This window comes from Methylibium sp. Root1272 (genome assembly GCF_001425905.1).
Classification (GTDB): Bacteria; Pseudomonadota; Gammaproteobacteria; order Burkholderiales; family Burkholderiaceae_C; genus Methylibium.
In genome coordinates, this window is record NZ_LMDY01000016.1 from 1 (window position 1) to 57671 (window position 57671).

A 57671-nucleotide genomic window follows, 5' to 3' on the forward strand; every position below is an offset into this window, starting at 1 on the left:
GGCTGCGTGCGGGCAACCAGCAGATCGCCTGGGGCGAGGCGCTGTTCTTCCGCGTGGCCGACCAGCCCAACGGCCTGGACCTGCGCGGCCACCTGTTCGGCATCGCCGCCGAGGAGTACTCCGACACCCGCCGCTCCGCGCTCGGCCTGCGCGCCAACTACCGCGTCAACGAGAAGATGGACGTCGACGGCTTCGTGCAGCGCTTCGCGCCCACGCTGCTGCCCAACGGCGAGACCGGCTACAACCTCATCCAGGACCAGTTCACCGTCGACCAGCGGCCCGGCTACGAGGACGTCAAGAACAAGTGGAACGTCGGCTTCCGCTTGAAGGGCGAGGCCGGCGGCTTCGGCTACCAGGCCTTTGCGATCAACCGCACCAACCCCGACGGCGTCTTCAAGTGGTCGGCCGCCAAGGGCGAGAACGTCCTGCCGGGCACCGCGTTCGCGGTGCAGCCGACCGGCGTCTGGAGCGCCGAGGAATGGTTCCGCGGAGCCTCCAACTCGCGCCTGAACGGCATCGAGGGCGTGGCCACCTCGATGAACTTCATCACCGCGGCCGGCGACCCCTACGGCCTGGTCGGTCTGGCCACCGCCTGCGGCGCCGAACGCGCGGTCTACGGCGACTTCAAGATCGGCAGCAAGGCGGCAGCGTCGTGCATCCTGGACACCTTCTTCACGCCGGGCGTGGCCGGGCCGCTGCGCGGCTGGCTGAGCCGCGAGTACAAGCGCGAGACGGTGTTCGGTGGCGGCATCAACCGGGTGTTCGAGGGCGAGCCCGACTCGCTGCTCGACCAGCTGATCGGGCGCTTCGAGTTCTCGTACACGCCCAACAAGCACTTCACCAACCCGACGCTGGGCGACTACATCGAGAAGGACGAGTACCAGTTCGCCTTCATCATGGAGAAGTACCACAAGTTCACCAGCGCCTTCCCGGCGACCTACTTCGTGGCGCAGTGGCTGCACAAGTCCAGGAGCGACCTGTTCGGGCGCTACCTGGGCGGCGTGGGCAACACCCCGGGCGACAACCCGAGCGGGCAGTCGGGCGGCTTCAACGCGGTGGCGCTGGCGCTGCAGCAACCGTCGCCGACGCTGGAGTACCGCTTCGACTTCGCGATCCTGACCGACCTCAAGGGCGGCTGGTACGCGCAGCCGGGTGTGAAGTGGAAGCCCACCAAGTCGATCCAGGCCGACCTCTACCTCAACGCCGTGTACTCCCAGAACAAGGGCGAGTACCGCGACTTCGTCGACGGCCTGCAGCACAACAACGAAATCTTCGCTCGCGTGGCTGTCGTGGTGTGCGTCGAACCGGCCGCCCGGCGGGCCGGTTTCGACGACGACACGCACCGGCCGCTCGCGCAGCCGGTGCTTTTTTCTTTGTGCCATCGCCTTCGCGCCGGGGCGATGGCCTGAACAGGTCATTCATGGCGCACCTCCTGCGTTTCGACCGCGACTACAGCCGCCGCGCCTTCCTCGACGCCACCGGCAAGGGACTGCTGCGCGCCGGCGTGTTCGGGTCGGCCTGGGCGGCCTTCCTGCGCACCGGCTCGGTCGCAGCGGCGTATCCGGACGAGTTGCTGTCGATCGAGGTCTACACGAAGGGGCGGCTCAAGCCCGGTGACGTGATCGACGCGGGCAACGTGGAACTGGTGAAGGACCTGCTCGACCCGGTCCGCTACCGGCAGATCGCCACGATGGGTCGCAAGCTGGTGCTCGCGCCGACCACCACCGACCTGAGCCATCTGAATCCGCTGCCTTACCTGGAGGCCACGGCGCGAAACCGCGGCAAGGCGCGCTTCGATGCCACCGGCAACATCGTCACCACCGAAGGCAAGCCCTGGATCGGCGGCAATCCGTTTCCGGAGCCCACGTCGGCGCTGGAGATGTTCGCCGCCCACACGCTGAGCTGGGGCCGGCACGACGTGTCGGTCTATGCCAGCAAGGAATACGACCTCGACCCCGCGGGCAATCTGCAGTACCAGTACTCGTCGGTGTGGGCCGAGATGTCCACGGTAGCGCGTACCGTCATCGATCCCAAGCCCTACTGGGCCGGTGAGGCGGACAAGCTGCGCTACCAGTCGGTGCTGTTCACCGAGCCGGCCGACGCGCGCGGCACGATCTTCCTCAACATCTGGGCCTACGACCAGAACCAGTTCCCGCAGCTCTACGGCTACCTGCCGGCCTTCAAGCGCGTGCGCAGTTTCCCGACCAATCAGCGCTTCGAGCCGCTGGTGGCCGGTGCCGAGCTCTACCTTTCGGACGCCTGGGCGGCCGGCGACCCGTTCCTGACCTGGGGCAACTATCAGGTCGTGCACCGTGGGCCGCACCTCGCAGCGGTCTCGCGCGGATGGACGTCGACCCATCCGAACTGGGAGCACACCACCCATGGCGGCCCGAAGGGCAACCTGTTCTGGGACCACGCGGTCGAACTGGTGCCCGAGGTGATCGTCATCGAGGCCGAGCCGGTGCGTTACCCGCGCGCGCCGGTCGGGCGCAAGCGCGTGTGGTTCGACGCGCGCACGCTGGTGCCGTTCCAGATGGTGTCCTACGACCGTCGCGGCGAACTGTTCCGCCACTTCGACGCGTCCTTCGCGTACTACGACGACGGCAAGGCGCGCGTGATGGACGGCAAGGAGCCCTACTGGTCCTGGGCCACCGTGCATGCCTTCAACGTGCAGACCAACCGCATGACCCGCATCGAGCAGGTGCGCGAGGTGCCGGGCGGCCACTCGATGCGCGTCAACGACCCCAGCGTCTACGACAAGTACCTGACCACTTCCGCGATGCAGCGGCTAGGCAACTGAAGCCCGGTCTCTGCGCTTCTTCACCACCCCCAAGGAGACGACGATGTCACTGGACCCGCAAGTACAAGGATTGCTCGATGCGTTCAAGGCGCAGGGCCTGAAGAGCTTCGAGCAGATGACGGTGCCCGAATCCCGCGAGACTGCCATGGCCTTCGTCGGCCTGGAAGGCGACGAGGAGGCGGTAGCCGATGTGTCGAATCACCGTGTGCCGGTGAAGGGCGGCGACATCGCCGTGCGCATCTACCGGCCAGCGGGCAACGCCCCGCACCCGATGCTGGTTTACTTCCACGGCGGCGGCTTCGTGTTCGGCAACCTGGATCTGGTCGACAAGGTCGCCCGCTCGCTGTGCAACGCGTCCAATGCGGCGGTGGTCTCGGTCGACTACCGCAAGGCACCCGAGCACCCCTATCCCACGGCGCCGGAGGATGCCTACGCCGGCCTGGTGTGGGCGCGCGAGAACGCCGCGAAGCTGGGGCTCGATCCGGCCCGCATCGCGGTGGCCGGCGACAGCGCCGGTGGCAACCTCGCGGCGGTCGTGTCGCAGATGGCACGTGACCGCAAGGGCCCGAAGATCGCCCACCAGGTGCTGGTCTACCCGGTCACCGACGCGGCGGGCGACTACCCCTCGCGCAAGGAAAACGCCGAAGGCTACCTGCTGACGCAGGGTGCGATGAACTGGTTCTTCGGCCATTACCTGACGAGTCCCGGCCTGGCGAGCGACGCCTATGTCTCGCCGATCAAGGGGGATCTCAAGGGCCTGCCCGCCGCCACCGTGATCACCGCCGGCTACGACCCGCTGCGCGACGAGGGCGATGCCTACGCCAAGGCGCTGGCGAAGGCCGGTGTGGCGGTCGACCACGTGCCCAACCCGACGATGATCCACGGCTTCTTCTGGATGAAGGGCGTGATCGGCCACACGCAGAGCATCTACGACCGCGTCGGCAGGAACCTGAAGGCCGCGTTCGGGACCGCCTGAATGCCGCCGGTTTCGACGCGCAGCTGAGGAGGGCGGTCATGCCGGCAACGGGCCCGGGCCCCGGTCCGTTGCGCGGCGTGCGCGTGGTCGAGTTCTCTGCCATGGGGCCGGCGCCGTTCTGCGGCATGCTGCTGGCCGACCTGGGCGCCGACGTGCTGCGCATCGACCGGCCCGGCGGCGGCCCGCAGGCGGCGCTGTTCGATCCCGCCCGCGACGTGCTTCAGCGCGGCCGCAACGCCGTGGCGCTCGACCTCGCGCAGGCCGATGGCCGCGCGGCGGCCTTGCGCCTGGTCGGCACGGCCGAGGTGCTGATCGAGGGCTTCCGGCCCGGCGTGATGGAGCGTCTGGGTCTGGGCCCCGAACCCTGCCTGGCGCACAACCCGCGGCTGGTCTACGGCCGCATGACCGGCTGGGGCCAGAGCGGCCCGCTCGCGCACACTGCAGGCCACGACCTCAACTACCTCGCGCTGTCGGGCGCCTTGCATGCCATCGGTCGTGCCGAGGGCGGGCCGGTGCCTCCGCTCAACCTGGTGGCCGATTTCGGCGGCGGCGCGATGCTGCTCGCAGTGGGCGTGCTGGCCGCGGTGCTGCATGCGCGCCAGACCGGTGAGGGCCAGGTGGTCGACGCCGCGATGACCGATGGCTGCGCCCTGCTGCAGGCGATGAACCTCACGTTCCAGGCCATGGGGCAATGGCAGGACCGCCGGCAGAGCAACCTGATCGATGGCGCCGCGCCGTTCTACGACACCTATGCCTGCGCCGACGGCGGCTACCTGGCGTTGGCCGCGCTCGAGGAGCGCTTCTACCGCCAGTTCCTCGAGCGCACCGGCCTGGCCGAGGAGGGGTTGATGCAGCGCCAGCACGACCGCACGCTGTGGCCGCTGCAGAAGCAGCGCATCGCCGAGGTGCTGCGCACGCGATCGCGCGACGACTGGGCGCGGGTCTTCGAGGGCAGCGATGCCTGCGTCACGCCGGTGCTCACGCTGGGCGAGGCACCGCGCCATCCGCACCACCGGGCGCGCGGCAGCTTCGTCACGGTCGACGGCCAGGTGCAGCCCGGCCCGGCGCCGCGCTTCTCGCGCACGCCCACGGTGGGCGCGCGCTCGCTCCCGGCCACGCACGACGGGGGGCAGGCGCTGGCGGACTGGGGCTGGTCTCGGGAGGACATTGCGCGGCTCGCGGCCAGCGGCGCGATGGCCGCCTGAGCGCTGACCGGCGCCACTCGCTCAGGACACCAGCCGCAAGGTCCGCGCCGCGTTGATCGCCTGCACGCGACCGCTGACGCCGAGCTTGGAGTAGATGTTCTTCAGGTGGAACTTGACGGTGTTCTCGGAGACGAACAGCCGCGAGGCGATCTCCTTGTTGGCCACGCCGTTGGCCAGGAACTGCAGCATCTCCTTCTCGCGCTCCGACAGCGGGTCGGTGAGGTGATGCCGGCAGCGCGGCTGGCCGAGGTCGGTGCCCGATGCGGCCAGCAGCAGCTCGATGAAGTCGCGGTCCGGGTCCGCCGGCGCCTGGCCATCAGCGGCGGACTGCAGGAAGTGCTGGTACTCCTCGCGCAGCATCGACACGATCGCGCGGCCCTCGTCGAGGAAACAGCGTACATAGCGGCCCGGCCGCGCCAGCTGCAGCGCCTTGCGCAGGCTGCGATGGGCGCCGTTGGGCGAGCCCTTGTCGTGGAGCATCAGGGCCTCGAACACGTACAGCCGGATGTCGCGATAGACACGGCCGGTCTGGCGCGCACGCTCGCGTGCGATCAGCTGCGAGGCCAGCGCATGGTCGTGGTGGGCGATCGCCAGCCGGATGCGGCCGAAGGCCTCGCCCTCCATGTCGTCGGCCATGTAGATCCAGTGCGGATTCAGCGGCGGGCACACCGGTGCGATGCGCTTGGCCAGTGCCGTGGCGCGGTCGAGCTCACCGGCCAGCACCGCGCGGCGCACGCGCTCCCAGTCGGCCAGCGAAACCAGCCGGTCGAGATGGCTGTCGTGGCCCATGCGCTCGAGCTCTTCGAGCACCTCCTGCGCCTCGGCCGAGCGACCTCGGGCGTCGTGCATGCGCGAGATCGACACATAGGCCAGCGCGATGAAATCGAGCGTGACGCACTCGGAGATGCCGCGCTGGAATTGCGCGCACAGCGGCTCCAGCGCCGCCAGGTCGTTGGCCTCGTAAAGCGCCCAGATCTGTGCGGCGGCCATCACCGCCGGCGCGAACGACTTGTCGAGCGGCGCATGCTGCGACAGCATGTCGGCGCGGTAGCGCTCGATCGCCTCGTTCAGGTGGCCTTGCACGATCAGGCGCGCGCCACTGACGGCCGTGGTGTAGCCCATCACGAAGGAGCCAGCGCCGCGTTCGCTGTGGGCACGGGCCAGCATCAGCGACTTGCGCGCGCCCTCGAAATCGCCGGCGGCAATGCGGCCGAAGCTCAGCACGTTGCACGCTGCGCCGAGCTCGAAGGCCGGGAAGCCGCTGACCTCCTGCTGAAGCACCTCGGGGCGATCGATGATGTCGAGTGCCGCGTGCAGGTCGTCCTCGAACAGCAGGCAGGCCATGGCCCGGCACAGGTCGGGGCTGGTGGTCTGCAGGATGTCGCCGCAACCGGCGTGCTGGTTCATCAGGTCCACCAGCGGCCGCAGTTTGGCGCGCCGGCGCAGGAACATCAGCGAGTAGGCCGCCTTGATCGCCAGCACCGGGCGGTTCGCGACGTGGTCGAAGGGCAGGCGGTCGTACCAGCGCTCGAGCGTGATCAGCTCGGCATTGGAGATCAGGCGCGAGGACCAGTCGCTCAGGATCGCCGCGGCGAGCGAGAAGTTGCGGCACGACAGCGCGTGGTAGATCGCTTCCTCGGGCAGATGCTGCGCGAGGTACCAGCGCGCCGCGCGCTCGTGCACGCTGACGACCTCGCTCTCGGAACTGCGGTGCAGGCTGTCGGCGAGGAAGCTCGAGAACAGGCCGTGGTACTTGAACCAGCGGTTGTCGGAGTCGAGCGCGCGAACGAACAGGCCGGAGCGTTCGAGCTGCTCCAGGATGTCCTGCGCGTCGTCGAAGCCGGTCACGGCCGCGCACAGCGGCGCCGACAGGCGCCGCAGCAGCGAGGTCTTGAACAGGAACTCCTGGATGCGCGGCGACTGCAGCGTGACCACGTTGTCGGTCAGGTACTCGGCCAGCTCGCGCGGGCCATGGTCCTCGGGATCGACCAGCGAGGTGCGCACCTCCGGGCTGCCGAGGCCGAGACGGAACAGCTGCAGGCCGGCCGGCCAGCCCTCGGTGCGCCGGTAGATCGCGCCCACTTCCTCGGCGCTGACCCGCAGGTCCTTCGACTCGGCGAAGAACTGCGTCACTTCGCCGGGCGTGAAGCGCAGGTCGTCGGCGCGCAGCACCGTCGCCATGCGGTTGACCAGCAGCGTCGCCAGCCCGATCTCCGGCAGCGAGCGCGAGCCGATGAAGACGTGCGCATGGGCCGGCAGGCGCGACAGCAGGAAGCGGAAGAAGCGCAGGATGGCGTCGTTGCGCAGGGCCTGGAATTCGTCGAGGAAGATCGACGCGTGGGTCTCCATGCCCGACAGGCTGTCGAGCATCCAGTTCGCCAGGTCGGGTGGCGCGTCGCCGACCCAGGCCGCGTCGGCCTCCGGATGCGCGGCGCCGCCGCGCATCAGCCCCACCAACGCGCGCATGTGCGACTCGAAGCGGCGCGGGTCGTTGTCGGCGTCGTCGAGGGTGAGCCAGGCGGTGCGCCAGCCGCGTGCCTCGTGCGCGGTCTTGATCTGCTGCAGCGTGGTCGACTTGCCATGCCCGGCCGGGCCCTGCAGCACCGTGACGCGCAGGCTGTTGTCCTGCAGCACGCGGTCGAGGATGACGCGGCGACGCACGGCGCCGGGGTAGATCGGCGGGGCGAACAGCTTGTGGGTGCTGACCTCCATCGACGCCGGCGAAGGGCCGGACGAAGGCTTCTCCGTGCCCGGTGGCGCCGCGACCACCGGGGCGGGGATGTCGGCGGGCTTCGAACGGCGGAGGCCGGCGTCGGAGTGACCGGTTTTCGACATGGGCGACAGTGCCGGGCGGGCCGGCAGAGGGATACAACGAGGTGGATTGTTCGGTCCGACCCGGTACGAGCGCCAGCGGACTTCTACCGAGAGCCAGGGTAAACGCGAGACCGAATTGCCGGGGCCATGGGTCCGTGGGGCGCGTCACGCACCGAAACGACACAACTACCCTTCCGGGTGGGAGTGCGAAGGACCTTCCAGCGTCCAATTCCTGCAGGCGGCCGATGTCCTTGCAGAGGCCACCACGTGGAGGGCAAACAAGCCCCTGCGTCGCGGGCCTGACATCGGGCCCGATCGCGGATCGACGATGGATGCGTATGTCGGCTCAGTTTCTACTTGTTCAACCCTCATGAAGGGCTTGCTCGTCAGTCGTGACGGTGGCCTGGTGCGTCTGCGCCTCGACCGACCGGAGGCGCTCAATGCGCTCGATGTCGATCTGGCCCAGGCGCTGCTCGCCGCCTGCCGCGATCTCGCCGACGACGCGTCGGTGCGCGCGGTGCTGCTCAGCGGCTCGGGCCGCGCCTTCGCCGCCGGTGGTGATCTCGCGCAGATGCGCGCCGCGCCGGTGGCAGCGGCCGACAGCCTGATCACGCCGATGCACCAGGCGCTGCGGCTGCTGGGGAACATCGATGCGCCGGTGCTGGTCGCGCTGCACGGTGCAGTGGCCGGGGCCGGTCTCAGCCTGGCGGCCGCGGCCGATCTGGCCATTGCCGCCGAGGGCACGAAGTTCAACCTGGCCTACATCAACATCGCGACCAGTTGCGACCTCGGCGCCTCGTGGTCGCTGCCGCGACTGGTGGGCCTGCGTCGCGCGCTCGAGATCGCACTGCTGGGCGAAAGTTTCGACGCGCGCAAGGCGCTGGAAATCGGGCTTGTCAACCGCGTGGTCGCCGCCGACGCGCTGGAGGCCGAAGCCGAGGCGCTGGCGCAGCGTCTGGCACGTGGCCCGACGCTGGCCTACGGCCACATGCGCCGGCTGATGCGCGCCAGCTTCGAGCGCAGCTTCACCGAGCAGCTCGATGCCGAGCGCGATGCCTTCCTCGCCAGTGCCGCGACCGCCGATTTCGGCGAAGGCCTGGCCGCTTTCTTCGATCGGCGTCCGGCCCGCTTCCAGGGCCGTTGAGCGCTGCTCTTCTCCTTCTTTTTCCCCCGGGACCATGAACATCCTCGACAGCGTTGCACGCCAGACCCTGGGCGACCTGTTGCGCCGCACCCGCCAGCGCCATCCGAACAAGCTCGCCATCCGTTGCGGCGACACCGCCTGGACCTACGCGCAGTTCGACCACGTCTGCAACCTCCTGGCCACCGGCCTGTCGGCCCAGGGCATCGGCAGCGGCGACCGCGTTGCCGTGCTGGCGCGCAATTCGCACGCCTTCGCGGCGCTGCGCTTCGCCGTGGCGCGGCTCGGCGCGGTGCTGGTGCCGATCAACTTCATGCTGAGCGCCGACGAGGCGCGCTACATCCTCGAGCACTCGGGCGCGAAGCTGCTGTGCACCGACAGCGGTCTCACCGAGCTGGCGCGCAAGGCCAGCGCCGGCACCGCGGTCGAGAGCCTGGTCTGGCTGCCCGGCGAAGACCCCAGCGAGCCGGCCGCGGGGCTCACGCGCTTCGAGGAACTGCTCGAGTTCGGCGACCGCGTGCCCAACCCGGTGCTGCACGGCGGCATGCTGGCGCAGATCGTCTACACCAGCGGCACCGAGTCGCGGCCCAAGGGCGCGATGCTGACGCACGACGCGGTGATCGCCGAGTACGTGAGCTGCATCGTCGATGCCGAGGTCGCAGAGAGCGACCTGATCCTGCACGCGCTGCCGCTCTACCACTGCGCGCAGCTCGACGTCTTCCTGGGCCCGGCAATCTACGTCGGCGCGACCAACGTCATCACCGGCAAGCCGACCGCCGACAACCTGCTCACGCTGATGGCGCGCGATGCCATCACCTCGTTCTTCGCGCCGCCCACCGTGTGGATCTCGCTGCTGCGCGCGCCGCAGTTCGACGCCACCGACCTGTCGGCCTTGTGCAAGGGCTACTACGGCGCCTCGATCATGCCGGTGGAGGTGCTGAAGGAACTGCAGCGCCGCCTGCCCAAGGTGCGGTTGTGGAACCTGTACGGACAGACCGAGATCGCGCCGCTGGCCACCGTGCTCAAGCCCGAGGACCAGCTGCGCAAGGCCGGCTCGGCGGGGCGCGCGACGCTCAATGTCGAGACGCGCGTGGTCGACGACCACATGCGCGACGTGGCCACCGGCGAGATCGGCGAGATCGTGCACCGCTCGCCGCAGCTGCTGAGCGGCTACTTCCGCGACGAGGAACGCACCCGGGCGGCCTTCGAGGGCGGCTGGTTCCACAGCGGCGACCTCGGCGTGCTCGATGCCGAGGGCTACCTGACCGTCGTCGACCGCAAGAAGGACATGATCAAGACCGGCGGCGAGAACGTCGCGAGCCGCGAGGTGGAGGAGGCGATCTACGCGCTCGAGGGCGTGTCGGAGGTGGCCGTGATCGGCCTGCCGCACCCGGTGTGGATCGAGGCGGTGACGGCCGTCATCGTGCCGAAGGCCGGCCACGTGCTGACCGAGGCCGCGGTGATCGCCTTCTGCGACCAGCGCCTTGCGCGTTTCAAGATTCCCAAGACGGTGATCCTGACCGATGCACTCCCCAAGAATCCGAGCGGCAAGCTGCTCAAGCGCGAGCTGCGGCTGCGCTACCAGACCCCGGCGACATGAGCGCCTGACCTGTCCCGCCTGCCATCCACCGCGTGCGCGGGCCATGAATCCTTGAACCAAGAACGTCGACCCGGAACGGGTCGAGCACATTCGGAGAAGAAACGATGAAGGTCTACAACGTTGCGATCCTGGGCACCGGCTTCGGCGGCCTGTGCATGGCCCTGCGCCTGCGCGAGCAGGGCGAGAACGATTTCGTGCTGCTGGAGAAGGCCTCCGGTGTCGGCGGCACCTGGCGCGACAACACCTACCCCGGTGCTGCCTGCGACGTTAAGTCGCACCTCTACTGGCTGTCGTTCACCGAGCGGCCCGAGTGGAGCAAGACCTACTGCGACCAGTCCGAGATCCTGCACAACATCGAGCTGCTGGCCGAGAAGAGCGGCCTCAAGCCGCAGATCCGCTTCAACACGGAAGTGATCGACGCGACCTGGGACGAGGCGCAGCTGCTGTGGCGCATCCGCACCGCGAACAACGAGACCGTGCTGGCGCGCAACTTCGTGCCCGCCTGGGGCCAGCTCAACCGGCCGAGCTTTGCCGGCATCGCGGGCCGTGAGCGCTTCAAGGGCGCGCAGTTCCACTCGGCCGGCTGGCGGCACGACGTGCCGCTGCAGGGCAAGCGTGTCGCCTGCATCGGCGTGGGCCCGAGCGCGGCGCAGTTCATCCCCGAACTGGCCCGCCAGGCCGCGCACCTGACGGTGTTCCAGCGTTCGCCGAACTACGTGGTGCCGCGCCTCGACCGGCCGTACACCGACGACGAGCAACGCATCTTCCACGCCGTGCCGGCCACGCGCGACGCCAGCCGGGCGGCGATATTCGCCGACCACGAGAGCTGGTACGACGCGATGCGCCTGGACACGCCGAAGGCGGCCGAGTTCACCGCGATGGCGCGCGCCCAGCTGGAGTCGCAGGTGGCCGACCCGGTGCTGCGCGAGAAGCTGTGGCCGACCTATCCGATCGGCTGCAAGCGCATCATCATCGCCGACGACTACTACCCGGCGCTGGTGCGCCCGAACGTGACGCTCGAGACCACCGCGATCGCGGGCATCGAGGAAAACGGCATCCGCACCAAGGATGGCACGCTGCACGAGTTCGACGTGATCGTGTTCGGCACCGGCTTCGAGACGGAGACGCTGCTCGGCGTGTCGGACATCAAGGGCCGCGGCGGCAAGTCGCTGCGCGAGACCTGGAAGCCGGTGCCCGAGGCCTACCTCGGCATCACCGTCAGCGGCTTCCCGAACCTCTACGTGCTGTACGGTCCCAACACCAACCTCGGTCACAACTCGATCCTCAACATGATCGAGGCCCAGGTCGACTACACGGTGCGTGCGCTGCAGGCGGCCAAGGCGCACGGCGTGGCGGCGCTCGACGTCAAGCCGGCGGTGATGGCCGAGTTCAACCGCCAGCTGCAGAAGGATCTGCAGGGCACCTCGTGGGCCGGCTCCTGCACCAGTTGGTACAAGCACGCCGACGGCCGCATCAGCAACAACTGGTCGGGCAACGTGGTGGACTACCGCCAGGCCACCGCGAACTTCCGGATCGACGAGTACGACCAGCTCCGTCAAACCGAGACGGCCAGCGCCTGATCCTGACGAGCGAGCTGTCGGGGCAACGACCGAAAGAGGAGACGTTTTCGATGGTCGAGAACGAGTACTACACGCAGGCCGTCCACGGCCCCTACGAGTGCTTCAACATCGGCGATCTGGTGCTGGAGGAGGGCGGCATGATCCGCAACTGCCAGATCGCCTACGCCACCTTCGGCACGCTGTCGGCGGCGAAGGACAACGCGATCCTGGTGCCCACCTGGTTCTCGGGCACCAGCAAGATCATGGAGCAGGCCTACATCGGCCCAGGCCGGGCGCTCGACCCCGAGAAGTACTTCATCGTCGTGGCCAACCAGATCGGCAATGGCCTGTCGACCTCGCCGCACAACACCGCCTGGCCACTGGGCATGGCGAACTTTCCCAAGGTCCGCATCGGCGACGACGTGGTCGCGCAGCAGCGGCTGCTGAAGGGCCAGTTCGGCATCGAGTCGCTGGCGCTGGTGGTCGGTGGCTCGATGGGCGCACAGCAGACCTACGAGTGGGCGGTGCGCTTCCCCGACGCGGTGAAGCGCGCGGCGCCGATCGCCGGCACCGCGAAGAACACACCGCACGACTTTCTCTACACGCAGTCGCTGTGCGACGCGATCACCTCCGACCCGGCCTGGGCCGGCGGCTGGTACGAGCAGCCGCACGCGGTGCGCGAGGGCCTGCGCCTGCATTCGCGGCTGTGGGCGGTGATGGGCTTCAGCACCGAGTTCTACAAGCAGGAGCTGTGGAGGCCGTTCGGCTTCTCGTCGGTCGACGACCTGATGCTGAATTTCCTGGACGCGACCTTCCTGCCGATGGACCCGAACGACCTGCTGTGCATGGCCTGGAAATGGCAGCGCGGCGACGTGAGCCGGCATACCGGCGGCGATCTCGCGAAGGCACTGGCGCGGATCACGGCGAAGACGGTCGTGATGCCGATCAGCACCGACATGTTCTTCCCGCCGGCCGATTGCGCCGCCGAGCAGCGGCTGATCCCGCAGGGCGAACTGAAGGTGATCGACAGCCTGTGGGGCCACATCGCCTTGTTCGGGCTGGATGCGGGCTACATCGAGCAGGTCGATCGGGCACTGAAGCAGCTGCTCGACACGCCGGCCTGAAGCCGCAACCGCACCCGCAGCAGGGCTTCAACGAAGCGAAGATCGTCGGCTCACTCGATCAACCGCAGTGCCCGCGCCGTGTTGATGGCCTGCAGCCGGTTGCCGACGCCGAGCTTGGAGTAGATGTTCTTCAGGTGGAACTTGACGGTGTTCTCCGACACGAACAGCCGTCCGGCGATCTCGCGGTTGGTGATGCCGTTGAGCAGGAAGCGCAGCATCTCCTTCTCGCGGTCCGACAGCGGTTCGGTCAGGCGACTGCCGATCGCCTGGCGGCCCAGGTCGGTGCCCGAGGCCTCGAGCAGCAGTTCGATGTACTCGCGGTCCGGGTCCGCCGCAGCGCCGCCCGGCTCGTGGGTCTGCAGCAGGTTCTGGTAGGTCTCGCGCAGCAACTCGATGATGCCGTCGCCCTCGTCGAGCAGACAGCGCACGTAGCGGCCCTTGCGGCCCAGCTGCAGCGCCTTGCGCAGGCAGCGGTGGGCGGCGTTGCGCGCGCCCATGCGCTGCTGCAGCAGCGCCTCCAGCACGCACAGCTTGATGTCGCGGTAGACGCGGCCGGTCTGGCGCGCCCGCTCCCGGGTGATCCGCTGCGCGGCGTCGGCGTAGTCCTGCCGCGCGATGGCGAGGCGGATCCAGCCGTAGCCCGATCCTTCCACGTCCTCGGCCATGTGGATCCAGTGCGGCGCGTCGTCGCGTGAGTCCGGGGCGATGCGCATCGCCAGCGCCACCGCGCGCTCGATCTCGCGGTCCGCCAGCGCGCGCCGCACGCGCTCCCACTCGCTCACCGCCACCAGGCGCTGCCAGGGGCTCGTGTGGCCGATGCGCTCGAGTTCGTCGAGCACCGCGACGGCCTCGTCGGAGCGCCCCCGCGCCTCGTGCATGCGCGAGATGGCGAGGTGGGCCGCGGCGATGAAGTCGAGCGTCACCGAGTCGGAGATCTCGCGCTGGAAGCGGTGCGCCAGCGACTCGAGCGTCGCGAGGTCGTTGGCCTCGTACAGCGCCAGCATGTGGCAGGCCGCGAGCGCCGCGCCCGCCACCGACGTGTCGAGCGGCGCCTCCTGCGCGTTCTCCTCGCGCAGGTGCGCCAGCGCCTCCTGCAGCCGTCCCTGAGCGAGCAGGTTGCTGCCGGTGATGGCGGCGGTGTAGCCGCCGACGAACGAACCGCCGCCGCGGCCGATGTGGGCGCGCGCCAGCGCCAGGGCCTGGCGCGCGCCCTCGAAATCGCCGCTGGCCACCTTGCCCAGCGCGAGCACGTTCGCGGCCGCCCCCAGCTCGAAGGCCGGGAAACCTTCCAGTTCGCGCTGCACGACGCCGGCCTGCTCGACGGTGTCGGCCGCGGCGGCCATGTCGTCGTCGACCAGCAGGAAGGACATCGCGCGGCACAGGTCGGGGTTGGTGGTCGGCACGATGTCGCCACCGCCGGCCTGCGGTGCCATCAGCTCCAGCAGCGGCCGCAGCTTGGGGCGGCGGCGCAGGAACATCAGCGCGTAGGCGGCGCGGATCACCAGCGCCGGCCGTTGTGCCACTTCGTGGAAGGGCAGCCGGTCGTGCCAGCGCTCCAGCGTGATCAGCTCGGCCCCGGCCACCAGATGCGAGGACCAGTCGGTCAGCGTGGAAGCCGCCAGCGGGAAGTTCCTGCAGCACAGCGCATGGTGGATCGCTTCCTCGGGCAGACCGTGTGCCAGGTACCACTGCGCCGCCTTCTCGTGGACCTGCCGCAACTCGTCGGGGCCGTTGCGCTGGAGGGTCTCGGCGAGGTAGGTGGAGAACAGGCCGTGGTACTTGAACCAGCGGTTGTCGGAGTCCAGCGCACGCAGGAACAGCCCGGAGCGCTCGAGGCGGACCAGCAGGTCCTGCGCGTCCTCGAAGCCGGTGACGGCGGTGCACAGCGGCGCCGACAGGCGCTGCAGCAGCGCGGTCTTCAGCAGGAACTCCTGCATGCGCGGCGGTTGCAGCGACATCACGTTGTCGGCCAGGTACTCGGCCAGCTCGCGCGGCCCGTGGTCGTCGGCGCCGTCCAGCGCCATGCGCACCTCGGGGCTCACCAGCGCCAGCCGGAACAGCTGCACGCCGGCCGGCCAGCCCTCGGTGCGGCGGTAGATGGCGTCCACCTCGCCGGCACTGACGTGCAGGTTGGCAGAGTCGGCGAAGAACTGCGTGACTTCGCCGGGCGTGAAACGCAGATCGTCGGCACGCACCACCGTTGCCACGCGGTTGACCATCAGCGTCGCCAGGCCGATCTCCGGGAGCGAGCGCGAGCCGATGAACACATGCACGTTCGCCGGCAGGCGCGCGAGCACCGAGCGGAAGAAGCGCAGGATGGCCTCGTTGCGCAGCGCCTGGAACTCGTCGATGAAGATCGAGGCCGGCGCAACCCGGCCCGACAAGGTGTCCAGCATCCAGTCCGCCAGGTCGCGCGGCGCATCGCCCGTGCCGGTGCGAGATGCGCCGGGCGTCGCGGCGCGACCGTGCAGCAGGCCCACCAGCGCGCGCATGTGCGACTCGAAGCGCCGCGGGTCGTTGTCGGCGTCGTCGAGGGTGAGCCAGGCGGTGCGCCAGCCGCGCGCCTCGTGCGCGGTCTTGATCTGCTGCAGCGTGGTCGACTTGCCGTGCCCGGCCGGCCCCTGCAGCACCGTGACGCGCAGGCTGTTGTCCTGCAGCGCGCGGTCGAGGATGGCCTGTCGCAACACGGCGCCCGGGTAGACCGGCGGCGTGAACAGCTTGTGCATCCGCACGTCCGGCGGGAAGGTCCGGTCGGTCGAGGCCAGCTCGGCCAGCGGTGTGGGCCAGACCGTCGCGGCCTCGAGCGCATGCGGCCGAAGCTGACGGTGGTTTGACGTCGGGGACATGCGGCTCGCAGGGCAACCAGCGGAACGGCGATTGTTTGCTGCGGCGCAGCTGAGCGGTCTGCGGGCTTCCCCCAGGGGGTGGGTGGGAAACGGGTGGCCAAAACTACCTGACCGGGTGGCGGGTTTTGCGGCGCCGGCGGGTTCAATCGGGCCCAACCATTTCCAGAGGAGATCCTGATGTCGAATGTCCAGCAGGCGCCGAAGCAGGTCGATGCCGTCGTCGTCGGTGCCGGATTCGCCGGCATGTATGCGCTCTACAAGCTGCGCGAGCAGGGTCTGCGCGTCCAGGTCTACGAGGCCGGCACCGGCGTCGGCGGCACCTGGTACTGGAACCGCTACCCCGGCGCGCGGGTCGACTCGCAGGCCTACATCTACCAGTACTGGTTCTCGAAGGAGCTGCTGGCCGAGTGGGACTGGAGCGAGCGCTTTCCCGCCCAGGACGAGACCGAGCGCTACCTCAACCACGTGGCCGACCGCTTCGACCTGCGCAAGGACATCCAGTTCAAGACCCGCGTGACCGCGGCGTCCTACGACGAGGCGTCCCAGCGCTGGACCATCACCACCGACGACGGCCAGTCCGTCAGCGCCCAGTACTTCATCATGGGCACCGGCGGCCTGTCGGTGCCGATGCTGCCGGCGCTGCCGGGCATCGAGAACTTCAAGGGCCGCATCGTGCACACCGCCCAGTGGCCCCGGGAGGGCGTGGACCTCAAGGGCAAGCGCGTGGGCATCATCGGCACCGGCGCGACGGGCATCCAGGTGATCCAGACCATCGCCAGCGAGGTCGGGCACCTGACGGTGTTCCAGCGCACGCCGAACTACACCATCCCGATGCGCAACCCGAAGTACGACGACGCGGCACGTGCCGAGCTGCGCGGGCAGTACCCGATGCTGAAGGAGCGCGTGCAGCACACCTTCGCGGGTTTCGACTACGACTTCGAGGACCGCAACTTCTTCGACGTGGCCCCCGAGGAGCGCCAGCGCACGCTGCAGCGGCTGTGGGACGACGGCTCGCTGAACTTCTGGATCGGCGGCTTCCGTGAAGTGTTCTTCGACGAGAAGGTCAACGCCGAGTTCTCCGACTTCGTGCGCCAGCGCATCCGCGAGCGCATCAAGGATCCCAAGGTCGCGGACAAGCTCGTGCCGCAGGACTACGGCTTCGGCACGCGCCGCGTGCCGCTGGAAACCAAGTACTACGAAGCCTTCAACCGCGACAACGTGCTGCTGGTCGACACCAAGGCCACGCCGATGGAAGAGGTCACCGAGAAGGGCATCCGCACGGCGGCGGGCCTGCACGAGCTCGACATCCTGATCTGCGCCACCGGCTTCGACGCCGGCACCGGCGCGCTGACCAAGGTCGACATCCGCGGCCGCGACGGCGTGCTCCTGCGCGACGCCTGGGCGCAGGACGGCGTGCGCACGACCATGGGCCTGCAGGTCCACGGCTATCCGAACCTGTTCATGACGATGGCGCCGTTCTCGCCGGCGGCGGCCTTCTGCAACGTCCCCACCTGCCTGCAGCAGCAGGTCGACTGGATCGCCGACTGCATCGGCTTCGTGCGCGACCAGGGCCGCCATTCCATCGAGCCCAGCGCCGAGGCCGAGGCCAAGTGGGTCGCCCACCACGACGAGCTCGCCAACCTGACGCTGGTGCCGAAGACCAACTCCTGGTACATGGGCTCCAACGTCAAGGGCAAGCCGCGGCGCCTGCTGGCCTATGCCGGCGGCGTGGGCACCTACCGCGCCAAGTGCGACGAGGTCAAGGCGAGCGGCTACGAGGGCTTCGTCACCGCCTGAGACGACCTGTCTCCTGCCCGCGTCGCGTGGGCGTGGGACCTCAGTCGATCGACAGCACGACGTTGCCGATCGCGCGACCGCTCTCGACCAACTCGTGCGCCTCGACGATGCGCTCGAGCGGCATCCGGGCGGCGATCTGGTGCACCAGGTCGCCTTGCGCGAGGAAACCGTTCAGCGTGTCGATCGCGCGCCGGCGATCGGCCTCCTCGAGCAGGTAGACGATGAACAGCCGGATGCGCGGGCTGCGGGCGGCGAGCGCGAAGAAGGGCAGCGTGAACTGCACCGCGCCGCTGCCGTAGACCACCCACTCGCCGCCGGGCCGCACGGCCTCCATGTTCAGCGCCGCGTTGGCCACCACGTCGACCTCGATCACGCGGTCCACGCCCCGGCCTCCGGTGACCTGGCGCACGCGCTCGGCCACGTTCTCGGTCTTGTAGTCGATCACCGTGTCGGCGCCGGCCGCACGCACCAGTTCGGCTTTCTCGGCGCTGCTGACCGTCGCGACGATGTGCTTCGCACCGAGCCGGCGCGCGAACTGCACCGCGTAGTGGCCCACGGCACCGGCCCCACCGGCGATCAGCACCGTCTTGCCCGCGACACCGCCGTCGACCAGCAGCGCGTGCAGCGCCGTCAGCGCCGGGATGCCGAAGCAGGCACCGGCCTCGCCGGGCATGCCGGGCGGCAGCGGCACGGCCTGAAGTTCGGGCACGGCGATGAACTGCGCGGCGGTGCCGGCCGGTCGGGCCCAGGCGCCGTTCCACAGCCACACGCGCTCGCCGAGGCGCGAGTCGCTGACGCCCGGACCGACGGCATCGACGATGCCCATGCCGTCGCTGTGCGGCGTGACGCGGGGAAACGGCATCACCGGGCTGCGCAGACCGCCGCGGGATTTCACGTCCGAGGGGTTCACGCCGGACCACTGCAGCTTCACCCGCAGCTCGCCCGGGCCCGGCACCGGGTCGGGCAGGTCGCCCAGCTGGAGCACGTCGCGGGCCGGGCCGGTGCGTTCGTAGAAGGTAGCGCGCATGGTCTTTGCAGGGTGAGGAAGCGGGACGATGGGGGGCCGGCACGAACGGCCGGCTCCGAGTCGACCGATGGTGCCCGACATCGGGCGCGCCTGCAGTGGCAAAACCCGCCAGCCCCTGCGACGCGTTCGGGCATCGGTGCGCGGGCCGGCAAGGCCTACAGTGGCGGGTGTACACCGAAGGAGTTCCTGCATGAGCGGTCAAAGAATCGGCGTGATCGGCGCCGGCACCATGGGCAACGGCATCGCGCAGGTGTGCGCGATGGCCGGGCTGGACGTGACGCTGGTCGACGTGTCGGACGCCGCGGTCGCTCGCGGCCTCGCGACGCTGGGCAAAAGCCTGGAGAGGCTGGTCAAGAAGGACAAGCTGACCGTCGCGGCCAGCGCCGCGGCGCTGGCGCGCGTGCAGGGCACGACCGACTACGCCGCGTTGGCCGGCGCCGACCTCGTGATCGAGGCCGCGACCGAGAACCTGGCCCTGAAGCTGCGCATCCTGCAGCAGCTCGCCGAGGTGGTGCGCGAGGACGCGGTGATCGCGACCAACACCTCGTCGATCAGCATCACCCAGCTGGCGGCGGCGGTGAAGGCGCCCGAGCGCTTCGTCGGCATGCACTTCTTCAACCCGGTGCCGCTGATGGCGCTGGTCGAGGTGATCGGCGGCCTGCAGACCTCGGAGGCGACACGCGAGCGCGCGCTGGCTTTCGTCAGGTCCATCGGCAAAACGCCGATCGCGGTCAAGAACAGCCCGGGCTTCGCGGTCAACCGCATCCTGGTGCCGATGATCAACGAGGCGATCTTCGTGTTGCAGGAGGGCCTGGCCAGTGCCGAGGACATCGACGCCGGCATGACGCTGGGCTGCAATCAGCCGATCGGCCCGCTGGCGCTGGCCGACCTGATCGGCCTGGACACGCTGCTCGCCGTGATGCAAGTGTTCAGCGAGGGCTTCGACGACCCGAAGTACCGGCCCGCGCCGCTGCTGAAGGAAATGGTCGCCGCCGGCCGTCTGGGTCGCAAGAGTGGTCGCGGTTTCTACGCCTACACCTGAGGTCTGCCCTATGTTCCGTGCCCTGATGCTGACGCAGGTCGACCGGCGCACCCACGCCGAGCTGGTGGAGCTGGACGAGTCGCAGCTGCCGCCGGGCGACGTGACGGTGCGCGTCGAGTATTCCAGTCTCAACTTCAAGGACGCGCTCGCGGTCACCGGCCGCGGCGCGGTCGTGAAGAACTGGCCGCTGGTGCCGGGGATCGACCTGGCCGGGGTGGTCGAGCGCAGCAGCGACCCGGCCTGGCAGCCGGGCGATCGCGTCGTCGTCAACGGCTGGGGCCTGGGCGAAACCGAATGGGGCGGGCTGGCGCAGAAGGCGCGGCTGTCGCCGCAATGCCTGCTGCGGCTGCCGGCGGCCTTCACCACGCGCGAGGCGATGGCCATCGCCACGGCCGGCTATACCGCCGCGCTGTGCGTCATCGCGCTGCAGCGCCACGGCCTCGAGCCGAGCACCGACGAGGTGCTGGTCACGGGCGCGGCCGGTGGCGTGGGTTCCGTGGCGGTGGCGCTGCTGGCGGGGCTGGGCTTTCGGGTGGTCGCGTCGACCGGACGGCCGGCGGAAGCCGAGTACCTGCGCTTCCTCGGCGCGGCGGCGATCCTCGACCGGTCGGAACTGTCGTCGCCCGGCAAGCCGCTGCAGAGCGAGCGCTGGGCCGGCGTGGTCGACACGGTGGGCAGCCACACGCTGGTCAATGCCTGCGCGCAGACGCAGTGGCACGGCGCAGTGACCGCCTGCGGCCTGGCGCAGGGCGGCGACCTGCCGGGCACGGTGATGCCCTTCATCCTGCGCGGCATCACGCTGTACGGCATCAACTGCATGCGCGTCGACGAGGCCACGCGCAGCCTCGCCTGGGAACTGCTGGCGCAGCACGTGCGCAGCGACCAGCTGGCGCAGATGACGCAGGAGATCGGGCTGTCCGAGGTGATCGCGTATTCGCCGGGCCTGCTGGACGGCAAGGTGCGCGGCCGCACCGTGGTCGACGTCAACCGCTGAGCGCGGCCTGTGCGGTGGCCGTCCGTCGCGCCGAGACGGCGCCGGGCGCCGACGCGCCGTCACTGCGCAGCGCGCGGTACTCGCCGGGCTGCGAGCCGGTCCACTTCTTGAAGGCGCGGTGGAAGGCGCTCGGCTCCTGGAAGCCGAGCAGCGTGGAGATCTCGGCGATGCTGAGCCGGCTGTGGCACAGGTGGTGGATCGCCGCGTCGCGCCGCAGGTCGTCCTTGGCGCTCTGGTAGGTGCCGCCCTCGGCCTCGAGCCGGCGCCGCAGTGTCGACGGGGCGACATGGAACTCGACGGCCAGGTCGTCCAGCGTCGGCCAGCCGGCCTGGCTGCCAAGACAGCGGCGCAGCCGGCGCCGCACGCGTGCGGTCCAGCTGTCGGTGCTCTTGTACTTGAGGAACACCGACTGCGGCGCCGATCGCAGAAAGCTCTTCAGCGCGGCCTCGGTCTGGATGATCGGCGCGTCCAGCAGCGCCGCGTCGAACTGGATAGTGGTGCGTTCGGCGCCGAACGCCAGTTCTTCTCCGTACATCACACGGTACTCGCGCGCTTCCTCGGGCTGCGCGTGACCGAAGGCGATGTGGGCGAGCTGGATGCGCCGCCCGACCAGCCAGCACATCAGGCCGTGCACCATCACCAGGTAGGTCTCCTCGGCGAAGCGGCGGTCGGCCGGGTCGGCGATGTGGTTGTGCAGCGTGATCACGGCACGGTCGCCGTCGACGGCCAGCTCGCCGTGCAGGTCGTCGAGGAAGACCGAGAAACTGCGCAGGCACCGGCGCAGGGCCCGGCCCAGTGTGCCGCAGTGCAGCACTGCATGGCACATCAGCGCGAAGCTGCCGACCTTCATGCGGCGGGCGTCGAGGCCGAAGAACTCGTCGTCGAGCTGTTGGGCGACCGCCAGCCACAGCGCCGCGAAGGCCCGGGCCGGCACGCGCGCCTGGCGGTGGGCCAGCATCTCGGCCGGGATGCCGGCCGCGCGCAGCACCGCTGGCAGCGCTTCGGGGGCAAGATGCGCCAGCGCGGCCCGCACGAAGTAGATCGAGACGGTGTCCTTGTCCATGGTCAGCCGCGAGTGTAGTGAGCGGCCGCAGCGGGTGGCAAAAACGAGCGCGGCGTTTGACGGTCCGGGGCATGTCGCCGGGCCGCCACCGCGCTGAAAATCGACAACCGACCCAGGCCCGCGGACAACCGCCGGGCGACGCAGCAAGGAGACCCGCGATGACCGATCTGTCCGCCGAGTTCAAGGCCCTGGCCGAGTACCGCCCGACGAACCGGGTGCGCTTCGTGACCGCCGCGAGCCTGTTCGACGGCCACGACGCCGCGATCAACATCATGCGGCGCATCCTGATGGGCATGGGCGCCGAGGTCATCCACCTGGGCCACAACCGCTCGGTCGACGAGGTGGTGACCGCGGCGCTGCAGGAAGACGCCCAGGGCATCGCGATCAGCTCCTACCAGGGCGGCCACGTCGAGTACTTCAAGTACATGGTCGAGCTGCTGAAGGCGCGCGGCGGCGAGCACATCCAGGTGTTCGGCGGCGGCGGCGGCGTCATCGTGCCGGACGAGATCCGTGACCTGGCCGACAGCGGCGTGCGCATCTTCAGCCCCGAGGACGGCCAGCGCATGGGGCTGCAGGGGATGATCGGCGAGATGGTGATGCGCTGTGACCGCGACCTGTCGCCGCATGCGCCGACGGCGCTGGACGCGCTCACGGGCCATGGCGAGGCCGCCTGGCGCGCGCTGGCTCAGCTGATCACCGCGCTGGAGAACGGCAAGGCCGACCCGGCGCTGGTGCAGGCGCTGCACGCACGGGCCCAGGAGCGCCACGTGCCGGTGCTCGGCATCACCGGCACCGGCGGCGCCGGCAAGTCCAGCCTCACCGACGAGCTGATCCGCCGCCTGCGGCTGGACCAGGACGATGCGCTGCGCGTCGCGGTGATCTCCATCGACCCGTCGCGCCGCAAGAGCGGCGGCGCGCTGCTGGGCGACCGCATCCGCATGAACGCGATCGGGCCGTGGAGCCAGGGGCCGCGAGTCTTCATGCGCAGCCTCGCCACGCGCGACACCGGCAGCGAGATCAGCGCCGCGTTGCCCGAGGTGCTGGCCGCGGCCAAGGTGGCCGGCTTCGACCTGGTGATCGTCGAGACCTCCGGCATCGGCCAGGGCGACGCCGCCATCGTGCCGCTGGTCGACGTGCCGATGTACGTGATGACACCGGAGTACGGCGCCGCCAGCCAGCTCGAGAAGATCGACATGCTCGACTTCGCCGAGTTCGTGGCGATCAACAAGTTCGACCGCAAGGGCGCGCCCGACGCGCTGCGCGACGTGGCCAAGCAGGTGCAGCGCAACCAGGAGGCGTGGAAGCAGCGGCCCGAGGAGATGCCGGTGTTCGGCACCATGGCCAGCCGCTTCAACGACGACGGCGTGACCTCGCTCTACCAGTCGCTGAGGGTGCGGCTCGCCGGCCTGGGCCTGCCGGTGAGCGAGGGGCGGCTGCCGGCCGTGGCCACGCGCCACAGCACGCACCAGACGCCCATCGTGCCGGGCGCGCGCGTGCGCTACCTGGCCGAGATCTCCGAGACCGTGCGCGGCTACAAGCGCCATGCCCGCGAGCAGGCGCGCATCGCGCGCGAGATCCAGCAGCTGCGCGCGAGCTCGCGCATGCTGCACGAAGCCATCCCCGACAAGTACAAGGCGCGCGACGCTCTCGAGGAGCAGGCCGTGCTCCGCGATGCGCGGCTGGACCCGCGCGCGAAGAAGCTGCTCACGATGTGGCCCGATCTGCAGAAGGCCTACGCCGGCGACGAGTACGTGGTGAAGATCCGCGACAAGGAGATCCGCACCCGGCTCACCCACACCACGCTGTCGGGCAGCAAGATCCGCAAGGTGGCGCTGCCGCGCTACGAGGACCACGGCGAGATCCTGCAGTGGCTGATGCTCGACAACGTGCCGGGCAGCTTTCCCTACAGCGCCGGCACCTTCGCCTTCAAGCGCGAAGGCGAGGACCCGACGCGCATGTTCGCCGGCGAGGGCGACGCCTTCCGCACCAACCGGCGCTTCAAGCTGGTGAGCGAGGGCATGCCGGCCAAGCGGCTGTCGACCGCGTTCGATTCGGTCACGCTGTACGGCCACGACCCCGACCTGCGGCCCGACATCTACGGCAAGGTCGGCAACTCCGGCGTCAGCATCGCGACGCTCGACGACCTGAAGGTGCTGTACTCGGGCTTCGACCTCACCAACCCCAGCACCTCGGTGAGCATGACGATCAACGGCCCGGCGCCGTCGATCCTGGCGATGTTCATGAACACCGCCATCGACCAGAACCTCGAGAAGTTCAAGGCCGAGAACGGCCGCGAGCCGACCGATACCGAGGCCGCGAAGATCCGCGAATGGGCGCTGGCCAACGTGCGCGGCACGGTGCAGGCCGACATCCTGAAGGAAGACCAGGGCCAGAACACCTGCATCTTCAGCACCGAGTTCAGCCTGAAGGTGATGGGCGACATCGCCGAGTACTTCGTGCACCACGACGTGCGCAACTTCTACTCGGTGAGCATCAGCGGCTACCACATCGCCGAGGCCGGCGCGAACCCGATCTCGCAGCTGGCCTTCACGCTGAGCAACGGCTTCACCTTCGTGGAGGCCTACCTGGCGCGCGGCATGCACATCGACGACTTCGCGCCGAACCTGAGCTTCTTCTTCAGCAACGGCATGGACCCGGAGTACACCGTGATGGGCCGCGTGGCGCGGCGCATCTGGGCGGTGGCGATGCGCGACCGCTACGGCGCCAACGAGCGCAGCCAGAAGCTGAAGTACCACGTGCAGACCTCGGGCCGCAGCCTGCACGCGCAGGAGATCGCCTTCAACGACATCCGCACCACGCTGCAGGCGCTGATCGCGATCTACGACAACTGCAACTCGCTGCACACCAACGCCTACGACGAGGCGATCACCACGCCCACCGAGGAGAGCGTGCGCCGCGCGATGGCGATCCAGCTCGTCATCAACCGCGAGTGGGGCCTGGCGAAGAACGAGAACCCCAACCAGGGGGCCTTCATCATCGACGAGCTGACCGAGCTGGTGGAGGAGGCGGTGCTGGCGGAGTTCGAGAAGATCTCCGAGCGCGGCGGCGTGCTCGGCGCCATGGAGACCGGCTACCAGCGCGGCAAGATCCAGGAAGAGAGCATGCACTACGAGATGCTCAAGCACACCGGCGAGTACCCGATCATCGGCGTGAACACCTTCCGCAATCCGCACGGCGACCCGACGCCCGGCCACATCGAGCTGGCGCGCTCAACCGACGAGGAGAAGCAGTCTCAGCTGCAGCGCCTGCACGACTTCCACCGCACCCATGCCGACGCGGCGCCGGCGATGCTGGCGCGGCTGCAGCAGACCGTGATCGCCAACGGCAACGTCTTCGAGGTGCTGATGGACGCGGTGCGGGTGTGCTCGCTGGGGCAGATCACCACAGCGCTGTTCGAGGTGGGCGGGCAGTACCGGCGCAGCATGTAGGGCGCCGGGATCCTGGCGCGCTGTTGCTGTGCGCTGTGCTCGGACCGAGCGGCGGCGGCCAGGCTGCCGGCTGGGCAGCTTCGTTCATGCCTGGCCGCTTGTATCGCGGCCGGGCGTTCAGCAGCCGAGAGGCGCCTTCTGGCGCCTCTCGCGCGGCTTCACTCCCCCGGGTCGGCCTCGCGGCCGMCCCCTCCTCATCTACCTCACTTGCGCCACCCACCCGACAGCCTGGCCGCCGCGCACCGTTGCTGCGTGAGCACGATGTCTGGAGGCATTCGCGGTGGTGCTCAAGCTGGGTCGGGGGCCGTATGGAGTGAAGTGAAGGGGGAGGGCCGGGTCGAAGGCCCGGACCGGAGGACATGAACGCAATACGGCCCCCGATCCAGCGCCCGCCACAATGAAGGCCATGTCTGCAGCGCACTTCCCTGAACGCATCGTCTGCCTGACCGAAGAGCCGACCGAGGTGCTCTACGCGCTGGGCGAGGAGCATCGCATCGTCGGCATCTCCGGCTTTACCGTGCGACCGCCGCGCGCGCGCCAGGAGAAGCCCAAGGTCTCGGCCTTCACGAGCGCGAAGCTCGAGCCGATCATGGCGCTGCAGCCCGATCTGGCCATCGGCTTCTCCGACATCCAGGCCGACATCGCCCGCGAGCTGATCCAGCGCGGCGTGGAGGTCTGGATCAGCAACCACCGCTCGGTCGACGGCATCCTGGGCTATGTGCGCCGGCTCGGCGCGATGGTCGGCGCGGCGGGTCGGGCCGAGGCCTATGCCGACGAGCTGGCCGCGCGCGTGGAGCGCGTGCGGCAGGCCGCCGCGAAGCTGCCGCGCCGCCCGCGCGTCTACTTCGAGGAGTGGGACGAGCCGCAGATCAGCTGCATCCGCTGGGTCAGCGAGCTGGTGGGCATCGCCGGCGGCGACGACATCTTTCCCGAGCGCGCCGTGGCGAGCCTGGCGCGCGACCGCATCCTCGCGTCGCCCGACGAGGTGATCCCGCGCGCGCCCGACATCGTCATCGGCTCGTGGTGCGGCAAGAAGTTCCGTGCCGAGAAGGTGGCCGCGCGGCCCGGCTGGGACCGGTTGCCCGCAGTGCGCGACGGCGAGCTGCACGAGATCAAGTCGCCGCTGATCCTGCAGCCCGGCCCGGCGGCGCTGACCGACGGGCTGGACGCGCTGCACGCGATCATGGCGCGCTGGGCTTCCAGGCACTGAGCCCGGCGGCCGCGCGAAAGCCGAGCGGGCCGCGCCGCCTCGAATCAGGCGTTCAAACCTACCCGCCCGGGTAGAAAACTACCCTCGAGGGTAGTGGTCGAGACGACCCCGGACCGGGATCATCGCGCTCTCGCGAGCGGGGCTGCGTACCCCAATGGCAGCGCTCGACCCTGGCTTCATCGCGCGTGCCGGTCGGGCTGGCAAGAAGCAAGACACGAGACGGAGACCTGCACGATGCACCGATGGAGAATCGCCACGCCCGCAGCGCTTGCGCGGCTGGCCCTGGTCCTGAGTCTGGCTTGCGGCGTCTGCACGTTGTCGGCCGCCGCCGGCACCGAAGTCGACGACGCGGCATTGCGGGATCAGACCCAAGGAGAGAACTGGCTGGCGTACGGCCGCAACTACAGCGAGCAGCGCTACAGCCCGCTGGAGCAGGTCAACGCCGACAACGTCGGGCGACTCGGACTCGCGTGGTCCATGGCGCTGACCGAAGACCGTTCGCTGCTGTCGACCCCGTTGATCGTCGATGGTGTCATGTACTTCACCGGCAGCTGGAGCAAGACCCGCGCGGTGGATGCCCGGACGGGCAAGCTGCTCTGGGAGTACGACCCCGAGTCGATCAAGCATGCCGGGGGTGAGCGCCTGCGCGCCATGTGGGACTCCAGCCGCGGGCTCGCCTACTGGAAGGGCAAGCTGGTCATCGCGACCATCGACGGGCGGCTGATCGGCCTGGACGCGAAGACCGGCAAGAAGCTGTGGAGCACCCAGACCTTCGACCCGAAGCGCCCGCTCTACATCTCCGGGTACCCGAAGGCGTTCCGCGACCTGGTGATCGTGGGCAACGGGGGCTCCGAGTTCGGCGCGGGACGTGGCTTCGTCAGTGCCTACCACGTCGACACCGGCAAGCTGGCGTGGAAGTTCTTCGTGGTGCCGGGCAACCCCGCCGACGGCTTCGAGGACGAGGCCCAGGCCATGGCCGCCAAGACCTGGACCGGCGAGTGGTGGAAGCACGGTGGCGGCGGGCAGGTGTGGAACGGTCTCACCTACGACCCCGAGTACGACCAGATCCTGATCGGCACCGGCAACGGCGGGCCGTGGAACAGGAAGGTGCGCAGCCCCGGGGGCGGCGACAACCTCTTCCTCTGTTCGATCGTGGCCCTGGACGCCAGGACCGGCAAGTACAAGTGGCATTACCAGACCGTGCCCGGCGAGACCTGGGACTACAACTCGAGCATGGACATGGTGCTGGCCGACCTGAAGCTCCGGGAGGGCAGCGGACAGCGGAAGGTGCTGCTGCACGCACCGAAGAACGGCTTCTTCTACGTCATCGACCGCAAGGACGGCAAGCTGCTGTCGGCCGAGAAGATCGCCAAGGTGACCTGGGCGACCGGCATCGACATGAAGACCGGACGGCCGATCGAGGCCGAGGGCGCGCGCTACGAAGACGGCTCGGAGCTGGTATGGCCGAGCGTGTACGGCGCCCACAACTGGCATGCGATGTCCTTCAATCCGAAGACCGGGCTGGTCTACATCCCCAAGGTCGAACTGCCGGCGTTCTTCAGCGAGAAGGGCGTGCAGATCGTCGACTGGCGCAATCCGCAGACCTTCGGTCAGCTGGATGTCGCGGTCGATGTCGGTCTGGGCAGCGACATCCCCAAGGAGTCGGGCGTGAGCTCGCTGCTGGCCTGGGACCCCGTGAAGCAGAAGAAGGCCTGGGAGGTGCCCCAGCCGAACTACTGGAACCCGGGCACCATGACCACCGCGGGCAACCTGGTGTTCCAGGGCCGCATCGACGGCAACTTCATCGCCTACGACGCGCGCAACGGCAAGCAGTTGTGGTCGGTGCATGTCGGCTCCGGCATCAGCGCACCGCCGGTCACCTACTCGGTGGGCGGCAGGCAGTACGTCTCGCTGCTCGTCGGCTGGGGCGGCGCAGGCATGTCGCTGGGCGGCGGCAGCTCGATGGCGCAGTACGGATGGAGCTTTCGTGGGCAGACGCGGCAGTTGCTGACCTTCGCGCTCGACGGCAAGTTGCCGATGCCCGACGTGGGCAAGCCCGTGTTCGCCCAGCCCATCGTGCCGGCCGACTTCAAGCCCGACGAGAAACAGGTCGACCGAGGGCGAGCGCTCTATGCCAGTACGTGCGTCTGGTGCCACAGCGCCGGGGCCGTGTCGGGAGGCTATGCGCCGGACCTGCGCGCCTCGCCGATGCTGCTGGACCTGACGGCGCTGAAGACGGTGCTGAAGGGCGCCCTGGTGCAGAACGGCATGCCGCAATACCCCGACCTCACGGACGACGATCTCGTGGCGCTGCAGCACTACGTGCGCAATCAGGCTATCGTGACCACTCGGCCGCCCAAGCCCTAGGTGGCACTAAAGGACGCACTGCATGATCGATCTCTACACCTCGGCCACGCCCAACGGCTGGAAGGCCACCATCCTGCTCGAGGAGCTGGGCGTTCCCTACACGGTGCATCCGTTGTCGTTGCAGAAGCAGGACCAGAAGACGCCGGCCTTCCTGGCCATCAACCCGAACGGGCGCATTCCGGCGATCGTCGATCGCAGCGCGGGCGACTTCGCGGTCTTCGAGTCCGGCGCGATCCTGATCTACCTCGCGGAGAAGCACGGCCGCTTCCTGCCCGCCGATGCGAAGGGGCGCTCGCTCGTCATCCAGTGGTTGATGTTCCAGATGGGCGGCATCGGCCCGATGCAGGGCCAGGCGAACGTGTTCTACCGCTATGCGCCCGAGAAGATCCCCTACGCCATCGAGCGCTACCAGAGCGAGACCAAGCGCCTCTACCGCGTGCTCGACGGTCGGCTGGCCGATCACGAGTTCCTGGCCGGTGACTATTCGATCGCCGACATCGCCAACTGGTCCTGGGTGTCGCTGCACGACTGGGCCGGCGTGAACATCGACGACCTGCCGCATCTTCGGCGTTGGCTCGATGCCATCGCGGCGCGGCCCGCGGTGCAGCGCGGCATCGTCATCCCCGAGCCGCTGCAGCTCGGTGGCGGCGGCGAGGCCGTGAAAAAGATGGCGCAGTCCATCCTGGTCTCCGCGCCGGGCACGGCCTGAAGCGGCGCCCCCGCCGCTTCAAGCACGTTCTCGCGGCGCGCGTCAGCCGCGCATGCCGATCTCCTGCCAGCCCGGCGACAGTGAGGCGGTGGCGCTCGGCCGCGCGTTCATGCGTGCCAGCCAGGCGGTCACGTTCTTCAACGCGGGGTCGACCTGCAGGCCGGTCGACATGCAGAAGTCGAGGCAGCAGTACAGCACCAGGTCGCCCAGCGTGACGCGCTCGCCGCACAGGTAGGACTTGCCCTTCAGCAGCGTGTCTACCAGCGCCACGCCGTCCAGCCCCTTGGCCTTCAGGCCGTCGGCGGCTTCGGGCAGGCAGCGCACGCGGTCCTTGAACAGCGGCAGCCCGGGCCCGGAGCGGAAGGCGTTGTAGAGATACTCGCAGGCGTTGAGTTCGGCGCGCCGCAGTGCCATGCGCGCCTCGGCTCGCTCGACGGGCGTGCTGCCGATCAGCGCCGGCGTCGGGTGCAGCTCCTCGAGGTATTCGCAGATGGCTACCGTCTCCGAGATGATGCGGCCGTCGTCGAGTTCCAGGCTCGGCGTCTGACCGGCCGGGTTCTTCGCGAGGTAGGGCTCCTTGCGGTTCTCGCCGCCGAGGATGTCGAAGTCCTGGAACGGCATCGAGATCTTCTTCTCCGCCATGAACATCCGCACCATGCGGGGATTGGGGCCGAAGGAATTGAGCAGTTTCAAGTGTGTCTCCTGTTGTAGCTACCGCTGACAAAAAACGCGACGCGGGCGTTTCGCCGTCTCGCGCACCTCCTGCGGGCTCGACCGAGCCCGGGATTCCGTTCAATGCTTTCCAAAGGCTTCGAGATAGGGCTCGATGTCGGGGGCGAAGGCCTCGTGCGCGCACAGGCGGCCGAAATGGGCCCACGCCAGCGGATGCTCCGCCGCGACACCGTCCGACAGGACGGGCGCCAGCCCGGCCCGGTGCAACTGCCCGTGATGGACCCGCTCGTTGTGGAACAGCGCCAGCTCCGCTGCGAAGCAGATGTCGGCCAGGCTCAGCGTGCCGCCGGCAATGAAGCCGGCCCCGCTGGCGAGCGCCCGCTCGATACCGCTCAGGTAGCTCGTGAAGGCCTGCTGCGCGGCGGCGTGCAGGCCGGCGCTCACCGTCTCCGCCCGCAAGGCCAGCACGTAGAGCTGGGTGTCGCGCGCGAACAGCAGGCTGGCGTCCAGGAAGCCGTCGATGCGCGAGGCGGAGTAGGCATCGCTGCCGTAGAGCGGCACGCGGCCGTCGCCGAGCCGGGCGACCGCGCGCAGGATGCTGTTGGATTCGAAGATGCCGGTCTGCCCACTCGGGTCGAAGGCGGCCGGCACGGCGCCGAACGGGTGCGCGGCGAGGAAGGCATCGGTCTTGTAGAGCGCGCTGGTGAAGCCGGTGCGCCCGGTGCGCACGCAGTGCCGCAGCGCGTCGCGTTCCTCGACGGACAGCGGGTGGGCATCGAAATCCCACAGCCAGTCCTGCAGCTCCTGCACCGGCGCGCCGCGCACCTCGAGGCTCACGCCGCACAGCCGCGCGGCGATCGTCGCCTTGGCGATGCGCGGATTGGGCAGGTAGGAAAAGATGCGCAGCACGCTCACGGCGGTCGTCTCCGGCGGCTTCGGCGGCGTGCGCTGCTCCGGTGGGCTCAGAACGATTCCTTGTACGGACGCAGGTCGATCTCCTGTGCCCACGCGGTCCGGGGCTGGCGATGGAGTTGCCAGTAGGTGTCGGCGATGGCATCGACGTCGAGCAGCCCATCGTCGCCACGCTGCTCCACCATCTTCGGCATCACGCTGCGCAGGCGCGCGCCGTTGATGCCGCCGTCGATCACGACATGGGCCACGTGCAGCCCCAGCGGTCCGAACTCGCGTGCCATGCTCTGGCTCAGCATGCGCAGCCCGGCCTTGGCTGCGGCGAAGTGAGCGAAGCCGGGCTTGCCTCGCAGGCTGCCCGAGGCGCCGGTGAAGATCACCGTGCCACGTCCGAGCGGCGCGAGGCGCCGCGCCGCCTCGCGGCCGACCAGGAAGCCGCCGAAGCAGCCGACGCGCCAGAAGCTCTCGAACTGCGCCGCCGTGAGCGTGCGGAAGTCGATCACCTGGTTGTTGCCGGCATTGAACACCACCAGATCGGCCGGTTCGCGGCCCGCGCCCGGCGCCATCGCAAGGTCGAACAGCGTCTGGACATCGGCTTCCGACGTGGTGTCGGTGACGACGGCCTGCGCGCTGCCGCCCGCCGCGCGGATGGCGTCGACCACCTGGCCGATCTTGGCCGCCGTGTGGCCGGCCGCGAGGACGTGATAGCCCTCGGCCGCGAAGCGGCGGCAGACCGCACCGCCCACGCCCTGCTCGACACCCACGCCAACGACGACGGCGGTTGGAAGGCCCATGCTGTTCTCCAATGAACTCGGTTGCGGGTTCAGGCGAATCTCAGCGGGCCTTCGCGGTGCCTTGCCGTGCCGTCGCGCGCTCCCGCGTCGGCCCGTTCGTCTGCCGACGCATTCTCCGCATCGGCCGGCAAACGGCACTACCCGAAAGGATAGGTTTGCGTTTGCAGGCGTTGGCTCGGTGTCAGCATCCACCAGGCCGGCAGCAGCGCCTGGACGTCGCGCCGTGCGTAGCGGTCGTCGATCAGGTGAACGACGCCCCGGTCGTCGGGCGTGCGGATCACGCGGCCCGCGGCCTGCACCACCTTCTGCAGGCCGGGGTAGAGGTAGGTGTAGTGGTCGCCGTGGCGGTTGCCGAACAGCGCCTGCATGCGAGCTCGGATCTGCTCGTTGACCGGGTTCACCTGCGGCAGGCCGAGCGTGGACAGGAAGGCGCCGATCAGGCGCCGACCGGGCAGGTCGATCCCTTCCGAGAACGCGCCTCCGAGCACCGCGAAACCGACGCCCGCGCCGTGGTCGGTGAAGCGATCGAGGAACTGTCGCCGCTCGGCCTCCGACATGCGTGGCGACTGGCGCCAGCTCGGCAGCCTCGGGTGGCGCACCGCCAGGCGATCGGCCACCTGCTGCAGGTAGTCGTAGCTGCTGAAGAACGCGAGGTAGTTGCCCGGCTGCGCCTCGAACTCGCGGGCGATCAGCTCGACGATAGGGTCCAGCGACGCCGCTCGGTGCCGGTAGCGCGTGGAGATGTGCCGCGCGATCTCGACACGCAATTGGTCGGGCTGGAACGGCGAGCCCACGTCGACGCACGCGTGGTCGGCGGGCAGGCCCAGCAGGTCGGCGTAGTAGTGCGTGGGCTGCAGCGTGGCCGAGAACAGCGTGCCGGTGTGGGCGGCGGCCAGACGCGGTGCCAGGAAGGGCGCGGGCACGAGGTTGCGGATGCAGAGCGTCGACGGCGCGGTGCGGCCCGGCGCTGCAGTGGTGGCCGCCGGAGGCCGGCTGGCATCGACCAGCGAATGGGCGTCCAGCAGTTCGGCGAGCCGGAGAACCTGCAGGGCCTCGAAGTAGAACGCCTGCAGCGCGGCGTCGCGCGTCGCCGGGTGCTCGGTGTAGTGGTCCGTGAGGCTGCCGCTGCAGTGCTGCAATGCATGGAGCAGAGAGGCAGGAAACGTGGCATGGACCTGGTAGGGAAGGGCCTGCTCCTTGTCGAACGCGGTCCAGCAGCGCCGCAGCTTGTCGAGCGCCTTCCTCACCGTCGGAAAGGCCTTCGCCGTGACCGAGCGGCGCGCCTCGGCCAGCGTGTCCGGGCGCAGTTCGGCGGTGTACATGCTGCGCCCGCGCTCGACCAGGTTGTGCGCCTCGTCCACCAGCAGCCCGATGCGCCACTGGTTGGCCTGCGTCAGGCCGTGCAGCAGGGCGCCGAGATCGAAGTAGTAGTTGTAGTCGCCCACCACCACATCGGCCCATCGCACCAGTTCCTGGCTCAGGTAGTAGGGGCAGACCTCGTGCTGCAGAGCCACCTCGCGCACCCGGGCCTGGTGCAGCACCACGCGTGCCGCGGACGGCGCCAGCGCCGCCGCGCGCGCTGCCGGCAGCCGGTCGTAGAAGCCGCGGGCCAGCGGGCAGCTTTCGCCGTGGCAGGCCTTGTCGGGGTGCTCGCAGGCCTTGTCGCGGGCTACGAGTTCCAGCACCCGCAGCGGCTGCGCGCCGCCGGCGAGGCGGTCCAGGGCGTCGAGCGCGAGCTGGCGGCCCGAGGTCTTGGCCGCCAGGAAAAACAGTTTGTCCAGTTTCGCCGCCGGTGCCGCCTTGAGCAGCGGAAACAGTGTGCCCAGGGTCTTGCCGATGCCGGTGGGGGCCTGCGCGAGCAGGCAGCGCCCGGCGGTCGCCGCCTTGTACACGGCCTCGGCCAGCGGGCGCTGGCCGGCGCGGAAGCCGTCGAGCGGAAAGGCCAGCGCCTGCAGCGCGCCGTCGCGTGCCTCGCGGTGCGCCAGCTGCTGCGCGGCCCAGGCCAGGAAGCGCTCGCACTGCTGCTCGAAATGCCGCTGCAGTTCGGCGGCGGTGCAGTGTTCGGTGAAGAGGGTCTCCTGCTGGCTGCCCACATCGAGATAGACCAGCGCGATGTCCAGCGCCGACAGACCCTGCTGACGGCACAGCAGCCAGCCGTAGACCTTGGCCTGGGCCCAGTGCAGGTGGCGGTGCGAGGAGGGCTGACGCTCGAGCCGGCCCTTGAAGGTCTTCACCTCCTCCAGCCGTTGCCGTGCCGGGTCGTAGCCGTCGGCGCGGCCGCGCACATGCAGCGGACCGTGATCGCCGCTGAGGCTCAACTCGGTCTGGTAGCCCGGGCCGCGGCGGGTGGCCACCAACGCGTGGCCGGCCATGCCCTCCAGCGCGCTGGGCGCGGGCGTGAAGCGCAGATCGAGATCGCCCCGCTTGGCCGCGAACTCGCAGAGCTCGCGGACGGCGACGGTGTACTGGCGCTCGCTCAAGGCAGGCTCGGCAAGGCGTCGCCCAGCATCGCCTGCGCGCCGTCGGTGTCGCCGCGCAGCGGCGTGGCCTTGGCCAGTGCCAGCCAGACCGCGAAGGGCAGCGTGCAGCGGGCATGGCGCGCGGGACGCAGTTGCTCGAAGCGACCGTCGTCCAGACTGCCATGCAGCACCCAGACGCCGAAGGCGTCGGGGATCTCCTCGGGCCGCGCCACCGCCACCGGGAAGACGTAGTGGCACTCGCTGCACAGCCACTGGTAGGCCTGCCGCTTGGCGGCGTGTCGCAGGTCGGAGAGCAGATCGGCCCGCGTGAACTTCACCTCGTGGACCATGGGCTGCAGGTAGGCCTCGACGCTGGTGTTGCGCACCGAGAAGAGATCGGGCCGCGCCATGCGCCACACGCTCGCTGGCGTGGTGACATCCGTGCCCCCGTCGTTCCAGAGCGCGGACTCGTCGGGGGGCTGCGGCGGCTCGGCGTGCTCCGGTGGTGGCGCGTCGATGGCGGCGCGCAAGGACAGTTCGCGCCAGACGATCCGGCCGCCGCTCATCAACTGCTCCGCGAACTTCTGCGCCAGGCGGTCGTGCGCGCCGAGTTCCCGCACGCCACGCCGGCGCGCGTCGGCCAGCACCTCGATGCCGGCCGCGGTGAGCCGCAACGTGTCGCGGCCCTCGGGTGTGGTGTGCAGGCAGAGCAACTGCGCTGCCAGCAGATCGATCTCGATGCCGTCCTTGCAGGGCCAGCCTGCAGAGCGCCAGATCTGCAGCAGGCGGGCGCGGTGGTGGCGGGTCAGGAGAGCTTCGACCATGGGGGCACTGGACGGCAGGAGGCGGTACTGGTTGTAAATACAGTATCACGCTTCTCGCCGGCAGCGAACCGCTCGAGGCGCGCGCCGTGACCGCGGCCGGGTAAACGAGGGCCGCGTTCGCCTTGACAGGCACGGGACGCGCTCGTTAACCTGCCGACCGATCGGTACAGAATTTGATGTGCGCCATGCACCACGACCTGCCACCTGGGCCTTCGCGTCCAGGGGATCGACGAGGAAACACGACCATGAAGAATCCGAACACCAATCGCTGGATGGAGGCCGCCCGGACCGAGCTGCAGGCTGGCGGTTCCATCACCCACGACCCGGGACGACGGGCGCTGCTGGGCCGCTCCGCGACGGCAGTCGCGGCCGGTGTGACCGCGCTCGCCGCCGGCCGCAGCGTGGCTGCACCGCTCGCGGTGCCCGCCGCCAACCTGGCGATGGGGCGGGCCCTGCCGGAGAGCGAGTACGGCATGCCGTCGAAGTTCGAGGCCCACGTGAAGCGTCGTCGGACCGATGTGTTCGTCAACAAGCAGAACTTCTCAGACTGGAGCATGACGCCGCTGCATCAGCAGCACGGCACCGTCACGCCCAACGGGCTGATCTACGAGCGCCACCACAACGGTGTTCCGGAGATCAACCCGGACGAGCACCGCTTCGCGATCCACGGCATGGTGAAGCAGCCGCTGGTCTTCACGATGGCCGACCTGATGAAGTACCCGTCGGTGTCGAAGTTCTACTTCATGGAATGTTCCGGCAACGGTCTTGCCGACTGGCTCAAGGCGTCGTCGAAGACGGTGCAGCAGACGCACGGCATGCTGTCGTGTGCCCAATGGACCGGCATCCCGGTGTCGACGCTGCTGCAGGAGGCCGGCGTGATGCCCGGTGCGACCTGGGCGCTCGCCGAGGGCGCGGACGGAGCGGCGCATGCGCGCAGCATCCCGATGCAGAAGATGCTGGACGACGCGCTCATCGTCTACGCCGCCAACGGCGAGATGCTGCGCCCGGAGAACGGCTATCCGCTGCGCCTGTTCATTCCGGGCTGGGAGGGCAATGTCAGCATCAAGTGGCTGCGTCGCATCAAGCTGGGCGACCAGCCCTGGAACCTGCGCAGCGAGACGGCGCGCTACACCGACCCGATGCCCGACGGCAAGTGGCGTCAGTTCAGCTTCGCGATGGAGGCCAAGTCGGTGGTCACCTCGCCGTCGGGCGGCATGAAGGTGCAGCCCGGGGAACTGGAGATCCTGGGCTTCGCCTGGTCCGGGCAGGGCAGCATCCGCGCCGTCGACGTGACGCTCGACGGCGGGCGGACGTGGCAGGAGGCGACGCTGGAGCCGCCGGTGCTGGATAAGTGCCTGACCCGCTTCAGGCTGCGCTGGAAATGGGACGGTCGACCGACGTCGATCGCCAGTCGTGCCGTCGACTCGACGGGTTATGTGCAACCCACCGTGGAAGAGATCAAGAAGGTCCGCGCGATCACCGGTTTCGTGCAGCACCACAACGGCATCTTCCCGTGGTCCATCGATGCGGCAGGGGAGGTGAAGAATGCGATCGCCTGAATTCTCGTGGTGCGGCCTCGCCGTCGCTTGCCTGATGGCCGGTTGTGCGGCGCCGGCCGCCGCACCGAACGCAGCGGCACCATCGCCGCACGGCCATGCGATCTCCGAGCAGGAAATGCAGGCCTGGAACATCGACGTACGCGGCACCGACGGCGCGGGGCTGCCACCCGGGTCGGGCTCGGTCGCGGCGGGCAAGACGGTGTTCGACGCCAAGTGCGCCGCCTGTCACGGCGCCGCTGCGGCCGGCGGGCCGGTGTTCGGCCCCATGGTCGGCGGCATCGGCTCGTTCAAGACCGATCGCCGCGTGCTCACGCCAGGCAGCATGTATCCGTATGCGCCGATCCTGTTCGATTACGTGCGGCGTGCGATGCCGATGAATGCGCCGCAGTCGCTGTCGAACGACGAGACCTACGCGGTCAGTGGCTACCTGCTGCACCTCAACGGTCTGGTGCCCGCCGATGCGGTGATGACCGCGCAGACGCTGGCTGCCGTGCGCATGCCCAACCGCGACGGCTTCATCGTCGACGACCGGCCCGATACCAAGGCCACGCGGTGCATGAGCAACTGCTCCCCGATCTCGAGCGCGGCACGCTGATCGGGAGACGCTGAACGCCGCCTGCCGGAGGCGGCGTGTCAGGCGGCCAGGGCCCGCAGCGCCATCGAGTTGAAGCGCTCGGCGATCTGCCTCGGCCCGACGCGGCCCGAGGGCTTGAGCCACAGGTAGCTGTAGAAATACATGCCCAGCAGGCCCTTGAGCACGATGGCGTCGTAGGGGCGGAACACGCCCTGGCGTTCGCCATCGACCAGGATGCTCTTCCACGCGCCCTCGTACCGGGCGTGCAGCGCCATCACCTCGCGGTGCCGCTCGCCGGTGAGGGACTGGACCTCGCGGAAGCACACCGTCAGCTCGGCCTGGTGCGAAGCGATCTTCTGCATCAGGTAGTCGCCCAGCAGCGCCAGCCGCTCTGCGGGCGGCAGGTCGCCGCGCGCCACCTCGGTGGCGTGCGCGGCCAGGTCGACGATGTACTCGCGGCTGATGTCGTACAGCAGGTCTTCCTTGCTGCGGATGTGGTGATACAGCGCGCCGCGCCCCAGTGCGACGGCGTCACCGAGCTCCGCGATGCCGACCGCGTGGAAGCCGCGTGCCGCGAACAGCTGGGCCGCGGTCTTGAGGATGCGCTCGCGCTGGGTTGCTTCGGAGGGGGCCTTGTTCTTGATCATCGGTCGTTCTGCAATCGGCAATCGACAGCCGGATTCTAGGGGCCGGTGTACCGATTGTTCCACCCTTCGATACGGGGGCGATCGCAGCGTGGGGGTCGGTCTCTATTGCTGCGCCGACAGCGTGCTCATACGCTCCGTCCTGCCCCGCCATCATCTGTTCCATTGACCGATACCGATGAGAGCCCAGCGCCATTCCTACGATCTTGCCGAGGTGTTCGAACAGATCTTCTCGGCCGCGCCGTGGCCGATGCTGATGCTGGGTGAAGACGGCGAAGTGCTCGGCGCCAGCGACGAGTACGGTCATGGAGAGATCGCGTCCGACCTGCCGTTGCGTGCTCGCGCGGCGCACTACCTGGCCTCGCTGCGCGGCAGCCCCCCCTGGTCCGCGCCGCAGGAGGCCGACAGCGTGCGGATGCTGCCGTCGGGCGTGCAGGCCCACGAACGCTTGTTCCTGAGGCGCACGCCCTGGGGTGCGAGCCTCGTCGTCGTCGACCAGACCGACCTGCGTCAGCTCCAGACTTCCGACCTGCAGACCGCCCGGCTCGCTGCGCTGGGCTTCATGGTCGCGGGCGTCTGCCACGAGATCACGAACCCGCTCACGTCGCTGCACTCCATCGTGCAGATCCTGCGGTCCGAGAAGCAGCCGAGCCGCGAACTGCTCGACAAGGGCTTCGACAACATCGCGGTCAACGTCAAGCGCATCCTCGACATCTCGCGGCGGCTGGTGAAGTTCTCCCGCGTCGGCGACGAGCCGCGCTACGGCCTCTCGGTCGACGAGGCCATCGAGGAGGCGCTCTACGTGCTGCGCCAGGACGACCTGCTCCGCGACGTGGAGCTCCAGTACCGGCGCGACGCAGGCCTGAAGGTGTTCGGCAACACGGGGCAGATCCGCGAGATCTTCCTGAACCTGTTCGTCAATGCTGCGCAGGCCATGGCCGGTCGCGGCACGCTGAGCATCGAGACGCGCGAGGCGGGCCCCATGGTCGAGGTGCTGGTCGGCGACACCGGCCCGGGCGTGCCGGCCGAGGCCGTGGGGCGGATCTTCGAGCCCTTCTTCACCACCAAGTCCAGCATGCACGGCACCGGGCTCGGGCTGGCGATCAGCACCGAGATCGCCCACGAGCACGGTGGCAGCATCACGCTGCGGCACACCGGCAGCCAGGGCGCGACGTTCTGCGTCGCGCTGCCCAGGGAGCGCTCATGAGCAGCCAGCCACGCAGGGAAACGCCCGCCGAGGACCGGCGCCCTTCGGAGCAGGTGCTCGTGATCGACGACGACCACGGCATCGGCGACTGCGTCGAGATGCTGCTGCAGCGGGCCGGCTATGCCTGCGTGATCACGCGCACCGGCGGCGAGGGCCTGGCACAGCTGCGCAGTCGCGAGTTCGACATGGTGATCACCGACCTGCGGCTGCCCGATGCCAGCGGACTGGACATCGTGGCGGCCAGCAAGGCGGCGAATCCCGAGACGCAGGTGATCCTGATGACCAGCTTCTCGTCGGTCGAGAGCGCCATCGAGGCGCTGCGCCTGGGGGCCAACGACTACGTCATCAAGCCGTTCGACAACGACGACTTCCTGTTCTCCGTCGAGCGGGCGCTCGGCGAGCGGCGCACCCGCATGGAGAACGTGGCGCTCAAGCGCAGCCTGCGCAAGGCCTACACGCAGAACGCCATCATCGGCGAGAGCGACGGCGTCAAGCGCCTGCTGGGGATGATCCAGCGCGTGGCCGCCACCGAGGCCAACGTGCTGATCCAGGGCGAGAGCGGCACTGGCAAGGAACTGGTGGCCCAGGCCATCCACTTCGGCGGCAACCGGGCGCACCGACCGTTCGTCGCGGTGAACTGCGGCGCGATCCCGGCCGAGCTGATCGAGTCCGAGCTGTTCGGCCACGTCAAGGGCGCGTACACCGGGGCCTCCTCGGCCAGCGAAGGCCTGATCCGCGAGGCCAGCGGCGGCACGCTGTTCCTCGACGAGATCTCGGAGATGCCGCTCAACGTGCAGGTCAAGCTGCTGCGGGTGCTGCAGGAGCGCCAGGTGCGCCCGCTCGGCTCGGGGCAGAGCTACATCACCGACACGCGCTTCCTCGCGGCGAGCAACCGCAACCTGAAGGAGAGCGCCGAGAGCGGCAGCTTCCGCGCCGACCTCTACTACCGCCTCAACGTCATCACGATCCACGTGCCGCCGCTGCGCGAGCGCGGCGCCGACATCGAGCTGCTCGCCCGCCACTTCATGCAGCTGTTCAGCCGCAAGTTCGGCAGCCAGGTCCGAGGCATGGACCGGGACTTCGTGGATTTCCTGAACCGACACTCGTGGCCCGGCAACGTGCGCGAGCTCCAGAACGTGATCGAGCGCGCGGTGATCCTGGCCGACGCCGACATCCTGAGCGCCGCCGACCTGGAAGAGACGCTCGCGCTGCCGGCCAAGGAGGCCCACCTGCCGCTGGGCGGCGGGCTGCCGCTGTCGGTGGAGGAGTACATCAAGGAAGTCGTGCTGCTCTACCAGGACCGGCACGGCGAGGCCGAGCTCGCAGCGATGCTGGGCATCGGCCGCAAGGCGCTCTGGATGCGGCGCCGCAACTGGGGCCTGCACCGGCAGCGCGACCGCGCGCCGGCCGGCGACGAGCTAGACCACCTCCACCGCGTTCAGTGAACCCCACGGAAAGCAGGCCATGTCGAACGAATCCGCCGAACTGCTGACACCGAACCTGATCCTCGCGCAGACGGGTTTCTTCCAGGGCCTGACCGCACGACAGCTCGAGCGCATCGCGCTGCTCAGCGAAGTGCAGCACTGCGACGAGGGACAGCAGGTCTACCGGGTCGGCGAGCCGGCCAGCCTGGTCTACGTGCTGGTGCGCGGCCGGGTCCGGCTCGCGGTCGGCTACGGCGAGCGCAACGCCAGTGCCGGCAACGTCCTGCGGCGCGGCGAGGTGTTCGGCTGGGCCGCGCTCACGCCGAGCTGCAACCTGCGCATCGCCACCGCGACCTGCCTCACGACCTGCAGCTTTCTCACGATCGACGGGACCGGCCTGCTCGGCCTGATGGAGCAGGACCACACGCTGGGTTATCGCCTGATGACGCAGCTCAACCGCATCATCTCCGGCACGCTGACGGCGTTTGCCGGCGGTTGACGGAGCGCCGGGCGGCCGGCGCGCTACACCGCGCGCAGCAGCAGGCCGGCCCCGACCACGATGCACAGCACGCCCACGGCGCGGCGCAGCAGCGCGGCATCGACGGCGTGCGCGAGATGCACGCCGATCCACACGCCGGCCACCTCGAACACCGTCAGCAGCGCGGCGAGCTCGAGGTCCACGATGCCGTGCGCCAGGTGGCCGACGCTGCCCGAGATCGAGGCCAGGATCTGGACCACCTGGCTGGCGCCGATCGCGGTCAGCGGCGCGAAGCCGCTCAGCACCATCATCGGCACCGACAGCGCGGGGCCGCCCACGCCGGTGAGCCCGGAGCCGAAGCCGGTCAGCGCGCCGATGCCGAACAGCAGCGCGCGCCGCCGCTGCGGCTGGTCATGGAACCAGGCACGGCGACGCGCTCCCCCCCCGAGCAGCGTGTACACGCCGGCCAGCACGATCAGCACGGCCAGGATCAGCCCCAAGAGGCGGGCATCGAGCCGGGCATTGGCCCACGCGCCGAGCGCACCGAACAGCGCGCCGCCCGCGCACAGCGGCAGCGTGACCGACCAGTCGATGCTGCCGCGCCGCTGGAAGAACCAGGTGCCGACGATGCCGGTGAAGATGAAGGTGAAGAGCGCCGTGGCCATCGACGCCTGGATGGACAGCGGCGCCAGCAGGTTGAGCGCCGGGATCAGCAGGATGCCGCCGACGCCCACCGCGCCGATCAGCACGCCGACGACCGTGGCGATGGCGATCAGCCCGAGCATCGCGGGTCAGCGGCCGGCTCGCGCGCCTCGCCATTCGGCAGCACATGCTGACATTGGCTGAAGATGCGCGCGGGGCAGTGGCGGCAGACCTCCACGTCGAGCCGCGGATAGATGGCGTCGATCACGTTCGTGCCGATCGCGTGCAGGTTCTCCCGGCCGATGGCGTCGAGATGACCGGCGCGCTCCAGCACGTCGACGGCCGACGGGTGCAGTCGGTGGAAGTACAGGCCGCCGCCGATCTGCCGGCGCCGGCGCGCCTCCTGGCCCAGCAGTTCGGCGCCCGAGCTGTCGATGAAATTGACACCCGGCGCCAGCACGAGCAGGTGCTTGTGGCCGGGGTTCACCGCGTCGATGTCGCGCAGCCGGCGCTGCACGTGATCGACGGCGCCGAAGTAGATCGGGCCGTCGATGAACACCATCTTCAGCTGGCAGCAATCGGGCTCGGTCGTCTGCGGCACGAAGTGGTAGCTGTGCTCGCCCGGCGCCGGGACCGCGTCGCGGATGTCCGGCCGGGCGGTGCGCTCGAGGAACACCATCAGCGACAGCAGCACGCCGACGTAGATGGCGAACTCGAGGTGCAGGAACAGGGTGGCCAGGAACGTCGCACCCAGCACCGCGGCCTCGGCGCGGCTGGTCCGCAGGATGCCGCGGATGTGATGCACATCCACCAGAGAGTACGCGACGACGAGCAGGATCGCCGCCATCGACGCGATCGGCAGGTAGCGCACCAGCGGCGCCAGCGCCACCAGCGTGACCACCAGGAACAGCGCCGAGAACACCGGCGCCAGCGGTGTCTTCGCCCCGGCCGTGTAGTTGACGCCGCTGCGCGTGAACGAGCCGCTGGAGACATAGCTCGAGGCGAAGCTGCCCACCACGTTGGCGAGGCCCTGGCCGATGAACTCCTGGCTGCTGTCGATGCGCTGGCCCGACTTCAGCGCGATCGCCCGCGCGATCGCCACCGCCTCGGTGAGCGAAAGCATCGCGAGCGCCAGCGCGATCGGTGCCAGCTGCCTCAGGGTCTCGCCGGACGGGATCGGCATCGACAGCGGCGGCAGGCTGCGCGGGATGGCCGACACCATCGCGATGTGCGCCGCCGGGCCGAACACGGTGGTGAGCGCCAGCGCATAGAGGCTGCCGACCAGCATGGCGACGATCATGTGCGGCACGCGCGGCAGCCAGGCGCGCGTGCCCACGGCCGTCAGCAGCGTCACGACCCCGACGCTCAGCACGTGGAAGTTCGTGTCCGGCAGCCGCTGTGCGAACAGGCTCAAGGTTTCGATGAACGACGAGGTGGCCGGTGCGGTGACGCCGAAGAAGTTCTTCAACTGGCTGGTGGCGATCAGCACGGCCGCACCGGCGGTGAAGCCGATCACCACGCTGTGCGAGATGAAGTTCACCAGCACGCCGAGGCGGGCCAGCCCCATCGCCAGCATCAGCAGCCCGGTCATGAACGTGAGGCTCAGGGCCAGCTGGATGTAGACGGCGCTGCCCGGCTCGGCCAGCGGACTGAGTGTGGCGAAGATGACGATCGACAGCGCAGCGGTGGGGCCGGACACCAGGTGCAGCGACGAGCCGAACAGCGAGGCCACGATGACCGGCACGATCGCCGTGTAGAGACCGTACGCCGGCGGCAGGCCGGCGATGCTGGCGTAGGCCACCGCCTGCGGCACCAGGATGATGGTGCCCGTGAGTCCGGCGAGCAGGTCGGCCCGCAGACTGCGCCGGTTCACCATCGGCCACCACTGCAGCATGGGCAGCAGCCTTGCGAGCCAGCGGTCGGTCGATGTCATGTTGTTTGGGTCGGGCGCGTGCGAGCGGCCATGCGATGACGGCACCACGCCGCGGGATCACATCGCCAGCGACTCACGCTGCAATGTTGGTGCCACGCGCATTGGCGCGGCGTGCAAGGCGCGCCGCCGCCTTCGCGTTTCGATTCGAAACGGCAGCAGGTTTCGGTCTGAAACGTCGCCTCGTCTCGAGCGCTGATGCAAACCCTTGGAAGCGGCGCAGCATCGGATCGAAAGGCCGCCCTTTCGACCTCGCAGAGCTGCCGAAACCTTGATTTCCACCGTGGGCACGGACCATGCAATGAAGGAGGCGTCACGGACGCAGCGGTGACCTCGAACCCTGCGTCACCCCCGTCTTCGCAACTCACGGAGAGCCGCATGTCGCGCAATGCAACCGAGTGGCAGCAACGCCCCAACTTCCCCGACACCCACTTCGTCAGCACCGACATCTACACCGACGAGCAGATCTTCCGGCAGGAGCAGGAGCTCATCTTCAACAAGGTGTGGATCATTGCCTGCCACGAGTCGGAGCTGCAGAACGCCTACGACTACCGCACCTTCAACCACCCCGGCGGCGCGCCGCTGATCGTGGTGCGCGGCGAGGACATGAAGGTCCGCAGCTTCTACAACATCTGCCCTCACCGCGGCAACACGCTGCTCTACGAGCCGGTCGGCAACGCCAAGCGCATCACCTGCATCTTCCATGCGTGGTCGTTCGACGTGAAGGGCAACTGCATCGACATCTCGCGCGGCAAGCAGGGCTACCAGGACCGCTACGGCTGCGAGCAGGCCGGGCTGCGCGAGGTGAAGACCGAGATCGGCTACGGCGGCTTCGTCTGGGTCAATGTCGACGACCAGTGCTCGTCGCTCGGCGAATACATCGGCGACTCCATGAGCATGCTGGACGAGCAGCTGAACATGCCGCTCGAGGTCTTCCACTATCACAAGGCCGTGGTCAACACGAACTACAAGCTGTGGCACGACACGAACAGCGAGTTCTATCACGACTACATGCACTACTTCAACCGCATCACCGGGATGATCCAGCCCGGCTACTTCGACCGCAAGTACACCGGCTACCCCAACGGCCATGCGTCGGTCGGATCGATGGCGATCAAGTACGATGCCTACGAAGGCAGCAAGTCGCGCGGCGTGGGCTGGCCCGGCCTGGCGCCGGGCGGCTGGGTGCTGATCGACATCTTCCCAGGCATGACCTTCAACCTGCGCACCTCGGTGCTGCGCATGGACACGGCGATCCCGCTCGGCCCGAACAAGCTGCTGATCGAGTTCCGCGGTCTGGGCCTCAAGAGCGACACCCCCGAGGAGCGCGCCGAGCGCATTCGCGACCACAACACCATCTGGGGGCCGTTCGGGCGCAACCTGCACGAGGACCTGCTGGGCGTGCATGGTCAGGGGCTGGCGATGCGCGACCGCACCGACAGCAAGTGGGTGCTGCATGGTCGCGAGGAGAACATGACCATCCACGACGAAGGCGGCATGCGTCACTTCTACGCGGAATGGAGCCGTCGCATGGGACGCATGGCGCACGACCCGCATGGCAAGTCCGCCGCTGCGGCCCAGGCCGCCGCCTGAGTCCGGCCCATCGATACGAGGACTACCGTGGACACACGCACCGCCATCACCGAACTGGTCAGCCGCTCGGCCATGACCCTGGACGACAAGAAGTTCGACGCCTACCTGGAACTCTGCGATCCGGCCTATGTGTACCGGATCACCGCCTACAGCCCCGAGATCCGCAAGGAGATGACCTGGCTGGAGCACGACAAGCCGGGACTGAAGACGCTGTTCACCAACCTGCCGCGACACAACAGCGACCAGTCGCCGATGACGCGGCACGTCTGCGTGTACACGGTCAAGATCGACGAGAGCGCGGCGCAGGCCGAGGTGGTGAGCACCGTCCAGGCCTATCGCACCACACTCGACGGCGGGACGACCGAGCTGTTCGCCGTCGGCAAGATCTACGACAAGGTCGCGCTCGGCGCCGACGGCCCGCGGATGCTGGACCGCAACGTCAGGCTCGACACGCGGATGCTCGGCTTCGGCTATCACATTCCGATCTGAGCGCTGGCCACGGGACGACCATGAAGATCGAAGTGAAGGCGCGCAACCGTGCGCATGCGTTCGACGCCGAGCCGGGCAGCCGGGTCCTGTACGCCGGCCTCGGCCAGGCGATCGACCTGCCCTACGAGTGCGGCAGCGGCACCTGCGGTACCTGCAAGGCGCGGCTGCTGTCGGGCGAGATCGACGACCTGTGGCCCGAGGCGCCGGGCCGCAAGTACCTCAAGCAGGCCGACGAGTTCCTGATGTGCCAGTGCGCCGCGCGCGGCCCGCTGTCGATCGAGGTGGCGAGCTTCGTCGAGGACCTGGAGCCCGACGTCTGCATCCCGCGCACCGCGTCCGGTCGCATCGTCGCCGCCCGGCTGCTGACGCACGACGTGATGTCCCTGCGCATCGCGCTCGCCGCGCCCATGCCCTTCGACGCCGGCCAGTTCGTGCTGGTCCAGGTGCCGGGGATCGACGGCTACCGCGGCTGGTCGATGGTGAATCACGTGAAGGACGCCCTCGAGCTCGACTTCGTCATCAAGAAGAAGCCCGACGGGAAACTGTCGGACTGGTTGTTCTCGGCGACGCCGGCGGGCACCTCGGTCGAGCTCTTCGGGCCGCTCGGCTCGGCGACCTTCTATCCGGAGCTCGACAAGAACATCCTCTGCATCGCCGGCGGCAGCGGCATCGCGGGAATGATGTCGATCCTGGAGCGGGCCGCGCGAGCCGACTACTTCGCCGGTCACGACGGCGACGTCTTCTTCGGCGTGCGCTCCATGAAGGACGCGTTCTTCCTCGACGAGTTCAGCCGCCTGCGTGCCACCTGCGGCGAGCGCCTGCGCGTCACGGTCGCGTTCTCGGAGGAGCCGGCATCCGACGCTCTGCGCGCGAGCCACCCGTTGCTGCAGTTCGACACCGGCTTCGTGCACGAGGTGGCCGGCCGCAGCATGCAGGGGCGCTACCAGGGCGTGCGGGCCTACCTGGCCGGGCCGCCGCCGGCGGTGGACGCCTGCGTGCGCATGCTGCTGATGGCCCGCGTGTCGACCGACAACATCCGCTACGACAAGTTCAGCTGACGACGGGCCCCCCATGAAGCGCATCCGCATCTGCAGCGCCAGCGAGATCCCCGGGCAGGGGATGAAGTGCTACGACACGGCGTCGGGCACCAAGATTCTCGTTGTGAACAACGGCGACCAGTTCCACGCCTTCCAGGGGCTGTGTCCGCACCAGGACGTCTGTCTCGACGAGGGCTTCTTCGACGGCAGCACGCTGACCTGCCACCAGCATCTGTGGCAATGGGACGTGAGGACGGGCGAGGCGCTCGGGCTGGCCGAGGCGCCGCTGGAGCGCTACGAGATCGAACACGTCGACGGCGAGATCTTCGTGCTGCAGTCCAGCGCCCTGCGGGCCTGCGAGCTGTTCAAGGGCATCTCCGATGCGATGGTCGGTCGGCTCGACGCCCTGGCACGGCGCGAGGAGCATGGCGTGGCGACCGCGCTGTACGACATCGGCGATCCCGCCGACGACCTCTACATCCTCGAATCGGGCCGCGTGGAGTTCGAGATCGGCCGCGAGGATCGCACGCGCATGGCGGGCTTCATGTTGCGCAAGGGCGAGATGTTCGGTTGGGCCGCGCTGCTGCAGGACCAGCCGCGCCGCATCGCCCGCGCCACCTGCATGGAGCCGTCCACGTTTCTGAGGCTCAAGGGCGAGGATGTCCTGAAGGTGCTGGCGGATGAGCCGGCGGCGGGCTTCCTCGTGATGCGCCAGCTCTCGACGCTGATCACGCGGCACCTGCGCACGCAGGGCGGCAAGTGAGCGCCGTACTGCTGTCCACGGAGAAGGAAGGCTAGGAAGAACGAAGAAGCCCGCAGACGGGTCGAATGGTCCGATAAATCCGGGTCCGCTTCGCGGACACCGCATGAACAAGCAAGGAGACAAGCATGACGTTCTGGATGAATCAGCGTGTACGCGCGGCCGTCGCAGGGATTGCGGCGGCTTGCGGCCTCGGTATCGGGGCTCCTTCGACGGCGCTCGCCGCCGACCTCGACTACGGCAAGCCGGGTGATCCGGTGCAGCTGGTGATCGGCTACCAGCCGTACTACACCCAGTCGTGGTCCGGCGTGGTCATGCGGGGCAAGAAGTTCTACGAGAAGTACCTGCCCAAGGGCTCCACGGTCGACTTCTCGATCGGCCTGCAGGGCGCGGTGATCGTCAACGCGATGCTGGCCGGCAAGCAGCACATCGGCTACATGGGCGACATGCCGGCGATCGTCTCCACCACCAAGGAATCGGTGGCCGACATCCGCATCGTCGCGACGCTCGGCGTGGGCTACGACCAGTGCAACATCCTGCTGGCCCGCAACGACGCGCCGAAGTTCAGCACCGGCAAGGAAGGCGTCAAGTGGCTCGACGGCAAGCGCATCGGCATCCCGCTGGGCAGCTGTGCCGACCGCTTCGCGAAGGAGGCCTTCCGGAAGGAGGGTGTCGCGCCGGCGGCCATCATGAACCAGAACATCGAGGTCATCACCAGCGGCTTCCGCGCGGGCAAGCTCGATGCCGCGGCGATCTGGGAACCGACCGCGTCGCGGCTGGTGGAAGAAGGGCTGGCGCGTCGCATCGCCAGCGGCGCGACGGTCAACGAGAAGGACGCCGGCTTCCTGGCGATGCGCGCCGACCTGATCAAGCAGCGTCCTGACATCGCGAAGGCCTGGCTCAACGCCGAGCTCGATGCCCAGTTGTTCCTCGCCGATCCGAAGAACGCGATGGAAGTGGCGGCGATGGCGGCGCAGCAGGCCACCGGCTTCAGCGAGAAGATGCTGTGGTCCTCGCTCTACGGGCAGTACCCGGCCGAGGTCGGCGGGATCCCGGTGCGCATGCAGCTGCCCTTCACGCTGACGCCGGAGGTGGTGGCGCAGATCGGTCAGTCCGCGGCCTTCCTGTTCTCGATCAAGAGCATCAACGTCGAGAAGCTGCGCGCCGAGGCCCTGATGAACGACATGGCGGCCCAGGTGCTCAAGGAACGCAACCTGAGCTCGCCGATCGGTGAAGTCAAGTCCATGCCCGACAGCGCGTACGGCAAGAAGTAGATCGGCCGCTCGGCCCCGAGCGACCAAGAGCAGCCAGTCATCGCCGCGGCGGCGGAGCCGCAGGCGGTGCTGCCACTCGGCCCTATTCAGGAGGATGCATGGATCACATCGGTGCGGTGCTCAAGCGAGCCATGCCGTTCCAGACGGTACCGCCGGAGATGCTTCAGGAGATCGTGAAGCTGTCGAAGCTGAAGTCGTATGCCCGTGGCGACATGGTCTACGACCTCGATGAAGAGGCCGACGATGTGTACATCGTCGCCTCCGGCAGCGTGAACCACGCCCTGCGCAGCGAAACCAACGGCGAACTGCTCGAGAAGATCATGCGCCCGGGCGACGTGTTCGGCTGGGCCGCCGTGCTGACCGGCAACAACCGGCGCATGGCCCGCACCGTGTGTCTGGAGCGCACCGAGGCGATCCGAATCAACGGCGCGGCGCTGATGGCCCTGATCAAGCAGTCCCCGGCGCGCGGCGACGTGGTGATGAGCCGCTTCGCGACGATGATCACCCGCGAGTTCTCCGTGTCGCCGTCGGTCGCGGCGCGTGTGCCGCATTTCGCCGGCGCCGACGCGGGCGCTGACCAGGGCAGCGGCGGGGGCGACGGCTGGGCGCGGGCGATGTTCCGCATCTCGCAGTGGCTCAAGAGCCCCAAGCCCTACATGATGCTGGCCGGCTACGCGATGCTGCTGGGCTTCTGGTACTTCACGGTCGAGGTCTGGAAGCTGCCGCGCTTTCGGGACATGCCCGGGCTGACGACGGTGTTCACCGAGATGTTCAGCCGCCATCCGGTCTACGGGCTCTCGATCTACACGCCGGAGTACTACGACCACATCTGGGCCAGCGTGCGGCGGGTCGCCACGGCCTTCTTCCTGGCCACCGGACTGGGTGTGCCGCTCGGACTGTTCCTCGGCTGGTCGAAGACCTTCCGCGAGTACGTGTTCCCGATCTTCGAGACGCTGCGGCCGATTCCGATCCTGGCCTGGGTGCCGCTGGCGATCCTGATGTTCTCGGGCACCGAGACGCCGGTGATCTTCCTGACCTTCCTCGCCTCGTTCTTCGCCACGGCGCTCAACACCATGCTCGGCGTGGAGTCGATCGACGAGTCCTACAGCCGGGCGGCCTACTGCCTGGGTGCGAGCAAGTGGCAGGTGTTCCGGGAGGTCATCGTGCCGGGTTCGATGCCCTACATCTTCACGGGGCTGCAGATCTCGGTGGGGGTCGCCTGGTTCTCCCTGGTGGCCGGAGAAATGGTCTCGGGCGAGTTCGGCCTGGGCTATGTGATCAACACCTCCTACACGATGGTGCAGTACCCGACGATCGTGATCGGCATGGTCACGCTCGGTGCGGTGGGCTACGTGACCAGCGCGATGGTGCGCGTGGTGGGGGACTTGATGATGCAGTGGCGCGTGCGCGAGCTGGCGTTGGGAGGACGCTGAGATGAACACCACCCAGGAACGACAACGCAACCTCGGCGGGAGAGCGGCCACGCAGGGCGCGATCCGCATCGACGACGTCGTCAAGATCTACGACCCAGAAGGCGCGGCCGTGATGGCCGTCGACCACTGCACGCTGGACATCGCGGCCGGCGAGATCTGCATGATCGTCGGGCCCTCGGGCTGCGGCAAGACCACGCTGCTCAACGCGATCGCCGGCTTCCACAGCATCTCGTCGGGCACGATCACGATGGACGGCGAGGTGCTGTGCGGCCCCGGCAAGCCCAAGGCCGAACCCGGCTCCGACCGCATCGTGGTGTTCCAGAACGGCGCGCTGTTCCCGTGGAAGACCAACCTCGAGAACGTCGCCTTCGGCCCGCTGATGCAGGGGAAGATGAGCAAGAAGGAGATCTACGAGAAGGCGCGCCGCATGATGGCCGATGCCGGCCTGAACGGCACCGAGAACAACTACCCCGGCGAGGTGTCTTCGGGGCTACGCCGCCGGGTCGAGATCGTGCGGGCGCTGATGAACGATCCCAAGGTGCTGCTGTTCGACGAGCCCTACCGCGCGCTGGACTCGCTGACCAAGTCGGTCATGCACGAGGCCTTGCTGGAGATCTACTACAAGAACAAGGTCACGATCTTCTTCATCACCCACGATCTCGAGGAGGCCATCTTCCTCGGGCACCGCCTGGTGATCATGACCTCGCGGCCGTGCCGGCCGAAGAAGATTCTCGATGTCGACATTCCCCACCCGCGCGACTACAGCGTCCTGACCAGCCCGCGCTTTCGCGAGTTGATGGAGGAGACCAGCGCGATCGTCCACGAGGAAGCGAAGAAGTCCTTCGCGGCCGGCGAGAAGGAGGGCTGAACCATGAGCCATGGCATCACCCGGTTTCGCCAGCGCGTGCTCAGCCGCTCGACGCTGCGCGCGATCATCGCCCTGACGGTCTTCGTCGTCCTGTGGGAACTGGGCGCACGCTCGCCCGAATGGCTGGGCTTCGCGCTGCCCTGGATCGGCCAGGTGCCCGCACCGAGCGGCGTGCTCAAGGCCTGGAGCGGCCTGCTGGGCAACGCCGGCTACTGGGAGAGCTGGTATCTCAGTCTGGTGCGGGTGCTGGCGGGCTTCGGCGCGGCGATGCTGATCGGCATCCCGCTGGGCCTGATGATGGCCGTGAGCAAGGCGGTGCACGGCGTCGTGTTCCCGAGCTTCGAGCTGCTGCGGCCGATCCCGCCGCTGGCCTGGGTGCCGGCCTCGATCATCTTCTGGCCGACGGCCGAGATGTCGATCGCCTTCGTGACCTTCCTCGGCGCCTTCTTCACCATCGTCATCAACGTCGTCGGGGGAGCCAAGTCGATCGACGTGCGCTACTTCCAGGCGGCGCAGGCGATGGGGGCCTCGCAGTGGGACATCTTCCGCCGCGTGGTGCTGCCGGCGACGCTGCCGTCGATCGTGGTCGGCTCCGCGGTGGGCATGGGCATCACCTGGGAGGTGGTGGTGGCGGCCGAGATGATCTCCGGTGGCGGCAAGAGCGCCGAGGGCGGCGGCCTGGGCTTCTTCATCTGGAACTCGTACGTGGGCGGTTCGTACGAGCAGATCGTCGTCGGCATGATCAGCATCGGCATCGCGGGCTTCGCCTGCAGCGAGGCGCTGCGCGCGCTCGGCGGCCTGGTCACGCCCTGGTTGAAACAGCGTTGAGGAGAGCACGATGGCCAACCACAAGCCTTCGGGCGCGACACGCGGCGAGATCCAGGTCCGCAACGTCACCAAGACCTACGGCACGGGGCCGTTCGCCAAGACCGTGGTGCAGGACTGTTCGTTCACGATCGAGCACAACAAGCTCACCGTGATGATCGGTCCGTCGGGCTGCGGCAAGAGCACGCTGATCCGGCTGCTCGCGGGCTTCGAGAAGCCCGACACCGGCAGCATCCAGATCGACGGACGGCCCATCACCGGCCCCGGCAAGGACCGGCTCGTCGTGTTCCAGGAAAGCGCGCTGTTCCCCTGGATGACGACGATGGACAACATCCTGTACGGGCCACGCGCGCGCGGCGAGCAGAACGGGCAGACGCAGTCGCAGGCCGACTTCCTGCTGGAGAAGGTCGGCCTCAAGGCCTTCAGCCGCAAGTACCCCACGCAGCTGTCGGGCGGCATGCAGCGACGCGCCGAGCTGGCGCGGGCGATGATCAACAACCCCGACGTGATGATCCTCGACGAGCCGTTCCGCGGCCTCGACGCGATGTCGAAGGAGCTGATGTGGGAGTACTACTCCGGTCTGTACGAGGAGTCGCACCGCACCAACTTCTTCGTGACCACCGACATCGACGAGGCGATCTTCCTCGCCGACCGCCTGATCGTGATGACCAACATCCCGACGCAGGTGAGGGCGACGCTCGAGGTGGACATCCCGCGCCCGCGACGGCTGGCCAACACCTTCGACAACGAGCGCGCCAACGAAATCAAGATGCAGGCGCTGTCGCTGCTGCACGAGGAGGCGATGAAGTCCTTCTCGGGCGGCAGCCGCGCCGCGGCGGACTTCATCGAGGCCTATGCCAAGCGTACCAGCAAGGCACCGGTCGAGGCGAAGCTGCCGGAGTGAAACCTGTCGCGCCGTCGACCCGAACAACGAACGAACCATCCAAGAAGGAGAACGATCCATGGCCAGCAAGAAGGTGATCGACATGCGCAGCCGCCCTGCGTTCCTGCACGACTTCTACGGCAAGACGCGCGGAACGCCGGAGTTCGAGGTCGTGAAGTGGCTGAACGGCCGTGTCGGCTCGCGGGACCTGGAGCACTTCACGCACTCGAAGAACATCGACGGCTACCTGCGCGACATCAAGGAGACGCGGATCACGGCGGCGGTGGTCGTCGGCCGCGACACGCCCGGCATCAAGCACTCCAACGACGAGATCCACGACCTCGTCAAGGGCCACAAGGAACTGGTCGGGGTGGGCTCGATCGACCCGCACCGCTGGGGCGTCAAGGCGGCGATCGACGAGGTGGAGCGTGCGGTGCGTCAGCTCGACCTGAAGGCGATCAACGTCGAGCCCGGCTTCGGCAGCCCGCTGTGCAAGGCGGACGATCCGATGCTGTTCCCGATCTACGACGCCTGTGCGCAGCTCGGCGTGCCGGTGTCCATCATGTCAGGCCCCACGGCGCCGAGCCTCGACATGGTCACGCCGACCGCGGTGGGCCACGTGGCGAAGGCCTTCCCCAAGCTGTCGATCATCTGCTACCACGGCTTCTATCCGTACGTGAACGAGATCATCGGCGTCGCGTTCCGCTGGGAGAACGTCTTCATCGTGCCCGACATGTACATCTTCGCGCCGGGCGGATCGCTCTACGTCGAGGCGGCGAACGGCTGCATGCGCAACCAGATCCTGTTCGGCAGCTCCTATCCGTTCCGGCCGATGGGACAGTCGATCAACGACTACCGCACCCTCGGGTTCGCGGACGGCGTGATCGACGACGTGATGTACGGCAACGCCAAGCGCGTGCTGAAGCTCGGCGTCTAGCCGCCCGGACCGGAGAACCATGGTGGAGGACCTCGAGATACGCGCCGCGCGGCTGTCCGACGTGCCGCGTCTCCTGGAGTTCTACAAGCAGCTCGACATCACCCCCGAGCCCGAGATGCCGATCGAGCACGCCTGGGCGCGCTTTCTCGACCTGGAAGCGAACCCGCTGCACCACATCTATGTGGCGGAGTCGCACGATCTCATCGTGGGCACCTTCGCGGTGGTCTTCGTGGGAGGCATCTCCCACGGCGCGCGCGACTCCTGCATCGTCGAGGACGTGGTCGTGGCGCCGGACGCCCAGGGGCAGCGGATCGGCCGGCGGATGATGCAGTTCGCGATGAACCTGTGTGCGGCGCGCGACTGCTACAAGCTGGTGCTGTCGAGCCACGTCAACCGAGAGAAGGCCCATGCCTTCTACGAGGGCCTGGGTTTCCGCAAGCACGGCTACAGCTACCTGATCGACCCCGGCGACGCCGCCGTTCCAGCGGCGCCCGCCTGACCGACCGGAGGAGACTCGCCATGGTGGAGGCCGACGAACGCGGTGCCGAATACAGCATCCAGGTGAGTGCCGTGGCGGACGCCGGCTACTCGGTCTATCGCGCGCGGGTGGTGGTCAAGGAGTTGCCGGCGATGCGCCAGGTGTTCTGCGACGACGTGCTGCCTCAGGAGCAGACCTGGCCGCAGCTTCAGGAGGCGCTGGCCGCGGCCCTCGCCCGGGGGCAGCAGTTCGTGCGCTTCGCGCTGTGCCGCCGGTTCGCCGAGGGCGTCGACGACGACGAGGCGGCCTGGGAGGCAATGCTTGCCGGGCTGGCCCGCAGAGCGTCCGCGATGAGCTCGCCGGCCGAGTGGCGCAGCACCGGTCTCCATTCGACATGGAAGCAATGACGTTCGCGACGTCCGATGAAGCGGAAGGCCGCGCCGCGCCGTCGCTGCACTCGGCCGAGCACGATGCGGCGAGCGCTTCACGGTCGGGCGCCGAACTGCGGGCGTTGATGGCCGCGAGGCAGCACACGTCGCCGAAGCGCCTGACCGGGCCGGGCCCCGACGCGACGCAGATCGACAGCCTGTTTCGCGCGGCCGCGACCGCGCCGGACCATGGCCGACTCCTGCCCTGGCGCTTCGTGGTCGTTCCCGCCGAGCAGCGCGCTCGCCTGGCGGAGGCCTTTGCGTTGGCCCTGGTCGATCGTGATCCCGGCGCCACCCTGGTCCAGATCGAGGAAGCCCGGCTCAAGGCCTGGCGAGCACCGTGGGTCGCCCTCGCGATCGCGCGCACGCGCGACGACGAAGGCGACGCCTGCGCCATTCCTGCGGCCGAACGACTCGTCTCGCTGGGGTGCGCCCTCCAGAACCTGCTGCTCGCGGCGCACTCGATGGGCTTCGGCAGCGGGCTGACCAGTGGCCGCGCGATGGATTCGGTTCGCGTGCGCAGCTTGTTCGGCGTGCAGCCGCAGGAGCAGGCCGTGTGCTTCGTCAACGTGGGCACCGTGATGGCGCGGCGACCGGTGCCGCCCAGGCCGGTGCCGGCCCGGTTCGTCAGTTGGCTGTCATAGCGCCCGGACTCGTTCGGGCGCGACGCAGCGTTCCACTGACGGCCCACAACGCGACCCGCCGCGCCGGCCCTTCGCAGTGCGAATCCCCACCATGTCCTACCTGGATGACCCCCGCGTGTTCCTGGCCGCCGAGCGCACCCTGCTGGCCTGGCAGCGGACGGCGCTGGCCCTGATGGGCTTCGGCTTCGTGGTGGAGCGCTTCGGCCTGTTCCTGCACATGGTCGTCGGCCAGGCCCTGACGCCGGCACAGCGAGGGTTCTCGCTGTGGCTGGGCGTCGGCATGACGCTGTTGGGCGGCTTGCTCTGCGTCGGCTCCGCGGTCCAGTTCAGGACGGTGATCCGCTCGCTGGGCGAGGCAGAGATTCCGCGAGGCTACTGGACGGGTTGCGGAGTCTGGCTCGGCTTCGCGCTGGCCGTCATTGCGCTGGCGCTGGCGATCTACTTCGTGCTGAGCGCAGCCTAGTTGTCTGTTCGGCGGACCCCGCTGCATGCCACTCCTGCAGCGTATGCTCGCGGGCACCGCAATCCTCGATGGGCACGGATGGGCAGCTTCTACGACGATCACATCCTGCCTCGCGCGGTCGACGTCATCTGCGGCCTGCCCAGCTTCGAGCGCGGGCGCGCGGATCTGGTGCCGCAGGCCTCGGGCCGGGTGCTCGAGATCGGCATGGGCACGGGACGCAACTTGCCGTACTACCGCGCTGCCGGACTGCGATGCCTCTGCGGTGTCGATCCCGGCTTGCATGCGCTGGCCCAGCGCCGGGCCAGGGCCGCTGGCCTGGAGATCCAGGCGCTGCCGCTGTCGGCCGAGCGCATCCCGGTGGACGACCGGAGCTTCGATTGCGTGGTGTCGACGTTCACGCTCTGCACCATCCCTGATGCAGCCCAGGCGCTGAAGGAGGTGTATCGCGTGCTGGTGCCGGGAGGGCGCCTGCTGTTCCTGGAGCATGGCGCTGCGCCCGATTCGACGGTGCGCCGCTGGCAGGACCGCATCACGCCGTACTGGAAGCCGCTGGCAGGGGGCTGCCATCTCAACCGCGAGATGCCCGGCCTGATCGAGTCTGCGGGCTTCACGATCGATCGCCTGGACCGCGGCTACCGCCCCGGGCCGAGGTGGCTGACCTATCTGTACTCGGGGGTCGCGACGCGGCCCCGTTCCTCGGCTCAGACGGATCGAGGTTCGTCACCGGATTGATCCGCCGGTGATGCTGTGGCAGGCTCGGTCGCGACAACGGCATCCCGCCGGACTGATTCCACGATGACGACAGGCCCCCTTCAATACCAGAGCGGCTTCGCCAACCACTTCGAGAGCGAGGCGCTGTCCGGCGCGTTGCCGGTGGGCCGCAATTCGCCGCAGCGCTGCCCCTACGGCCTGTATGCCGAGCAGTTGAGCGTCACCGCATTCACCGCGCCGCGCGCCGACAACCGCCGCTCCTGGCTCTATCGCATCCGTCCGGCGGCGATGCATGCGCCCTTCGAACCCTACGACGACGGCGGCCGCCTCGTCAGCGACTTCTCGGCGCTCGCCACGCCGCCCGACCCGATGCGCTGGAACCCGCTGCCGCTGCCGGCGGCGGCCACGCCCATCGACTTCATCGATGGCCTCGTCACCTGGGCCGGCCAGGGCGACCCGAGCGTGCAGGCGGGCGCGACTCTCCATCTGTATGCCGCCAACCGCTCGATGCAGGGCCGCAGCTTCTACGACGCCGACGGCGAACTGCTGATCGTGCCCCAGCACGGCCGCCATCGCTTCGTCACCGAGCTCGGCGTGCTCGAGGCCGAGCCGCAGGAGATCGTGGTCATCCCGCGCGGCCTGCGCTTTCGCGTCGAGCTGCCCGACGGCGAGGGCCGCGGCTACGTCTGCGAGAACCACGGCGCGCCGTTCCGCCTGCCCGACCTCGGCCCGATCGGCTCCAACGGCCTGGCGCACGCGCGCGACTTCCTGGCGCCGGTGGCCGCCTACGAAGACGTGGACGGGCCGCACCAGCTGGTGGCCAAGTTCCTGGGCCGGCTGTGGTCGGCGGCGATGGACCACTCGCCGCTCGACGTGGTGGCGTGGCACGGCAACTGTGCGCCGTACAAGTACGACCTGCGCCGCTTCAACGCCATCGGCTCGATCAGCCACGACCACCCCGATCCGTCGATCTTCCTGGTGCTGCACGCGGCGTCCGACACGCCGGGCA

At 68.8% G+C, this 57671-nt stretch carries 48 protein-coding genes (1 of these 48 running past the window's edge); 36 read left to right on the forward strand and 12 right to left on the reverse strand.

Translation table 11 applies throughout. The annotated features are described in order from the left end of the window. From ASC67_RS20820 to ASC67_RS15620, 4 genes are all read left to right on the forward strand, one after another. Positions 1-1409, forward strand: a 1409-nt coding sequence (locus ASC67_RS20820) for a DUF1302 family protein (RefSeq protein ID WP_056323232.1), incomplete at its 5' end; no start/stop codon positions are given. A gap of 11 nt (positions 1410-1420) precedes the next feature. Further along, positions 1421-2800: a DUF1329 domain-containing protein gene (locus ASC67_RS15610; protein ID WP_056323235.1), complete on the forward strand. Its 1380-nt coding sequence runs from the start codon at positions 1421-1423 to the stop codon at positions 2798-2800. A 43-nt stretch (positions 2801-2843) separates the two neighbouring features. Beyond that, a complete protein-coding gene (locus tag ASC67_RS15615) occupies positions 2844-3776 on the forward strand; it encodes an alpha/beta hydrolase (RefSeq protein ID WP_011828490.1) in 933 nt (310 codons plus the stop codon). A 38-nt stretch (positions 3777-3814) separates the two neighbouring features. Then, complete coding sequence (locus ASC67_RS15620; RefSeq protein ID WP_056323240.1) at positions 3815-4981, forward strand: CaiB/BaiF CoA-transferase family protein; 1167 nt, start codon at positions 3815-3817, stop codon at positions 4979-4981. Positions 4982-5002: 21 nt separating this feature from the next. Here ASC67_RS15620 and ASC67_RS15625 read toward each other — a convergent pair whose 3' ends face one another. Beyond that, entirely contained in the window at positions 5003-7693 is a 2691-nt protein-coding gene (locus ASC67_RS15625) for a LuxR C-terminal-related transcriptional regulator (protein WP_056323245.1), read from the reverse strand. A gap of 472 nt (positions 7694-8165) precedes the next feature. Here ASC67_RS15625 and ASC67_RS15630 point away from each other — a divergent pair, with 472 nt between their 5' ends. The 4 genes from ASC67_RS15630 to ASC67_RS15645 all read left to right on the forward strand — a co-directional run bounded on the left by ASC67_RS15630 (position 8166) and on the right by ASC67_RS15645 (position 13219). Beyond that, positions 8166-8939, forward strand: coding sequence for an enoyl-CoA hydratase/isomerase family protein (locus ASC67_RS15630; protein ID WP_056323248.1), 774 nt, complete (start codon positions 8166-8168; stop codon positions 8937-8939). A gap of 34 nt (positions 8940-8973) precedes the next feature. Then, on the forward strand, positions 8974-10536 hold the full coding sequence (locus ASC67_RS15635; protein ID WP_056323251.1) for an acyl-CoA synthetase: 1563 nt from the start codon (positions 8974-8976) through the stop codon (positions 10534-10536). A gap of 104 nt (positions 10537-10640) precedes the next feature. Then, the gene (locus ASC67_RS15640) at positions 10641-12116 is read left to right on the forward strand and encodes an NAD(P)/FAD-dependent oxidoreductase (protein ID WP_056323256.1); all 1476 of its coding nucleotides are present in this window, start codon (positions 10641-10643) and stop codon (positions 12114-12116) included. Positions 12117-12166: 50 nt separating this feature from the next. Further along, positions 12167-13219 (forward strand): alpha/beta fold hydrolase, encoded by a 1053-nt coding sequence (locus ASC67_RS15645; protein ID WP_056323259.1) that lies wholly within the window; start codon positions 12167-12169, stop codon positions 13217-13219. 50 nt (positions 13220-13269) lie between these two features. Here the strand turns inward: ASC67_RS15645 and ASC67_RS15650 are convergent, their stop codons facing one another. After that, on the reverse strand, positions 13270-16065 hold the full coding sequence (locus ASC67_RS15650; protein WP_056323263.1) for a LuxR C-terminal-related transcriptional regulator: 2796 nt from the start codon (positions 16063-16065) through the stop codon (positions 13270-13272). A 177-nt stretch (positions 16066-16242) separates the two neighbouring features. Between ASC67_RS15650 and ASC67_RS15655 the strand changes: the two genes are divergently transcribed. Then, positions 16243-17862 (forward strand): NAD(P)/FAD-dependent oxidoreductase, encoded by a 1620-nt coding sequence (locus ASC67_RS15655; RefSeq protein WP_056323267.1) that lies wholly within the window; start codon positions 16243-16245, stop codon positions 17860-17862. Between the two features lie 40 nt (positions 17863-17902). Here ASC67_RS15655 and ASC67_RS15660 read toward each other — a convergent pair whose 3' ends face one another. Further along, entirely contained in the window at positions 17903-18889 is a 987-nt protein-coding gene (locus tag ASC67_RS15660) for an NADPH:quinone reductase (RefSeq protein ID WP_056323271.1), read from the reverse strand. A 190-nt stretch (positions 18890-19079) separates the two neighbouring features. Here ASC67_RS15660 and ASC67_RS15665 point away from each other — a divergent pair, with 190 nt between their 5' ends. Together ASC67_RS15665 and ASC67_RS15670 are read left to right on the forward strand one after the other, a co-directional pair. Beyond that, on the forward strand, positions 19080-19931 hold the full coding sequence (locus tag ASC67_RS15665) for a 3-hydroxybutyryl-CoA dehydrogenase (RefSeq protein ID WP_056323275.1): 852 nt from the start codon (positions 19080-19082) through the stop codon (positions 19929-19931). A gap of 10 nt (positions 19932-19941) precedes the next feature. Next, a complete protein-coding gene (locus ASC67_RS15670) occupies positions 19942-20925 on the forward strand; it encodes an MDR family oxidoreductase (RefSeq protein ID WP_056323280.1) in 984 nt (327 codons plus the stop codon). On the opposite strand, the gene ASC67_RS15675 is transcribed toward ASC67_RS15670, so the two are convergent. Next, positions 20915-21988, reverse strand: coding sequence for an AraC family transcriptional regulator (locus ASC67_RS15675; RefSeq protein WP_056323284.1), 1074 nt, complete (start codon positions 21986-21988; stop codon positions 20915-20917). The genes ASC67_RS15670 and ASC67_RS15675 overlap by 11 nt on opposite strands. Positions 21989-22146: 158 nt before the next feature. On the opposite strand from ASC67_RS15675, the gene icmF reads away from it, so the two are divergent. The 4 genes from icmF to ASC67_RS15695 all read left to right on the forward strand — a co-directional run bounded on the left by icmF (position 22147) and on the right by ASC67_RS15695 (position 29723). Further along, positions 22147-25437 carry a fused isobutyryl-CoA mutase/GTPase IcmF gene (icmF, locus tag ASC67_RS15680; RefSeq protein ID WP_056323290.1) on the forward strand — a complete coding sequence of 1097 codons (3291 nt, stop codon included), beginning with the start codon at positions 22147-22149 and terminating at the stop codon, positions 25435-25437. Positions 25438-25843: 406 nt separating this feature from the next. After that, positions 25844-26647 carry a cobalamin-binding protein gene (locus ASC67_RS15685; RefSeq protein ID WP_404932887.1) on the forward strand — a complete coding sequence of 268 codons (804 nt, stop codon included), beginning with the start codon at positions 25844-25846 and terminating at the stop codon, positions 26645-26647. Positions 26648-26881: 234 nt separating this feature from the next. Beyond that, complete coding sequence (locus ASC67_RS15690) at positions 26882-29014, forward strand: PQQ-dependent dehydrogenase, methanol/ethanol family (RefSeq protein WP_056323301.1); 2133 nt, start codon at positions 26882-26884, stop codon at positions 29012-29014. Positions 29015-29036: 22 nt separating this feature from the next. Next, the gene (locus ASC67_RS15695) at positions 29037-29723 is read left to right on the forward strand and encodes a glutathione S-transferase family protein (protein ID WP_056323305.1); all 687 of its coding nucleotides are present in this window, start codon (positions 29037-29039) and stop codon (positions 29721-29723) included. Between the two features lie 42 nt (positions 29724-29765). Here the strand turns inward: ASC67_RS15695 and ASC67_RS15700 are convergent, their stop codons facing one another. From ASC67_RS15700 to ASC67_RS15720, 5 genes are all read right to left on the reverse strand, one after another. After that, positions 29766-30416: a glutathione S-transferase family protein gene (locus ASC67_RS15700; RefSeq protein ID WP_056323311.1), complete on the reverse strand. Its 651-nt coding sequence runs from the start codon at positions 30414-30416 to the stop codon at positions 29766-29768. 99 nt (positions 30417-30515) lie between these two features. Further along, positions 30516-31310, reverse strand: a complete 795-nt coding sequence (locus tag ASC67_RS15705) for a glutathione S-transferase family protein (protein ID WP_056323314.1) — start codon at positions 31308-31310, stop codon at positions 30516-30518. A 47-nt stretch (positions 31311-31357) separates the two neighbouring features. After that, positions 31358-32098: an SDR family NAD(P)-dependent oxidoreductase gene (locus tag ASC67_RS15710; protein ID WP_056323318.1), complete on the reverse strand. Its 741-nt coding sequence runs from the start codon at positions 32096-32098 to the stop codon at positions 31358-31360. A 137-nt stretch (positions 32099-32235) separates the two neighbouring features. Next, positions 32236-34578, reverse strand: coding sequence for an ATP-dependent DNA helicase (locus ASC67_RS15715; RefSeq protein ID WP_056323321.1), 2343 nt, complete (start codon positions 34576-34578; stop codon positions 32236-32238). Beyond that, positions 34575-35381 (reverse strand): hypothetical protein, encoded by an 807-nt coding sequence (locus tag ASC67_RS15720; protein ID WP_056323324.1) that lies wholly within the window; start codon positions 35379-35381, stop codon positions 34575-34577. Before ASC67_RS15720 ends, ASC67_RS15715 begins: the two co-directional genes overlap by 4 nt. Positions 35382-35626: 245 nt before the next feature. On the opposite strand from ASC67_RS15720, the gene soxC reads away from it, so the two are divergent. Together soxC and ASC67_RS15730 are read left to right on the forward strand one after the other, a co-directional pair. Continuing rightward, positions 35627-36940 carry a sulfite dehydrogenase gene (gene soxC / locus ASC67_RS15725; protein ID WP_082536054.1) on the forward strand — a complete coding sequence of 438 codons (1314 nt, stop codon included), beginning with the start codon at positions 35627-35629 and terminating at the stop codon, positions 36938-36940. After that, positions 36927-37535 (forward strand): c-type cytochrome, encoded by a 609-nt coding sequence (locus ASC67_RS15730; protein WP_056323329.1) that lies wholly within the window; start codon positions 36927-36929, stop codon positions 37533-37535. Before soxC ends, ASC67_RS15730 begins: the two co-directional genes overlap by 14 nt. 38 nt (positions 37536-37573) lie before the next feature. Here ASC67_RS15730 and ASC67_RS15735 read toward each other — a convergent pair whose 3' ends face one another. After that, positions 37574-38161, reverse strand: coding sequence for a TetR/AcrR family transcriptional regulator (locus tag ASC67_RS15735; RefSeq protein ID WP_056323335.1), 588 nt, complete (start codon positions 38159-38161; stop codon positions 37574-37576). 175 nt (positions 38162-38336) lie between these two features. On the opposite strand from ASC67_RS15735, the gene ASC67_RS15740 reads away from it, so the two are divergent. The 3 genes from ASC67_RS15740 to ASC67_RS15750 are packed head-to-tail and all read left to right on the forward strand — an operon-like array spanning position 38337 to position 41288. Beyond that, entirely contained in the window at positions 38337-39365 is a 1029-nt protein-coding gene (locus ASC67_RS15740; protein ID WP_056323339.1) for a sensor histidine kinase, read from the forward strand. Then, positions 39362-40810, forward strand: a complete 1449-nt coding sequence (locus tag ASC67_RS15745) for a sigma-54 dependent transcriptional regulator (RefSeq protein ID WP_056323342.1) — start codon at positions 39362-39364, stop codon at positions 40808-40810. Before ASC67_RS15740 ends, ASC67_RS15745 begins: the two co-directional genes overlap by 4 nt. Before the next feature lie 19 nt (positions 40811-40829). Beyond that, on the forward strand, positions 40830-41288 hold the full coding sequence (locus ASC67_RS15750) for a cyclic nucleotide-binding domain-containing protein (protein ID WP_056323347.1): 459 nt from the start codon (positions 40830-40832) through the stop codon (positions 41286-41288). 23 nt (positions 41289-41311) lie between these two features. Here ASC67_RS15750 and ASC67_RS15755 read toward each other — a convergent pair whose 3' ends face one another. Then, complete coding sequence (locus ASC67_RS15755; protein ID WP_056323350.1) at positions 41312-42052, reverse strand: sulfite exporter TauE/SafE family protein; 741 nt, start codon at positions 42050-42052, stop codon at positions 41312-41314. Continuing rightward, entirely contained in the window at positions 42040-43842 is a 1803-nt protein-coding gene (locus ASC67_RS15760; RefSeq protein ID WP_056323355.1) for a SulP family inorganic anion transporter, read from the reverse strand. The genes ASC67_RS15755 and ASC67_RS15760 overlap by 13 nt, the downstream gene beginning before the upstream one ends. Positions 43843-44217: 375 nt before the next feature. On the opposite strand from ASC67_RS15760, the gene ASC67_RS15765 reads away from it, so the two are divergent. The 16 genes from ASC67_RS15765 to hmgA form a co-directional block, all read left to right on the forward strand. Beyond that, on the forward strand, positions 44218-45432 hold the full coding sequence (locus ASC67_RS15765) for an aromatic ring-hydroxylating dioxygenase subunit alpha (RefSeq protein WP_056323358.1): 1215 nt from the start codon (positions 44218-44220) through the stop codon (positions 45430-45432). Between the two features lie 27 nt (positions 45433-45459). After that, positions 45460-45921: an aromatic-ring-hydroxylating dioxygenase subunit beta gene (locus tag ASC67_RS15770; RefSeq protein ID WP_056323361.1), complete on the forward strand. Its 462-nt coding sequence runs from the start codon at positions 45460-45462 to the stop codon at positions 45919-45921. A gap of 20 nt (positions 45922-45941) precedes the next feature. Then, positions 45942-46979: a 2Fe-2S iron-sulfur cluster-binding protein gene (locus ASC67_RS15775; protein ID WP_056323367.1), complete on the forward strand. Its 1038-nt coding sequence runs from the start codon at positions 45942-45944 to the stop codon at positions 46977-46979. A 13-nt stretch (positions 46980-46992) separates the two neighbouring features. Beyond that, a complete protein-coding gene (locus ASC67_RS15780) occupies positions 46993-47721 on the forward strand; it encodes a cyclic nucleotide-binding domain-containing protein (RefSeq protein ID WP_082536055.1) in 729 nt (242 codons plus the stop codon). A 125-nt stretch (positions 47722-47846) separates the two neighbouring features. Then, positions 47847-48992, forward strand: a complete 1146-nt coding sequence (locus tag ASC67_RS15785; protein ID WP_082536056.1) for an NrtA/SsuA/CpmA family ABC transporter substrate-binding protein — start codon at positions 47847-47849, stop codon at positions 48990-48992. 98 nt (positions 48993-49090) lie between these two features. After that, positions 49091-50425 (forward strand): ABC transporter permease subunit, encoded by a 1335-nt coding sequence (locus ASC67_RS15790; protein WP_056323373.1) that lies wholly within the window; start codon positions 49091-49093, stop codon positions 50423-50425. A 1-nt stretch (position 50426) separates the two neighbouring features. After that, positions 50427-51293: an ABC transporter ATP-binding protein gene (locus ASC67_RS15795; protein WP_056323376.1), complete on the forward strand. Its 867-nt coding sequence runs from the start codon at positions 50427-50429 to the stop codon at positions 51291-51293. A gap of 3 nt (positions 51294-51296) precedes the next feature. Then, complete coding sequence (locus ASC67_RS15800) at positions 51297-52121, forward strand: ABC transporter permease (protein WP_082536057.1); 825 nt, start codon at positions 51297-51299, stop codon at positions 52119-52121. Between the two features lie 10 nt (positions 52122-52131). After that, positions 52132-53022, forward strand: a complete 891-nt coding sequence (locus tag ASC67_RS15805) for an ABC transporter ATP-binding protein (protein WP_056323382.1) — start codon at positions 52132-52134, stop codon at positions 53020-53022. Positions 53023-53080: 58 nt separating this feature from the next. Continuing rightward, entirely contained in the window at positions 53081-53938 is an 858-nt protein-coding gene (locus ASC67_RS15810) for an amidohydrolase family protein (protein ID WP_056323385.1), read from the forward strand. Between the two features lie 19 nt (positions 53939-53957). Next, positions 53958-54437, forward strand: coding sequence for a GNAT family N-acetyltransferase (locus ASC67_RS15815; protein WP_235566357.1), 480 nt, complete (start codon positions 53958-53960; stop codon positions 54435-54437). A 20-nt stretch (positions 54438-54457) separates the two neighbouring features. Next, a complete protein-coding gene (locus ASC67_RS15820; RefSeq protein WP_056323389.1) occupies positions 54458-54823 on the forward strand; it encodes a hypothetical protein in 366 nt (121 codons plus the stop codon). 107 nt (positions 54824-54930) lie between these two features. After that, positions 54931-55488 carry a nitroreductase gene (locus ASC67_RS15825; protein WP_056324185.1) on the forward strand — a complete coding sequence of 186 codons (558 nt, stop codon included), beginning with the start codon at positions 54931-54933 and terminating at the stop codon, positions 55486-55488. Between the two features lie 91 nt (positions 55489-55579). Continuing rightward, entirely contained in the window at positions 55580-55951 is a 372-nt protein-coding gene (locus ASC67_RS15830; protein WP_056323393.1) for a YidH family protein, read from the forward strand. A gap of 78 nt (positions 55952-56029) precedes the next feature. After that, positions 56030-56683 (forward strand): class I SAM-dependent methyltransferase, encoded by a 654-nt coding sequence (locus ASC67_RS15835; protein ID WP_056323396.1) that lies wholly within the window; start codon positions 56030-56032, stop codon positions 56681-56683. 63 nt (positions 56684-56746) lie between these two features. Continuing rightward, positions 56747-57671 carry the 5' portion of a homogentisate 1,2-dioxygenase gene (gene hmgA / locus ASC67_RS15840; protein WP_056323400.1) on the forward strand. It continues 389 nt past the right edge of the window, so only the first 925 of its 1314 coding nucleotides appear in the window; it begins with the start codon at positions 56747-56749; its stop codon lies off the right edge, out of view.

What these genes read in the sequence shown, in the direction of transcription:
- ASC67_RS15610 (WP_056323235.1), top strand. Translation starts at nt 1,421, where the DNA reads ATGGCGCACCTCCTGCGTTTCGACCGCGACTACAGCCGCCGCGCCTTC.
- ASC67_RS15615 (WP_011828490.1), top strand. Translation starts at nt 2,844, where the DNA reads ATGTCACTGGACCCGCAAGTACAAGGATTGCTCGATGCGTTCAAGGCG.
- ASC67_RS15620 (WP_056323240.1), top strand. Translation starts at nt 3,815, where the DNA reads ATGCCGGCAACGGGCCCGGGCCCCGGTCCGTTGCGCGGCGTGCGCGTG.
- ASC67_RS15625 (WP_056323245.1), bottom strand. Translation starts at nt 7,693, where the DNA reads ATGGAGGTCAGCACCCACAAGCTGTTCGCCCCGCCGATCTACCCCGGC.
- ASC67_RS15630 (WP_056323248.1), top strand. Translation starts at nt 8,166, where the DNA reads ATGAAGGGCTTGCTCGTCAGTCGTGACGGTGGCCTGGTGCGTCTGCGC.
- ASC67_RS15635 (WP_056323251.1), top strand. Translation starts at nt 8,974, where the DNA reads ATGAACATCCTCGACAGCGTTGCACGCCAGACCCTGGGCGACCTGTTG.
- ASC67_RS15640 (WP_056323256.1), top strand. Translation starts at nt 10,641, where the DNA reads ATGAAGGTCTACAACGTTGCGATCCTGGGCACCGGCTTCGGCGGCCTG.
- ASC67_RS15645 (WP_056323259.1), top strand. Translation starts at nt 12,167, where the DNA reads ATGGTCGAGAACGAGTACTACACGCAGGCCGTCCACGGCCCCTACGAG.
- ASC67_RS15650 (WP_056323263.1), bottom strand. Translation starts at nt 16,065, where the DNA reads ATGTCCCCGACGTCAAACCACCGTCAGCTTCGGCCGCATGCGCTCGAG.
- ASC67_RS15655 (WP_056323267.1), top strand. Translation starts at nt 16,243, where the DNA reads ATGTCGAATGTCCAGCAGGCGCCGAAGCAGGTCGATGCCGTCGTCGTC.
- ASC67_RS15660 (WP_056323271.1), bottom strand. Translation starts at nt 18,889, where the DNA reads ATGCGCGCTACCTTCTACGAACGCACCGGCCCGGCCCGCGACGTGCTC.
- ASC67_RS15665 (WP_056323275.1), top strand. Translation starts at nt 19,080, where the DNA reads ATGAGCGGTCAAAGAATCGGCGTGATCGGCGCCGGCACCATGGGCAAC.
- ASC67_RS15670 (WP_056323280.1), top strand. Translation starts at nt 19,942, where the DNA reads ATGTTCCGTGCCCTGATGCTGACGCAGGTCGACCGGCGCACCCACGCC.
- ASC67_RS15675 (WP_056323284.1), bottom strand. Translation starts at nt 21,988, where the DNA reads ATGGACAAGGACACCGTCTCGATCTACTTCGTGCGGGCCGCGCTGGCG.
- icmF (WP_056323290.1), top strand. Translation starts at nt 22,147, where the DNA reads ATGACCGATCTGTCCGCCGAGTTCAAGGCCCTGGCCGAGTACCGCCCG.
- ASC67_RS15685 (WP_404932887.1), top strand. Translation starts at nt 25,844, where the DNA reads ATGTCTGCAGCGCACTTCCCTGAACGCATCGTCTGCCTGACCGAAGAG.
- ASC67_RS15690 (WP_056323301.1), top strand. Translation starts at nt 26,882, where the DNA reads ATGCACCGATGGAGAATCGCCACGCCCGCAGCGCTTGCGCGGCTGGCC.
- ASC67_RS15695 (WP_056323305.1), top strand. Translation starts at nt 29,037, where the DNA reads ATGATCGATCTCTACACCTCGGCCACGCCCAACGGCTGGAAGGCCACC.
- ASC67_RS15710 (WP_056323318.1), bottom strand. Translation starts at nt 32,098, where the DNA reads ATGGGCCTTCCAACCGCCGTCGTCGTTGGCGTGGGTGTCGAGCAGGGC.
- ASC67_RS15720 (WP_056323324.1), bottom strand. Translation starts at nt 35,381, where the DNA reads ATGGTCGAAGCTCTCCTGACCCGCCACCACCGCGCCCGCCTGCTGCAG.
- soxC (WP_082536054.1), top strand. Translation starts at nt 35,627, where the DNA reads ATGAAGAATCCGAACACCAATCGCTGGATGGAGGCCGCCCGGACCGAG.
- ASC67_RS15730 (WP_056323329.1), top strand. Translation starts at nt 36,927, where the DNA reads ATGCGATCGCCTGAATTCTCGTGGTGCGGCCTCGCCGTCGCTTGCCTG.
- ASC67_RS15735 (WP_056323335.1), bottom strand. Translation starts at nt 38,161, where the DNA reads ATGATCAAGAACAAGGCCCCCTCCGAAGCAACCCAGCGCGAGCGCATC.
- ASC67_RS15740 (WP_056323339.1), top strand. Translation starts at nt 38,337, where the DNA reads ATGAGAGCCCAGCGCCATTCCTACGATCTTGCCGAGGTGTTCGAACAG.
- ASC67_RS15745 (WP_056323342.1), top strand. Translation starts at nt 39,362, where the DNA reads ATGAGCAGCCAGCCACGCAGGGAAACGCCCGCCGAGGACCGGCGCCCT.
- ASC67_RS15750 (WP_056323347.1), top strand. Translation starts at nt 40,830, where the DNA reads ATGTCGAACGAATCCGCCGAACTGCTGACACCGAACCTGATCCTCGCG.
- ASC67_RS15755 (WP_056323350.1), bottom strand. Translation starts at nt 42,052, where the DNA reads ATGCTCGGGCTGATCGCCATCGCCACGGTCGTCGGCGTGCTGATCGGC.
- ASC67_RS15760 (WP_056323355.1), bottom strand. Translation starts at nt 43,842, where the DNA reads ATGACATCGACCGACCGCTGGCTCGCAAGGCTGCTGCCCATGCTGCAG.
- ASC67_RS15765 (WP_056323358.1), top strand. Translation starts at nt 44,218, where the DNA reads ATGTCGCGCAATGCAACCGAGTGGCAGCAACGCCCCAACTTCCCCGAC.
- ASC67_RS15775 (WP_056323367.1), top strand. Translation starts at nt 45,942, where the DNA reads ATGAAGATCGAAGTGAAGGCGCGCAACCGTGCGCATGCGTTCGACGCC.
- ASC67_RS15780 (WP_082536055.1), top strand. Translation starts at nt 46,993, where the DNA reads ATGAAGCGCATCCGCATCTGCAGCGCCAGCGAGATCCCCGGGCAGGGG.
- ASC67_RS15785 (WP_082536056.1), top strand. Translation starts at nt 47,847, where the DNA reads ATGACGTTCTGGATGAATCAGCGTGTACGCGCGGCCGTCGCAGGGATT.
- ASC67_RS15790 (WP_056323373.1), top strand. Translation starts at nt 49,091, where the DNA reads ATGGATCACATCGGTGCGGTGCTCAAGCGAGCCATGCCGTTCCAGACG.
- ASC67_RS15795 (WP_056323376.1), top strand. Translation starts at nt 50,427, where the DNA reads ATGAACACCACCCAGGAACGACAACGCAACCTCGGCGGGAGAGCGGCC.
- ASC67_RS15800 (WP_082536057.1), top strand. Translation starts at nt 51,297, where the DNA reads ATGAGCCATGGCATCACCCGGTTTCGCCAGCGCGTGCTCAGCCGCTCG.
- ASC67_RS15805 (WP_056323382.1), top strand. Translation starts at nt 52,132, where the DNA reads ATGGCCAACCACAAGCCTTCGGGCGCGACACGCGGCGAGATCCAGGTC.
- ASC67_RS15810 (WP_056323385.1), top strand. Translation starts at nt 53,081, where the DNA reads ATGGCCAGCAAGAAGGTGATCGACATGCGCAGCCGCCCTGCGTTCCTG.
- ASC67_RS15815 (WP_235566357.1), top strand. Translation starts at nt 53,958, where the DNA reads ATGGTGGAGGACCTCGAGATACGCGCCGCGCGGCTGTCCGACGTGCCG.
- ASC67_RS15820 (WP_056323389.1), top strand. Translation starts at nt 54,458, where the DNA reads ATGGTGGAGGCCGACGAACGCGGTGCCGAATACAGCATCCAGGTGAGT.
- ASC67_RS15825 (WP_056324185.1), top strand. Translation starts at nt 54,931, where the DNA reads ATGGCCGCGAGGCAGCACACGTCGCCGAAGCGCCTGACCGGGCCGGGC.
- ASC67_RS15830 (WP_056323393.1), top strand. Translation starts at nt 55,580, where the DNA reads ATGTCCTACCTGGATGACCCCCGCGTGTTCCTGGCCGCCGAGCGCACC.
- ASC67_RS15835 (WP_056323396.1), top strand. Translation starts at nt 56,030, where the DNA reads ATGGGCAGCTTCTACGACGATCACATCCTGCCTCGCGCGGTCGACGTC.